59 protein-coding genes (1 of these 59 only partly in view) are annotated in these 55,069 nt (G+C 63.9%); 27 read left to right on the forward strand and 32 right to left on the reverse strand.

Annotation, left to right across the window (positions count from 1 at the left end):
* On the reverse strand, window positions 1-938 hold the 5' portion of the coding sequence (locus QZ409_RS15115) for a HAMP domain-containing histidine kinase (protein ID WP_342394848.1). The gene continues 541 nt to the left of window position 1, outside the view; 938 of the gene's 1,479 nt are visible here — the first part of the coding sequence; its start codon is at window positions 936-938; its stop codon lies off the left edge, out of view.
* A gap of 241 nt (window positions 939-1,179) precedes the next feature.
* Between QZ409_RS15115 and QZ409_RS15120 the strand changes: the two genes are divergently transcribed.
* The 3 genes from QZ409_RS15120 (at window position 1,180) to QZ409_RS15130 (ending at window position 2,802) form a co-directional block, all read left to right on the forward strand.
* Entirely contained in the window at window positions 1,180-1,791 is a 612-nt protein-coding gene (locus tag QZ409_RS15120; protein ID WP_296712958.1) for a glutathione S-transferase, read from the forward strand.
* Window positions 1,749-2,450 carry a uracil-DNA glycosylase family protein gene (locus tag QZ409_RS15125; RefSeq protein WP_296712960.1) on the forward strand — a complete coding sequence of 234 codons (702 nt, stop codon included), beginning with the start codon at window positions 1,749-1,751 and terminating at the stop codon, window positions 2,448-2,450. Before QZ409_RS15120 ends, QZ409_RS15125 begins: the two co-directional genes overlap by 43 nt.
* Window positions 2,451-2,583: 133 nt before the next feature.
* Complete coding sequence (locus QZ409_RS15130; RefSeq protein ID WP_296712962.1) at window positions 2,584-2,802, forward strand: hypothetical protein; 219 nt, start codon at window positions 2,584-2,586, stop codon at window positions 2,800-2,802.
* Window positions 2,803-2,879: 77 nt separating this feature from the next.
* Here QZ409_RS15130 and QZ409_RS15135 read toward each other — a convergent pair whose 3' ends face one another.
* From QZ409_RS15135 to QZ409_RS15145, 3 genes are all read right to left on the reverse strand, one after another.
* Window positions 2,880-3,779: a TadE/TadG family type IV pilus assembly protein gene (locus tag QZ409_RS15135; protein ID WP_296712965.1), complete on the reverse strand. Its 900-nt coding sequence runs from the start codon at window positions 3,777-3,779 to the stop codon at window positions 2,880-2,882.
* Window positions 3,776-4,402 carry a TadE/TadG family type IV pilus assembly protein gene (locus QZ409_RS15140; RefSeq protein ID WP_296712967.1) on the reverse strand — a complete coding sequence of 209 codons (627 nt, stop codon included), beginning with the start codon at window positions 4,400-4,402 and terminating at the stop codon, window positions 3,776-3,778. The genes QZ409_RS15135 and QZ409_RS15140 overlap by 4 nt, the downstream gene beginning before the upstream one ends.
* A 119-nt stretch (window positions 4,403-4,521) precedes the next feature.
* Window positions 4,522-4,983 carry a pilus assembly protein N-terminal domain-containing protein gene (locus QZ409_RS15145; RefSeq protein ID WP_296712968.1) on the reverse strand — a complete coding sequence of 154 codons (462 nt, stop codon included), beginning with the start codon at window positions 4,981-4,983 and terminating at the stop codon, window positions 4,522-4,524.
* 426 nt (window positions 4,984-5,409) lie between these two features.
* On the opposite strand from QZ409_RS15145, the gene QZ409_RS15150 reads away from it, so the two are divergent.
* The 11 genes from QZ409_RS15150 to QZ409_RS15200 all read left to right on the forward strand — a co-directional run bounded on the left by QZ409_RS15150 (window position 5,410) and on the right by QZ409_RS15200 (window position 15,270).
* Window positions 5,410-5,574, forward strand: coding sequence for a Flp family type IVb pilin (locus QZ409_RS15150; protein WP_296712969.1), 165 nt, complete (start codon window positions 5,410-5,412; stop codon window positions 5,572-5,574).
* A gap of 297 nt (window positions 5,575-5,871) precedes the next feature.
* Window positions 5,872-6,036, forward strand: coding sequence for a Flp family type IVb pilin (locus QZ409_RS15155; protein ID WP_296712971.1), 165 nt, complete (start codon window positions 5,872-5,874; stop codon window positions 6,034-6,036).
* Window positions 6,037-6,333: 297 nt separating this feature from the next.
* Window positions 6,334-6,498: a Flp family type IVb pilin gene (locus tag QZ409_RS15160; protein ID WP_296712973.1), complete on the forward strand. Its 165-nt coding sequence runs from the start codon at window positions 6,334-6,336 to the stop codon at window positions 6,496-6,498.
* A 165-nt stretch (window positions 6,499-6,663) separates the two neighbouring features.
* On the forward strand, window positions 6,664-7,170 hold the full coding sequence (locus tag QZ409_RS15165; protein WP_296712975.1) for a prepilin peptidase: 507 nt from the start codon (window positions 6,664-6,666) through the stop codon (window positions 7,168-7,170).
* A 193-nt stretch (window positions 7,171-7,363) separates the two neighbouring features.
* Window positions 7,364-8,173, forward strand: a complete 810-nt coding sequence (gene cpaB / locus QZ409_RS15170; protein WP_296712977.1) for a Flp pilus assembly protein CpaB — start codon at window positions 7,364-7,366, stop codon at window positions 8,171-8,173.
* 48 nt (window positions 8,174-8,221) lie between these two features.
* The gene (locus tag QZ409_RS15175; protein WP_296712979.1) at window positions 8,222-9,673 is read left to right on the forward strand and encodes a type II and III secretion system protein family protein; all 1,452 of its coding nucleotides are present in this window, start codon (window positions 8,222-8,224) and stop codon (window positions 9,671-9,673) included.
* Window positions 9,674-9,753: 80 nt separating this feature from the next.
* Window positions 9,754-10,503 carry a CpaD family pilus assembly protein gene (locus tag QZ409_RS15180; protein ID WP_296712982.1) on the forward strand — a complete coding sequence of 250 codons (750 nt, stop codon included), beginning with the start codon at window positions 9,754-9,756 and terminating at the stop codon, window positions 10,501-10,503.
* 3 nt (window positions 10,504-10,506) lie between these two features.
* Window positions 10,507-11,757: an AAA family ATPase gene (locus QZ409_RS15185; protein WP_296712984.1), complete on the forward strand. Its 1,251-nt coding sequence runs from the start codon at window positions 10,507-10,509 to the stop codon at window positions 11,755-11,757.
* Window positions 11,758-11,814: 57 nt separating this feature from the next.
* The gene (locus QZ409_RS15190; protein WP_296713069.1) at window positions 11,815-13,257 is read left to right on the forward strand and encodes a CpaF family protein; all 1,443 of its coding nucleotides are present in this window, start codon (window positions 11,815-11,817) and stop codon (window positions 13,255-13,257) included.
* Window positions 13,258-13,275: 18 nt separating this feature from the next.
* Window positions 13,276-14,262 carry a type II secretion system F family protein gene (locus QZ409_RS15195; RefSeq protein WP_296712985.1) on the forward strand — a complete coding sequence of 329 codons (987 nt, stop codon included), beginning with the start codon at window positions 13,276-13,278 and terminating at the stop codon, window positions 14,260-14,262.
* A 33-nt stretch (window positions 14,263-14,295) separates the two neighbouring features.
* A complete protein-coding gene (locus tag QZ409_RS15200) occupies window positions 14,296-15,270 on the forward strand; it encodes a type II secretion system F family protein (RefSeq protein WP_296712986.1) in 975 nt (324 codons plus the stop codon).
* Between the two features lie 78 nt (window positions 15,271-15,348).
* Here QZ409_RS15200 and QZ409_RS15205 read toward each other — a convergent pair whose 3' ends face one another.
* Window positions 15,349-16,179, reverse strand: a complete 831-nt coding sequence (locus QZ409_RS15205) for a tetratricopeptide repeat protein (RefSeq protein ID WP_296712988.1) — start codon at window positions 16,177-16,179, stop codon at window positions 15,349-15,351.
* Between the two features lie 149 nt (window positions 16,180-16,328).
* Between QZ409_RS15205 and QZ409_RS15210 the strand changes: the two genes are divergently transcribed.
* Window positions 16,329-17,738 carry a leucyl aminopeptidase family protein gene (locus QZ409_RS15210; protein ID WP_296712990.1) on the forward strand — a complete coding sequence of 470 codons (1,410 nt, stop codon included), beginning with the start codon at window positions 16,329-16,331 and terminating at the stop codon, window positions 17,736-17,738.
* Window positions 17,739-17,794: 56 nt separating this feature from the next.
* Window positions 17,795-18,643, forward strand: coding sequence for an NlpC/P60 family protein (locus QZ409_RS15215; protein ID WP_296712993.1), 849 nt, complete (start codon window positions 17,795-17,797; stop codon window positions 18,641-18,643).
* 131 nt (window positions 18,644-18,774) lie between these two features.
* Here the strand turns inward: QZ409_RS15215 and thiD are convergent, their stop codons facing one another.
* From thiD to ccoN, 11 genes are all read right to left on the reverse strand, one after another.
* Complete coding sequence (gene thiD / locus QZ409_RS15220; protein WP_296712994.1) at window positions 18,775-19,581, reverse strand: bifunctional hydroxymethylpyrimidine kinase/phosphomethylpyrimidine kinase; 807 nt, start codon at window positions 19,579-19,581, stop codon at window positions 18,775-18,777.
* A gap of 8 nt (window positions 19,582-19,589) precedes the next feature.
* Complete coding sequence (locus QZ409_RS15225) at window positions 19,590-20,489, reverse strand: TonB C-terminal domain-containing protein (protein ID WP_296712996.1); 900 nt, start codon at window positions 20,487-20,489, stop codon at window positions 19,590-19,592.
* 209 nt (window positions 20,490-20,698) lie between these two features.
* Complete coding sequence (locus QZ409_RS15230) at window positions 20,699-21,895, reverse strand: MFS transporter (RefSeq protein ID WP_296712998.1); 1,197 nt, start codon at window positions 21,893-21,895, stop codon at window positions 20,699-20,701.
* Window positions 21,892-22,044, reverse strand: coding sequence for a cbb3-type cytochrome oxidase assembly protein CcoS (ccoS, locus tag QZ409_RS15235; RefSeq protein WP_296713000.1), 153 nt, complete (start codon window positions 22,042-22,044; stop codon window positions 21,892-21,894). Before ccoS ends, QZ409_RS15230 begins: the two co-directional genes overlap by 4 nt.
* Window positions 22,045-22,071: 27 nt before the next feature.
* A complete protein-coding gene (locus QZ409_RS15240; protein ID WP_296713002.1) occupies window positions 22,072-24,348 on the reverse strand; it encodes a heavy metal translocating P-type ATPase in 2,277 nt (758 codons plus the stop codon).
* A 1-nt stretch (window position 24,349) separates the two neighbouring features.
* Window positions 24,350-24,853 carry a FixH family protein gene (locus QZ409_RS15245; protein ID WP_296713005.1) on the reverse strand — a complete coding sequence of 168 codons (504 nt, stop codon included), beginning with the start codon at window positions 24,851-24,853 and terminating at the stop codon, window positions 24,350-24,352.
* 33 nt (window positions 24,854-24,886) lie between these two features.
* On the reverse strand, window positions 24,887-26,365 hold the full coding sequence (gene ccoG / locus QZ409_RS15250) for a cytochrome c oxidase accessory protein CcoG (RefSeq protein WP_296713007.1): 1,479 nt from the start codon (window positions 26,363-26,365) through the stop codon (window positions 24,887-24,889).
* Window positions 26,366-26,677: 312 nt separating this feature from the next.
* Window positions 26,678-27,547, reverse strand: coding sequence for a cytochrome-c oxidase, cbb3-type subunit III (gene ccoP / locus QZ409_RS15255; RefSeq protein WP_296713011.1), 870 nt, complete (start codon window positions 27,545-27,547; stop codon window positions 26,678-26,680).
* Between the two features lie 3 nt (window positions 27,548-27,550).
* Window positions 27,551-27,700 carry a cbb3-type cytochrome c oxidase subunit 3 gene (locus QZ409_RS15260; RefSeq protein WP_283366219.1) on the reverse strand — a complete coding sequence of 50 codons (150 nt, stop codon included), beginning with the start codon at window positions 27,698-27,700 and terminating at the stop codon, window positions 27,551-27,553.
* An 8-nt stretch (window positions 27,701-27,708) separates the two neighbouring features.
* Window positions 27,709-28,443, reverse strand: coding sequence for a cytochrome-c oxidase, cbb3-type subunit II (gene ccoO, locus QZ409_RS15265; protein ID WP_296713015.1), 735 nt, complete (start codon window positions 28,441-28,443; stop codon window positions 27,709-27,711).
* 10 nt (window positions 28,444-28,453) lie between these two features.
* On the reverse strand, window positions 28,454-30,076 hold the full coding sequence (gene ccoN / locus QZ409_RS15270; RefSeq protein WP_296713071.1) for a cytochrome-c oxidase, cbb3-type subunit I: 1,623 nt from the start codon (window positions 30,074-30,076) through the stop codon (window positions 28,454-28,456).
* A 455-nt stretch (window positions 30,077-30,531) separates the two neighbouring features.
* On the opposite strand from ccoN, the gene QZ409_RS15275 reads away from it, so the two are divergent.
* The 5 genes from QZ409_RS15275 (at window position 30,532) to QZ409_RS15295 (ending at window position 35,210) form a co-directional block, all read left to right on the forward strand.
* Window positions 30,532-31,302 (forward strand): ABC transporter ATP-binding protein, encoded by a 771-nt coding sequence (locus tag QZ409_RS15275; protein ID WP_296713018.1) that lies wholly within the window; start codon window positions 30,532-30,534, stop codon window positions 31,300-31,302.
* Window positions 31,295-32,002 (forward strand): ABC transporter ATP-binding protein, encoded by a 708-nt coding sequence (locus QZ409_RS15280; protein WP_296713019.1) that lies wholly within the window; start codon window positions 31,295-31,297, stop codon window positions 32,000-32,002. The genes QZ409_RS15275 and QZ409_RS15280 overlap by 8 nt, the downstream gene beginning before the upstream one ends.
* A 77-nt stretch (window positions 32,003-32,079) precedes the next feature.
* On the forward strand, window positions 32,080-33,270 hold the full coding sequence (locus tag QZ409_RS15285; protein ID WP_296713074.1) for an ABC transporter substrate-binding protein: 1,191 nt from the start codon (window positions 32,080-32,082) through the stop codon (window positions 33,268-33,270).
* A 73-nt stretch (window positions 33,271-33,343) separates the two neighbouring features.
* On the forward strand, window positions 33,344-34,231 hold the full coding sequence (locus QZ409_RS15290) for a branched-chain amino acid ABC transporter permease (protein ID WP_296713021.1): 888 nt from the start codon (window positions 33,344-33,346) through the stop codon (window positions 34,229-34,231).
* A 1-nt stretch (window position 34,232) separates the two neighbouring features.
* Window positions 34,233-35,210 (forward strand): branched-chain amino acid ABC transporter permease, encoded by a 978-nt coding sequence (locus QZ409_RS15295; protein WP_296713022.1) that lies wholly within the window; start codon window positions 34,233-34,235, stop codon window positions 35,208-35,210.
* Window positions 35,211-35,235: 25 nt separating this feature from the next.
* On the opposite strand, the gene QZ409_RS15300 is transcribed toward QZ409_RS15295, so the two are convergent.
* The 5 genes from QZ409_RS15300 to QZ409_RS15320 all read right to left on the reverse strand — a co-directional run bounded on the left by QZ409_RS15300 (window position 35,236) and on the right by QZ409_RS15320 (window position 38,530).
* A complete protein-coding gene (locus QZ409_RS15300) occupies window positions 35,236-35,925 on the reverse strand; it encodes a DedA family protein (RefSeq protein ID WP_296713024.1) in 690 nt (229 codons plus the stop codon).
* A 116-nt stretch (window positions 35,926-36,041) separates the two neighbouring features.
* Complete coding sequence (locus tag QZ409_RS15305) at window positions 36,042-36,632, reverse strand: DedA family protein (protein ID WP_296713076.1); 591 nt, start codon at window positions 36,630-36,632, stop codon at window positions 36,042-36,044.
* Window positions 36,633-36,797: 165 nt separating this feature from the next.
* On the reverse strand, window positions 36,798-37,196 hold the full coding sequence (locus QZ409_RS15310; RefSeq protein WP_296713025.1) for a hypothetical protein: 399 nt from the start codon (window positions 37,194-37,196) through the stop codon (window positions 36,798-36,800).
* A 201-nt stretch (window positions 37,197-37,397) separates the two neighbouring features.
* Window positions 37,398-38,090 (reverse strand): class II aldolase/adducin family protein, encoded by a 693-nt coding sequence (locus QZ409_RS15315; protein ID WP_296713027.1) that lies wholly within the window; start codon window positions 38,088-38,090, stop codon window positions 37,398-37,400.
* The gene (locus QZ409_RS15320) at window positions 38,090-38,530 is read right to left on the reverse strand and encodes a VOC family protein (protein WP_296713029.1); all 441 of its coding nucleotides are present in this window, start codon (window positions 38,528-38,530) and stop codon (window positions 38,090-38,092) included. Before QZ409_RS15320 ends, QZ409_RS15315 begins: the two co-directional genes overlap by 1 nt.
* A 174-nt stretch (window positions 38,531-38,704) precedes the next feature.
* On the opposite strand from QZ409_RS15320, the gene QZ409_RS15325 reads away from it, so the two are divergent.
* Together QZ409_RS15325 and QZ409_RS15330 are read left to right on the forward strand one after the other, a co-directional pair.
* Window positions 38,705-40,084 carry a cation diffusion facilitator family transporter gene (locus QZ409_RS15325; RefSeq protein WP_296713032.1) on the forward strand — a complete coding sequence of 460 codons (1,380 nt, stop codon included), beginning with the start codon at window positions 38,705-38,707 and terminating at the stop codon, window positions 40,082-40,084.
* Window positions 40,085-40,186: 102 nt separating this feature from the next.
* Window positions 40,187-41,032 (forward strand): DUF1194 domain-containing protein, encoded by an 846-nt coding sequence (locus tag QZ409_RS15330; RefSeq protein WP_296713034.1) that lies wholly within the window; start codon window positions 40,187-40,189, stop codon window positions 41,030-41,032.
* On the opposite strand, the gene QZ409_RS15335 is transcribed toward QZ409_RS15330, so the two are convergent.
* The 7 genes from QZ409_RS15335 to QZ409_RS15365 all read right to left on the reverse strand — a co-directional run bounded on the left by QZ409_RS15335 (window position 40,980) and on the right by QZ409_RS15365 (window position 45,822).
* Window positions 40,980-41,888 carry a 4-(cytidine 5'-diphospho)-2-C-methyl-D-erythritol kinase gene (locus QZ409_RS15335; RefSeq protein ID WP_296713035.1) on the reverse strand — a complete coding sequence of 303 codons (909 nt, stop codon included), beginning with the start codon at window positions 41,886-41,888 and terminating at the stop codon, window positions 40,980-40,982. The two genes, QZ409_RS15330 and QZ409_RS15335, sit on opposite strands and share 53 nt — an antisense overlap.
* Window positions 41,885-42,778: a pirin family protein gene (locus QZ409_RS15340; RefSeq protein ID WP_296713036.1), complete on the reverse strand. Its 894-nt coding sequence runs from the start codon at window positions 42,776-42,778 to the stop codon at window positions 41,885-41,887. Before QZ409_RS15340 ends, QZ409_RS15335 begins: the two co-directional genes overlap by 4 nt.
* A 4-nt stretch (window positions 42,779-42,782) precedes the next feature.
* Window positions 42,783-43,028, reverse strand: coding sequence for an exodeoxyribonuclease VII small subunit (locus tag QZ409_RS15345; protein ID WP_296713039.1), 246 nt, complete (start codon window positions 43,026-43,028; stop codon window positions 42,783-42,785).
* A 61-nt stretch (window positions 43,029-43,089) separates the two neighbouring features.
* Window positions 43,090-44,088, reverse strand: coding sequence for an NAD regulator (locus QZ409_RS15350; RefSeq protein WP_296713041.1), 999 nt, complete (start codon window positions 44,086-44,088; stop codon window positions 43,090-43,092).
* Entirely contained in the window at window positions 44,085-44,594 is a 510-nt protein-coding gene (locus tag QZ409_RS15355) for a protein tyrosine phosphatase (RefSeq protein WP_296713043.1), read from the reverse strand. Before QZ409_RS15355 ends, QZ409_RS15350 begins: the two co-directional genes overlap by 4 nt.
* Window positions 44,594-45,196 (reverse strand): HD family hydrolase, encoded by a 603-nt coding sequence (locus QZ409_RS15360; protein ID WP_296713046.1) that lies wholly within the window; start codon window positions 45,194-45,196, stop codon window positions 44,594-44,596. Before QZ409_RS15360 ends, QZ409_RS15355 begins: the two co-directional genes overlap by 1 nt.
* On the reverse strand, window positions 45,193-45,822 hold the full coding sequence (locus QZ409_RS15365) for a DNA-3-methyladenine glycosylase I (RefSeq protein WP_296713048.1): 630 nt from the start codon (window positions 45,820-45,822) through the stop codon (window positions 45,193-45,195). Before QZ409_RS15365 ends, QZ409_RS15360 begins: the two co-directional genes overlap by 4 nt.
* 108 nt (window positions 45,823-45,930) lie before the next feature.
* Between QZ409_RS15365 and QZ409_RS15370 the strand changes: the two genes are divergently transcribed.
* On the forward strand, window positions 45,931-46,293 hold the full coding sequence (locus QZ409_RS15370; protein ID WP_296713050.1) for a carboxymuconolactone decarboxylase family protein: 363 nt from the start codon (window positions 45,931-45,933) through the stop codon (window positions 46,291-46,293).
* A 2-nt stretch (window positions 46,294-46,295) separates the two neighbouring features.
* Here the strand turns inward: QZ409_RS15370 and QZ409_RS15375 are convergent, their stop codons facing one another.
* Entirely contained in the window at window positions 46,296-47,108 is an 813-nt protein-coding gene (locus QZ409_RS15375) for a folate-binding protein (RefSeq protein ID WP_296713052.1), read from the reverse strand.
* Between the two features lie 173 nt (window positions 47,109-47,281).
* On the opposite strand from QZ409_RS15375, the gene QZ409_RS15380 reads away from it, so the two are divergent.
* Both QZ409_RS15380 and QZ409_RS15385 read left to right on the forward strand, forming a co-directional pair.
* On the forward strand, window positions 47,282-48,610 hold the full coding sequence (locus QZ409_RS15380; protein ID WP_296713054.1) for a dihydroorotase: 1,329 nt from the start codon (window positions 47,282-47,284) through the stop codon (window positions 48,608-48,610).
* Window positions 48,611-48,623: 13 nt separating this feature from the next.
* Window positions 48,624-49,085, forward strand: a complete 462-nt coding sequence (locus QZ409_RS15385; RefSeq protein ID WP_296713056.1) for a GyrI-like domain-containing protein — start codon at window positions 48,624-48,626, stop codon at window positions 49,083-49,085.
* A gap of 18 nt (window positions 49,086-49,103) precedes the next feature.
* On the opposite strand, the gene QZ409_RS15390 is transcribed toward QZ409_RS15385, so the two are convergent.
* Window positions 49,104-49,457: a hypothetical protein gene (locus QZ409_RS15390; RefSeq protein WP_296713057.1), complete on the reverse strand. Its 354-nt coding sequence runs from the start codon at window positions 49,455-49,457 to the stop codon at window positions 49,104-49,106.
* A 45-nt stretch (window positions 49,458-49,502) separates the two neighbouring features.
* On the reverse strand, window positions 49,503-51,731 hold the full coding sequence (locus tag QZ409_RS15395) for a PBP1A family penicillin-binding protein (protein ID WP_296713058.1): 2,229 nt from the start codon (window positions 51,729-51,731) through the stop codon (window positions 49,503-49,505).
* A 290-nt stretch (window positions 51,732-52,021) separates the two neighbouring features.
* Here QZ409_RS15395 and dnaN point away from each other — a divergent pair, with 290 nt between their 5' ends.
* Window positions 52,022-53,140: a DNA polymerase III subunit beta gene (dnaN, locus tag QZ409_RS15400; protein WP_296713060.1), complete on the forward strand. Its 1,119-nt coding sequence runs from the start codon at window positions 52,022-52,024 to the stop codon at window positions 53,138-53,140.
* Between the two features lie 20 nt (window positions 53,141-53,160).
* On the opposite strand, the gene QZ409_RS15405 is transcribed toward dnaN, so the two are convergent.
* Window positions 53,161-55,069, reverse strand: a 1,909-nt coding sequence (locus tag QZ409_RS15405; protein WP_296713062.1) for a Calx-beta domain-containing protein, incomplete at its 5' end; no start/stop codon positions are given.

Below are 55,069 nucleotides of genomic sequence, written 5' to 3' on the forward strand. Positions count from 1 at the left end.
TCTTCCTTCAGCTCGTAGCGCCCCGCCTCGACGCGCGAGAGATCGAGGATCTCGTTGATGAGCATCAACAGATGCTGGCCGCTATTGTGGATGTCGTTGGAATAATCGCGATAGGCGTCGATCGCGTGCGGGCCGAACAACTCGCTCTTCATCACTTCGGAAAAGCCGAGGATGGCGTTCAGCGGGGTGCGCAATTCATGCGACATGGTGGCCAGAAAGCGCGATTTGGCAAGGCTCGCCTCCTCCGCGCGGCGGCGCGCCTCGTCCGAATTGGACTTCGCCTGCTCCAGCTCCGCGATCAGCGCGTCCTTCTCGCCCTGAATCGCCAGCCTGTCGAGCTGGCTCGCATAGATGCGCCGCGACAAAATCGCGAAATAGAACAGCGTGCCGCAGGCCAGCAGGGTCAGCGGGGCGATCGGGCCGGTGAGGCTGGTCGGCCGCATATAGAGGATGATGGCGAGGGCGTTGGGCGCGAGCGCCGCATAGACCGCCGCCGGCAGGAAGGCCGTGACCACAGTGTGGATCGCGGCGGCGAGCATGAACACGACCATGACATAGGTCGTCGCCCAAGGGTCCGACACGCCACTCATCAGCAAGGCGAAGGACGACCACGCCAGCCCGTTCGCCGCCTCCACGAAGATGAAGCGCGCCTGCCAGTTGCGCGCCGTCTGCGCGCCGTCGCCCTGCCGAAGGAAGCGATCGGACAGAGCCCAGCCGAGGACGAGCACGGACAGCACGCCGCCGAGCCATATGCCGACCAGCGACAGCGGCATCCACAGCAGGGTCATCGCGGCGACGGCGAGGCTGAGCAGCGCCTGCGGCACGATGGCTTCCTTGCGCCCCTTGCAATAAAGGCGCAGCAGCTCGACATCAAAAACGATATTGCCGGCGCCGGAGGACGTCAGCCGCTCGCGCGCCTCCCGCATGTGATTGGCCATGCGGCGTCGCTCGGGAGAGCGTCCGTCTGCAAAGCGCCCTCGGGCGATCATTTCTGCGGTGACTTCGGACATTCCCGTGAAAGGTCAGAGCAATGCGCTAGCGCCAATGCGCCAAACTGCCCGAAAAAGCTTAATGAGCGGCTGACTTATTCGCTAAACTTGGCGCCAATCCGGCGCAAGATTGACAAGTTTGGCGCAGCGGCGGCATGTTTTTCGTGGAAAATTAAACCCCGGGCGGCGCATGAAACTCTATAATTCTCCGGTGGCGCCAAATCCGCGCCGCGTCCGCATCTTTCTCGCCGAAAAGGGCGTCGCCGTCCCCACCGAAAACGTGGACCTGGCTCTGTCGCAGCAGCACGATCCGGCCTTCGCGGCGCTCAATCCCTTGCGGCGCATTCCCGCGCTGGCGCTGGATTCGGGCGAGATCATCTGCGAATCCGTCGCGATCTGCCGCTATTTTGAGGAAATCCAACCGGAGCCGCCGCTGTTTGGGCGCGATGCGCTGGAAAAGGCGCTGGTCGAGATGTGGCAGCGCCGCGCCGAACTGGAGTTCTTCTTCCCCATCGCTCTGGCCTTCCGGCACAGCCATCCCGCCATGGTCGAGATGGAAAAGCCGCAGATTCCGCAGCTGGTCGAACTGAACCGGCCACGCGCGATCGCCTTTGCGCGCTTCCTGGATTCTGAGCTGGCCAATCGCCGCTACCTTGCCGGAAACGCCTTCAGCATCGCCGACATCACCGCCCTTGTCGCGGCGGATTTCGCAAAGCCCGCGCGCATAAAATTCCCCGACGACCTCGTTCATTTCGCGCGGTGGCGCGCGGACGTCTCAGCCCGCCCCAGCGCGGCCGCCTGACCTTGTCGCGGGAGGCGGAACTTGCGGCGCTGGCCGCCCAGATCCCCGACTGCCGGATTTGCAGTGAAACGCCGGACGGGCCGCCCCTGCCACATCCGCCTCGCCCCGTGCTGCGCGTCTCGGCCACGGCGCGCCTACTGATCGCGGGCCAGGCGCCCGGCGTGCGCGTCCATCGTTCTGGCCTGCCCTTCGACGACCCTTCCGGCGAAAGGCTGCGCGGCTGGATGGGACTCGACCGCGCGGAATTCTACGATTCGACGCGGGTCGCGGTCGCCGCGATGGGATTCTGTTTTCCGGGCCATGACGCCAAGGGCGGCGACCTGCCGCCACGCCGCGAATGCCGCGCCCGCTGGCATGAAAGCCTGTTCCGCCTGATGCCGCAGATCGAGATCATTCTCGCCATCGGGCGGCCAGCGCAGGACTATCATTTCGCGCGGCTCGGACGCCCCTTGCCCAAAGGCGCGTCGCTCGCCGAGATCGTGCGCGCCAGCGCGGAAGCCTCCGATTGCAAGCCGCGCCTGCTGGCCCTGCCCCATCCGTCCTGGCGCAACAATGCCTGGCTCAAGCGCAATCCCTGGTTCGATGGCGAGATCGTCCCGCTCGCGCGGGCTCTGGTCGCCGAGGCGTTGGCGCCTCTCACGGCCCCGGCGCATCCTTAAAAAGTACATATTTCATAAACTGGCTGCGAATTAACTTGCCATGCTGCAGCGCCGAAATAGAATTGAATTTGCTCAATCCTTGCTCGCGCAATCAGGCTCGATCGAGTTGGACGATGTCCGCAAGGAAAATGTCATGCGTGCTGGTCAGAAAGTTCGTCTGAAAGCGGCCTCGCCGTTGAAACAGCAGCTGAATCTGCCGCCCGAGGCGCTCGGCGCCGTCTTGTGCAGCTATGGTCTGCTACGCGCGACCGGCGTTACGAGGCATCGCCTGGACGTACGCTTCGGCCCCGGCCTCGTCATCTGGGGCGTTCCCGACGACCAATTTGAAACGGTCGAGGAAGACGCCGCCTGAACGCGGGGCCATCGCAACAGCTCGCGAATGGCGCAATCGTAACGCCGAAATCGATCCGAAAAGGTCGCGCGTGAAAATTAAGGGGCTGAAGTGCTCGTGGTTGCCGTCTCCAAATTCGGTGTACAAGCCACGTAATTTGTCGCCGGGATTGTTCCATCTGGCTTCCAGAAGATTTGCGACGTCGATCCGATGCGCGGCGACATATAGGTCGTCTGATGAATCGTGTACCCGGCGCCGCCATTGGGAGCTTTGTTCCATGCGAAGGGCGCGAAACCAAAGGACGGTACATAAGTATAGCTTACGTCGACCACAATTATAAAATTATCTATATTATTGTTCGAAGCGACTGTGGGCGGATAAAGTCCAGTGGGGATGCTCGTCGGACTATTCACGCCGTTGGCGGTCACGGCGAGGGCGCCACATTGCCGCAACGTCGGGCTTGGTCCCGAACCGACGCTCCAAAGCACTTTCGCAACACAGCACTGACTGCTCGTACTGGAGCTATTATCAAACACGACCTCGGTGATGGTCATGTTCGGCGAACCTGTAAAAGGATAAAGCACGGCGGTCGACGCCGCCAATATATTTTGTAGCTCCGTATCTGTTACACATGGAACGCTATTTGCGGCAATTGCATTCTTTGTTACGCTTGTAGCTACGCCTGAATTCCATTTACTTGCTGTATAGGAATTGATGAAAGCCGTTTTAAGGCACGTTCCAGCCTTACTGCTACTCGGCAAAGTCTGCGATGTCAGATCCGCCAGGGTGCGGGAAAGCGCCTGGGTCTTGCGGCTGACTTCAAGACCCTGCGCCAGAACAACGCATCCGAAATAAAGCGCCAGCATCATCGGCAGGATCAGGGCGAACTCGACCGCCGCGATGCCGCCCTGTCCGCGCCTTAGCCGCCGGACGACAATCCGCAGGCCTGTAAAAAGCCCTTTCCTTCCGGCAAGCCGGAATTTTCCGCGCCGCGTCATGGCTCGTTCCTGAAGACGACAGTCGAGAAGATGGCGTGGACAAAGCCCGTCCCGCCGCTGGCGGGGTTTGCGTAAACGCTGTTCGAGCTGTGGCCGAGAAGATTGGCGGCGCCATTATTGGTCGGACCGCTGGCGACCAGGATGGAGAGATAGACGGGCATGGGATAGAAGGCCTGGAACAGGACGATCCATCCCGGTTGGCCGAGATTCACATTGGTTGAGGGATTATTATACCAGCTTTTGCCGATCGACGACGCGACGCTGGCGAAAGTCGAAGTGCTGGAATCAAAGGCCTGGACGTTCAATGTGACCTTGCTGCAATCGATGATCGACGGCAGGGCCGTGCAAAAAGTGGCGGTCTTGAACGCCGACGTCGTCTGGCTGGATGTCGACATGAAATTATTGACCAACACCTGACGCGCGACATTGTTAACCGCATTGTCAAAGGTCGCCTGCGTGAAAAAGACGAATGCCGTCTCAAAAATCGCGCAAATCAGGCCGATGAACGGAATGCCGACCATTCCGAATTCGATCGCCGTCACGCCCTTCCGGCTCCGGGCGAAGCGTGAAAGCAGGCCAAGGATTCCGCGCTTTTCGCGGCGCTGCGATCCCGTTTGTTCCATCAAAATCCCCGATCGGCTTGCCCAATGCCCCGAAAGCTCAGGCCGACGAGGCATTTTCAACCGGAGAGATTGCCATTGCGTTACGCGATGCATTTGATCGCGGGGCATTCGCCAATGACTTATTTACCACCGGAAAAATTGGTATGCGCCGCCACTGCGGCGGCGCGGTCCGCGGCGACCGCCTTGGCGTCGGCCAGATCGATGGTCGGCAGGCAATGCGGCGCGCAGATATAGCTCTCGCGGTTGACGCCATTCTGCACGAGCAGGTCGGCCCTGTCGCCGCCAACGCGAATCGTCCATTCGCCCAGAAGATTGCCCTGTCCGTCGAGCGCGATGAGGTTGGTTTCGCCGAAACTCTTGCCAGTAATGACGCCCATACCGCTGTTTTTGAGCATGGTCACGTCGGCGATGCCCGGCTGGCCAATGACAAGGGTTTGGGTCTTGTCGGGAATGCGCGCGACGCGCGCCTTGTCGACCGAGACGACGACCAGGTCGACCGTGGCGGCCACGGCGCTGGATTGCGCGACGAGCCCGGCGAGAACCAGCGCGCCTCCAATCGAACGAAATGCGTTAAGACGCATGAACCTCTCCCGAATTCGAAACCCCGTCGAGCCGCCCGCAGGGAACGCCGACGGCCCGCGGCGAACCTTCCGCCCGCACATACGCGTCCATATCGAGCGGCAATTTAGGCATGACTTGGTGAACGATTGCTAAATTTCGGCGCAGGCGGCCGCAACAAATGCGGGCGAATAGGCAAAATTCCATAGGGCTGGAAAGCGCCGGAAAGAAAGAGCGACCGGCGAGAAGACAGCAAGCAGCGACGCCTGACGTAAAAGCGCTCCGGTTTAGCGAAGTCATTTGTGGTTTCTTCAGCATAACAAGATGCAAGCATGTTTGACGAGGTCGCATTAACACATCGGCAAGCTGAGCCGCCTAACTTGGCGTTAACGACGCATTTCCCGAGCGGGTCGCCCGCGTCGTTCCCCGGTCTTCCTCAGGAGCTCAAAATGAAGTCGCTTTTCTCCCGGTTTGTGCAGGACCAATCCGGCGCCACCGCCATTGAATACGGCCTGATCGCCGCCCTCATCTCGGTCGTCTGCATCACCGTTCTGACCACGGTCGGCACCAAGCTGAACGCCAAGTTCGACTCGGTCTCCACCGCTCTTAACTGATTTGAGCGACCCTCGCCTGCGCCCAGCGAAAGCGAGCGCTGTGCGGACAATTGCTTAATGGCCCCGGCTCAAGCCGGGGCCATTCTTTTTTGCGCGGCGAGCCATCCCGTCAAGCGTTGGCGGCGAACCCGCTCCCTTGTCGCGGTCTTGTTCAACCTCCTTTAACCGCGTTGCTGAGTCGCCCCTTTTGCGACAAAGAAATTAACGAAGTGGCGAGATTTCCCCTCGTAAGGTTGCTCCATCGCAGCCGGACGCGAGCACGTTTCAGCGCGAACAACAGATCAAATGGAGCACCCCATGAAGTCGCTTTTCTCCCGTTTCGTCCAGGACCAGTCCGGCGCCACCGCCATTGAATACGGCCTGATCGCCGCCCTCATCTCGGTCGTCTGCATCACCGTCCTGACCTCGGTCGGCACCAAGCTGAACACGAAGTTCACCTCGGTCTCCAACGCCCTGAACTGATCGAGCGATCCCTCGCCTTCGCCATGCGAAGGCGAGCGCAGCACAGCTATTGCACAACGGCTCCGGCTCGCTCCGGGGCCGTTTTCTTTGGCGAAATATTCCTCCAAATCGCGCGCCGGCGAATATCGCCTTCCCGTTCTTCGGACGCGTTCAATCTCCTTTAACCGCGTTGCGGCGTTAAACATTTTGCGCAGATGAAATTAACGAAGCGGCGAGCTTCCCCTCGTAAGGTTGCTCCATCGCAGCCGGACGCGAGCACGTTTCAGCGCGAACAACAGAGATCACATGGAGCCTATCATGAAGTCGCTTTTCTCCCGTTTCGTTCAGGACCAGTCCGGCGCCACCGCCATTGAATACGGTCTGATCGCCGCCCTCATCTCGGTCGTCTGCATCACCGTCCTGACCTCGGTCGGCACCAAGCTGAACACGAAGTTCGGATCGGTCTCCAACGCCCTGAACTGATCCGGTCGATTCGGCCCCGCCGAACGATCAGAAGCCTCGGCCAAGCGCCGGGGCTTTTTTATTTCAAGCGCCGGGGCTTTTTTATTTTCGGCGCGCCGGTTTGCAGTAACGAAGGGGTAATCGCAAAGCGCGATCATCCCGGCGTTTTCCAATCGCGGGACTCCCATGCTCGACGCGCTGACGATTGTCATTTTTCCGGCCCTCATGGCCTATGCGGCCTTCTCCGACCTGTTCACGATGACGATCTCGAACTGGATCTCGATCCTGCTCGTCGCCGCCTTTATCGTGCTCGCGCTTTTTCTGGGCCTTCCCGCCTCGACGATCGCCCTCCATCTGGCCAGCGGCTTGGCCGTGCTCGCCCTGACGTTTACCCTGTTCGCCTTCGGCTGGATCGGCGGCGGAGACGCCAAGCTCGCCGCCACGACCGCCGTCTGGATGGGCTTCGACCATCTGGCCGAATATGGCCTTGGATCGGCCCTGCTTGGCGGCGCCCTGACGCTCGTGATATTGCAGTTCCGCCGCCTGCCGATGCCGAGTTGGGCTCAGGCGCGCGCCTGGATCATGCGCCTGCACGACAAGAACAATGGCGTGCCTTATGGCGTCGCGCTCGCCGCCGCGGGCCTCGTTCTTTATCCGGAAACCCGGATTTTTCTTGCGTCGCTGAGCGGCTGAAGCCATCTGATTCGCAAGCTGCGCGATCAAGCCGCTGCTACGCCCCGCCTTCCCGCGGGGCGTATGCTTTTTCCGCTCCGTCACCCTGGCGTTTAAGATTCGTGAAATTCCATTAACCTTAATTTGACGTTTCACTGCTTCAATTCGGTCAACGTCCCATTTCGGGGACATTTTGCGGACCGTTGAACCAGCCATGAAAAAAGCCCGGCTCATCTTTCTAGGCGTCGTCCTGGCGTCCGGCTTCGGCGCAACCTATCTCGTGCTGTCACGGCCCGAGCCGCCGCCGCCCGCGCCCCTCGTGCAGGCCCCGCCGCCAGCGGCCACGGAGCAGGTGCTGGTCGCCGCCCGCGAGCTCAATTTCGGTTCGGTCCTCCAGCCCGCCGACCTTTCCTGGCAAGACTGGCCCAAGAACGCATCGGCGCAGGGCGTGATTCGCAAATCCGAGACGCCGAACGGGATGGACGACATCAAGGATTCGGTCGTGCGCGGCTCCTTCTTGCAGGGCGAGCCGATTCGCCGCGAGAAATTGTTCAAGGGCGGCGCTTCAGGCTTCCTGTCGGCGATCCTCAACCCCGGCTTCCGCGCCGTGGCGATCACGATCGACGACAATGGCGCCAATAGCGCCGGCAAATTCATTCTGCCCAATGATCGCGTCGATGTGCTCCGCACCTATCGCGACGAGGACGCCGCCAAGACCGGCTCCGGCGACGCCTTCATCAGCGAAACGCTGGTCACCAATGTCCGCGTGCTCGCCATCGGCCAGAACGCCCAGGACAAGGGCGGCCAGCCTTTCGCTTCCGGCGTGACCGCGACGCTGGAACTCGATCCGCGTCAGGCCGAAACGATCGTCCTCGCCCAGCGCATCGGCCAGCTCTCGCTGGTGCTGCGCTCGATGCAGGACAGCCAGCAGGCCGACGGTCCCACGTCGATCGCTCATGAAGATCGCAACCGCGCCGTCACCGTAGTGCGCGCGGGCATCGCAACCCAATCGCGCGGCAAATAAAGAACCGGCGGAGCGCCAAGCAATGGCGCCGCCCAGGAGTGAGAGACGATGCAGATGATGCGCCCCAGGCTGGTCGGAGGTTTTGTCGCGTTGCTCGCCTTTGCCGCGCCGGCGATGCAGGGCCCCGCTCAGGCCTATGACAACGACGTCGCCCTTCAAGGGACGAGTTCGACGCGCCGCGTGAGCATGGGCGTCGGCAAGTCGATCATTGTCGACCTGCCTGCCGACGCCGGAGAAATTTTTGTTGGCAACCCGGCGATCGCCAACGCCGTCGTGCGTTCGGCCCGCAAGATTTACATCATCGGCCAGGCTTCCGGGCAGACCACAATTTACGCCATGGACAAACAGGGCCGCCGCATCGCCACGCTTGAGCTTTCGATCGGCCGCGACATCGGGGAAATGCAAGCCATCATCCGCGCCGCATTGCCCAATTCCAAGATCGTCGCGCGAACCGTCAACGATTCCATCATTCTGACCGGCGAAGTCGATTCAGCCGCCGACATGCAGAGCGCGATGGACATCGCCAAAGGATTTATCGCAAGCATCAACAACGCTGGCGGCGGCGGGCCCCAGGCGTCAGCAACCGGCATGGTGGTCAACGCCATCACCGTGAAGGAGCGCGACCAGGTGATGATCAAGGTCACCATCGCGGAAGTCCAGCGCAACATTGCCAAACAGCTCGGCGTTTCCGCTTCGACGCTGGCCGGCAACTGGGGCACTTTCACCCAGAACAATCCCTTCGCGATCAATGGCGGCGCGTTGACGGACGGCGCTCTCAAGACCGTGACAAAGTTCGGCGGCGCCTGGTCGCTGAACCAGACGCTGACCGCTTTCGAGCGCAACGGCGTCGCGCGCACCCTCGCCGAGCCGACCGTGACCGCCACTTCGGGCGAGAGCGCCAAGTTCACCGTCGGCGGCGAAGTGCCGGTTTCCGGAGGCAACACCTGCACCGGCTCCGGAACGTCCACGAGCTGCCAGGCCTCGGTGACTTACAAAATGTATGGCGTCACGCTGAACTTCACCCCGGTCGTGCTGAGCTCGGGCCGCATTTCGCTGCGCCTCGCCACCGAAGTCTCGGACATTGACCCAGCGAACTCCTTCCAGATCAACGGTACGACGGTTCCAGGCTTCCGCACCCGCCGCCATGACACCACGGTCGAATTGCCCACCGGCGGCTCGATCGCCACGGCGGGCCTGATCGAAGCCAGCTCCAACCAGTCGCAAAACGGCACGCCCGGCGTCATGAACCTGCCGATCCTCGGCCAGCTGTTCCGTTCGCGCGACTATCAGCGCAAGGAGACGGAACTGATGATCATCGTCACGCCCTATCTCGTCAAAGCCGTGCCCGCCAGCGCCCTCGCCCGGCCCGACCAGAATTTCGCCGACGCCAACGACCCGCAAGCCTGGCTGCTTGGCCGCGTGAACAAGCTTTATTCCACCACCGACAATCCTGAAGCAGCACGGCATCTCAACGGCCGCGTCGGCTTCATTCACGACTGAGCCGCGCCCGGCGCACCCCCTAGCGGGACGCGCCGGGAGCGAAGTTTTCCGGCAAGCGCAACGATCGAGACGGACACATCATGTCGCACCTTCGCCCCCTTCGGACCAAAGCCCGCCGGCTGCTCGCCGCGAAATGGAGGCTCCCCGCGCTACTGGCGCTGGCCGCGCCGCTCGCCGCCTGTTCCGGCGCGGACCGTGTCGTGACCGGCTCGATCGGGCCGCAAGACTACCGGGCGCGCCATCCGATCGAACTCAAGCAGGCCCGCGAGAGTCTGGAAGTGCTTCCGGAAGTGCGCGCCGGCGACCTGGATGCGCGGACCCGCGCCCAGGTCAAGCAATTCGCGCAGGAATATCGCCTCAAGGGCTCGGGCGAAATCGCCATCCTCTTGCCTCAGGGCGGGCCTAGCGGCGGCGAGGCGCGCGCCGCGCTGCCCGGTCTGCGCAGGGCGCTCGCGGCTGGCGGCGCGCATGGCTATGTCAGCGTTTCCTCCTATCCGGTGGCCAATCCGGCGCTCGCGGCGCCCGTGCGTCTCTCCTATTCCACCATCGTCGCGCAGACGCCCTCGCGTTGCGGACAATGGCCAAACGACCTGGCCTCGGGCGGTTCGGTCAACGGCTGGCAGAACAACGAATACTGGAATTTCGGCTGCGCCACGCAGCAGATGGTGGCGGCCCAGGTCGCAGATCCGCGCGACCTCGTCGGCCCCGCCGCCGAGACGCCTCCCGATTCGAAGATGCTCGGCCGCGCCATCGACGCCGTGCGTCAAGGCAAGGATCCCGGCACGGCCTGGGTCACCCAAAACACCAATATCAGCGGTTTAGGAAACTGAGTCATGGCCAGCGAGTCTCTCGATCCCCCCGCTCACTCCCACCACGCGGCGTCAATCGCGCCTATGCCGCGGATTTCGCTTCAGGCCTTCTGCGAGACGGCCGAACTGGCCGGCCTTATTACCGAGGCGGCAAACGACCGGCGCATGGAAAAAGCTCATGTGAAGGTGAACATGGGCGGCTCCGGCGCCGCCGTGGAATCCTATCGCACCTCTCCGACGCCGAATGTCATCGTGATCGAATCCAACGCGGGTCGCTCCGACCTGATGGAGCAGCTCGAGGCGCTGGCTGAATTCTGTGATTCGGGCACCAAGGTCATCGTCGCCGGACGGCAGAACGACATCACGCTCTATCGCGAGCTGATCGCGCGCGGTGTCAGCGACTATCTGGTCGAACCGTTCGGCGTGATGGAGTTCATCTCCGCGCTCTCGTCGCTTTATCATCATGATCTCGCATCGCCGCTGGGCCGCGTCATCGCGGTGGCGGGCAGCAAGGGCGGCGTGGGCTCATCCTGCCTCGCCCATAATCTCGCCTGGTCCATCGCGCGCGACCTCGACTGCGCCACCGTCGTCGCCGATCTCGACCTCGCCTTCGGCACCACCGGCCTCGACTTCAACCAGGACCCGCCACAGGGCATCGCGGAGGCGATCTTCTCGCCGGAACGGCTCGATTCCAATCTTGTCGACCGCCTGCTATCCAAATGCAGCGACAAGCTCTCTATCCTCGCCGCGCCGGCGACGGTCGATCGCGCTTATGACATGCCGGAAAACGCTTTCGACGGCCTGCTCGAAATCCTGCGCGCGACGACGCCCTATATCGTGCTCGACCTGCCTCATGTCTGGACGGCATGGTCGCGCCGGCTACTGACCTCCGCCGATGAGGCGATCATCGTCGCCTCGCCGGAACTCGCGAGCCTGCGCAACGCCAAGAGCCTGCTCGATACTCTTCGCGCCGCCCGCCGCAACGATCCGGCGCCGCGCATCGTGTTGAACGGCGTCGGCCAGCCCAAGCGGCCCGAGATCTCGCCGGCCGATTTCGCCAAGGCGGTAGAGGCGGAGCCCGCCGCGATCGTGCAATTCGACGCCAAACTGTTTGGCACGGCCGCCAACAACGGCCAGATGATCGCGGAGCTCGAAGACGGCGCGAAAGTCGCGACCATCTATAGCGACCTCGCCCGCCTGGTCACCGGCCGCAGCGCGGTCAAACGGGAGCGCAAGGGCCTGTTGTCGCCGCTTCTGGCGGTTTTCAAAGGCTGAAAAGAGCCGAATCCGCATCCGATGTGAAGTGAGAGTTTAGGGAGCACGGAAATGGCGATGTTTGGAAAGCGCCCGGGCGATCAGAGCGCGGCGCCGCGCGCGCCGGCGCCGGCCAGCGCCAGCGGAGGGGCTGTTTTCGCTCCCGCCGGGACGCCCTCCATGCCCGCAACGCCCGCGCCTGCGCCGCCGCCGCCGGCCCCAGCGCCCGAAGTGCGCCGTTCGGATGAATATTATCAGACCAAGAGCCTGATCTTCGGCGCCCTGATCGAGGCGATCGACCTGTCGCAGCTGTCCAAGCTCGATTCCGAAAACGCCCGCGAAGAAATCCGCGATATCGTCAACGAGATCATCGCGATCAAGAATGTCGTGCTGTCGATCTCCGAGCAGGAGGACCTGCTCGACGACATCTGCAATGACGTTCTCGGCTATGGACCGTTGGAGCCCCTGCTCGCGCGCGACGACATCGCCGACATCATGGTCAATGGCGCGACGCGCACCTTCATCGAAGTCAGCGGCAAGATCCAGCTCACCAATGTGCGCTTCCGCGATAATGCGCAATTGATGAACATCTGCCAGCGCATCGTCAGCCAGGTCGGCCGCCGCGTCGACGAAGCCTCGCCGATCTGCGACGCCCGCCTGCTCGACGGCTCCCGCGTCAACGTCATCGCTCCGCCGCTCGCTATTGACGGGCCCGCTCTCACCATTCGTAAATTCAAGAAGGACAAGCTGACCCTCGACCAGCTCTGCCGCTTCGGGTCGATCTCGCCGGAAGGCAGCGAGATCCTCAAGATCATTGGCCGCGTACGTTGCAATGTGCTGATTTCGGGCGGCACGGGCTCCGGCAAAACCACCCTGCTCAACTGCCTCACCAATTACATCGACCTCGACGAGCGCGTCATCACCTGCGAGGACGCCGCGGAACTGCAACTCCAGCAGCCGCATGTCGTGCGACTGGAAACGCGCCCGCCCAATCTCGAAGGCCAGGGCGCGGTGACGATGCGCGATCTCGTCAAGAACTGCCTACGTATGCGTCCAGAACGCATCATCGTCGGCGAAGTGCGCGGACCTGAAGCTTTCGATCTGCTTCAGGCGATGAACACCGGCCACGACGGCTCCATGGGCACGCTGCACGCCAACTCCCCGCGCGAGGCGCTCAGCCGTCTCGAATCCATGATCACCATGGGCGGCTACGCCCTGCCGCCACGCACGATCCGCGAAATGATCGTGTCGTCCGTGGACGTGATCGTCCAGGCCGCGCGCCTGCGCGACGGCTCCCGCCGCATCACCCATATCACCGAGGTGATGGGCCTCGAAGGCGATGTCGTCATCACTCAGGATCTGTTCCTTTATGACATCGTCGGCGAGGACGCCAACGGCAAGCTGAAGGGCCGCCATCGCTCGACCGGCATCGGGCGTCCGCGCTTCTGGGACCGCGCGCGCTATTTCGGCGAGGAAGAACGCCTCGCCGCCGCTCTCGACGCTTCCGAAGTCAGGGAATAAAGCCGGAGATCTGAAACCATGGACCTTCGCTCTCTTCTCATCATCGCCCTTTGCGTGATCGCCATCGCCGGCGTGTTCTATATCTTCGTCTTCCCCTATCTGACGGGCGAGGCGCTGGCGGAAAAGCGTCATGCCCAGATCACTTCTCGAGCCGCCGGCCGCCGCCCGACCGGCGCCGAAAGGGTCGTGGACGCGACCGCGCGCCGCAAGCAGGTGGCGGACAGTCTCAAGGAGCTCGAGCAGCGCAACGCGGAAAAGAAAAAGATCACGCTGGAGACCCGCATCGCGCAAGCGGGCCTCGAAATCAGCCGGACGAATTTTATCGCCGGCTCCGCCGGGGCCGCCTTGGTCGTCACCCTGCTGCTGTTCGCCATTACGCGCAGCGCCCCGGTCGCGCTCGCGGGCGTCGTCATCGGCGGCTTCGGCTTGCCCAATTTCGTCCTGAAATTCATCACCAACCGGCGTATGAAAAAATTCGGCATCGAATTTCCCAACGCCATCGACGTCATCATCCGCGGCGTCAGGGCTGGCCTCCCGCTGAATGATTGCGTCCGCATCATTGCGGCCGAATCCTCCGAGCCGGTGCGCTCGGAATTTCGTCAGATCGTCGAGGCCCAGACGCTCGGCCTTTCCATCGCCGAGGCGGTTGAGCGCATGCCCCAGCGCATTCCCACGCCAGAGGCGAATTTCTTCGCAATCGTGATCGCCATCCAGCAGAAATCGGGCGGCAATCTCGCGGAAGCTTTGACCAATCTGTCGCGGGTGCTGCGCGAACGCAAGAAGATGCGCGACAAGGTGAAGGCGATTTCCTCCGAGGCCAAGGCCTCGGCAATGATCATCGGCGCGCTGCCGATCGTGGTCGGCCTGCTCGTCTATCTGACGAGCCCGCGCTACATCGAATTGCTGTGGATCACCGACACCGGCCGCGTCGTCCTGGCGGTCTGCGCCGCAGTCATGGGCCTCGGCTGTTTCATCATGCAGAAAATGATTGCGTTCGACATCTGACGTCGGGCGCGGGACCAAGCAAGGCTGCCCGCGATGCTGAATCTGCTCATCGAAAAACTTTCGGATCAGAAGACCCTGTTCGCTTTGCTCGTGGGCGTCTTTACCGTCGCGAGCCTGATCTCCATCGGCTTGCCCGTGCTCGAAGGCGACAAGCTTGAGGACCGGATGAAGCTGGTCGCCTCGGAGCGCGAGCGCATCCGCGCCCGCGAGCGCGAAAAGCTGATGAACCGCAACGCCGGCAAGCTGCGCCAGACGCCCAAGGCCTATATGAAGGACGTGGTCGACAGGTTCAGCCTGTCAAAATGGCTCGGCACGGATCAGGCCAAGGCCAAGCTGACAATGGCGGGCTATCGTGGCCCGCAGGCCGAAATCGGCTTCCTGTTCTTCCGGCTCGTGACGCCGATCACCTTCCTGCTGGTCGGCGCGCTCTACGCCTTCGTCCTGGTCGAAAACGACTGGACCTTCATGATGCGCCTGTCGATCGTGATGTGCGTGGCCTATGCCGGGTTCAAGGGCCCGGAAATCTTCGTCGCCAACAATATTTCCAAGCGACAGTTCAGCATGAGGCGCGCCTTTCCGGACGCCCTCGACCTGCTGCTGATCTGCGTCGAATCCGGCATGTCGATCGAACAGAGCTTCCGGCGCGTCAGCACGGAAATTGGCGTGCGCTCCATCCCGCTGGCCGAGGAATTCACCCTGACCACGGCCGAGCTGTCCTATCTGCCCGACCGCCGCACAGCCTATGATAATTTCTACAAGCGGACCGGCCTCGATGGCGTGAAGAACATCGTCACATCGCTGGTCCAGGCCGAGAAATACGGCACGCCCCTCGGCACGGCGCTGCGCGTCGTCTCCCAGGAATCGCGCGACCAGCGCATGATGGAAGCCGAGAAGAAGGCGGCCTCCCTGCCGCCGAAACTGACCGTGCCGATGATCCTGTTCTTCCTGCCCGTTCTGTTCGCCGTCATCCTGACGCCGGCGGCCATCCAGATCTCGCGCAACTACTGAAAAAGGCGCGGTCCCAAAAAATGAGGCGGCCCGCAAAACGGGCCGCCTTTTTATTTGGCGGAGGAAGGAGAAACGCCGTCAGCGCGCGGCGGCGTCGAGGTTCATCCGCTCCATCTTCTTGCCGGCCGATGCGGTCTGGATATCGCGCCAGGCGTTGGATTGCGAAATCATCTGGCGAATCGCGGCGACATTCTCCCGGGCCTCCTGCGGCGGCAAATCGCGCTCCGAGACCTGCTCGGCTTCCGGAAACTTGCCCCGCAAGGCCAGCACCAGGGCGAGGTTCTGCCGCACGCGCATGTCGGCGCGCGGGCTCGACGAGGCTTCGCGCAACACATTTTCAGCCTGCGGCAGATCGCGCGCAAGGGCGTAGGAGAGCCCGAGATTGGACAGAACCGAAGGCTCGCCGGGCGCGATTTTCAGCGCGGTTTCATAATAATTTTGCGCCGCCTTGTGGTCGCCGAGCTGGTCCGCGATGGAGCCGCGCGTGGAGACGACCGACCAGTTGGGGTCGTCCGGCGAATCGGCGCCTTCCAGCACGCCCTGGGCCTGCTGCAACTGGCCGGCGTCGGCCAACGCCTTGCCATAGGCCGCGAGGACTTCCCGGTCGCGCGGATTTTTGATCGCGAGATTCTGCAGCACGGCCGCCGCCTGATCATTGAGATCGCGGGCGCGCAGCGATTTTGCATAGGCCATCGCGATCTTCTTGTCTTCGGGATGGGCCTCGTAGCGCTGTTGCAATTGCTCGGAAAAGGCGCGCAGATCCTGCGGCGAGGACGAAGCCGGCTTGCTCGGCGCCCCGATCGAGGCTGTCATGTCGTCCACGCTCATCGTCTTGCAGCCCGAAAGCGCCAGCAGCGCGACAATGGCGACGCCGCCGAGCGCGCGCGGCTTGATGAAGGCTCCACCCATGTTCCGCTTTCCCTCAGCCGGACAGGCCGTTTCGTGCTTCTGTCGCAATGAATATTTCGTTAACCCTAATAGAGCGTTAATAGACTAATAGAGCGTTAATGCGCCGCGGCCTTCAGGGCCCTGCGCCGCCGGACGGAGCGCCTTTTTCGATGGTTGACTTGCCTGCACTGAATTTCGCGAAGCCCGAGGAAGATTGCGTCCCGATCTGGCTGGCCGAGGCCAAGGCTTTCACCGCCGCGCTGAAGGCGCCGGAAGCGGAGCCGGATCTGCCGCCGGAGGCGCTGCGATTCGCCGCCGCGACCGGATTCGAGGCCAAGAATGGCCGCCTGCTCTGGTTTGTGACGCCGGAAGGCCGGCCGGGCGCGATCTTCTTCATTGATGGGAGCGCCCAGGCCGATCCGTTCCAGCTTGGCGCGCTGGCGGGCCTGCTGCCTCCCGGCGCCTATCGCTTCGCCTCACCGCCGGTCCGGCCCGATCTCGCCGCGCTCGCCGTCCTTCTCGGCGGACGGCTCTACGCCCGCTACAAGAACCCGCGCGAAGCCCCGCGCCTGCTCGCGCCTGAAGGAATTGACGCCGCCGCGATCGAGACCATCGCCAGCTGCATCGCCCTGGGACGCGACCTCATCAACACGCCGGCCAATGATCTCGGCCCCGACGAGCTGGAAGCCGCCATTCGCGCCGTTGCGGAGCGTTTCGGCGCGAGCGTCGAGGTCGTCCGAGGCGAGGCGCTGGAACAAGGCTTCCCGCTCATCCACGCCGTCGGCAAGGGCTCGCCGCGCGCGCCGCGCCTCGTGGAATTGCGCTGGAAGCCGGAGCGGGCGCGCAAGCTGGCGCTGGTCGGCAAGGGCGTCTGTTTCGATTCGGGCGGACTCGACATCAAGCCGGAAAGCGCCATGGGCCTGATGAAAAAGGACATGGGCGGTGCGGCCACTGCGCTGGCGGCGGCGGCCATGATCATGGCGGCGGATGTCGACGCGTCGCTGCGGCTGCTCATCCCCATCGTCGAGAATTCCGTCTCCGGCGAGGCGTTCAGGCCCGGCGACGTCTATCCCTCGCGCAAGGGCCTGACGGTCGAGATCGGCAACACCGACGCGGAAGGCCGCCTCATCCTCGCCGACGCGCTGGCGCTCGCGGACGAGGACGCGCCGGAGCTGTTGATCGATTTCGCAACGCTCACCGGCGCCGCGCGCGTCGCGCTCGGACCGGACCTGCCGCCCTTCTTCACTGATGACGACGCGCTGGCGGCCGACATCGCCCGCCACGGGGCCGCAGTCAATGATCCAGTCTGGCGGCTGCCGCTCTGGAGCGCCTATGATGCGAAGCTCGACGGCAAGATCGCCGATTTGACCAATGCGCCGGCAGGCGGCATGGCGGGCGCCATCACGGCCGCCCTGTTCCTCCGCCGTTTCGTCGCCAAAGCCAAGGCCTGGGTCCATTTCGACGTTTATGGCTGGACCCCCGCCGCGCGGCCCGGCAGGCCGGAGGGCGGCGAGGTGCAGGCGGCGCGGCTCATCCTTAACCTCGCGCGCGAGAAATTCGGCGCCGCAAAGCTTCGGTAACCCGGAAAGGGTAAAACCTTTCCGGTCTGCGCCGACGGGCAGGCGGGAGTGAAAAATTGAATTACGACCAGAGACTGACGCCGGCGCGGCCCGATCTCGCCGCGGAACATCTGCGCGACACCGTGCAGGCGCAGGCCTATGTTCCCGGCCGCCGCATGCAGGTCAGCGCCTCCTATGCGGACCTGCGCCGCTCCCCGTCCGACGAGGCCGCGACCGACACCCAGGCGCTTCATGGCGAGACGCTGCTCGTCTATGAGGACAAGAACGGCTGGAGCTGGTGCCAGCTCGACCGCGACCGCTATGTCGGCTATGTCGAATCCCACGCCCTCACCGACCGGATCGCCAAGCCCAACCACCGCGTGCGCTCGCGCCACACGCTCGTCTATTCGGCGCCGGACCTCAAGTCGCCGCCCCTCGACGCCCTGCCCTTCAACGCCGAAGTGCATATCGTCTCCGCCACCGACAATTTCGCCGAAACCCATAGCGGCGGCTTCATTTTCGCGCGCCATCTGGCGCCCAATAACAGGCCGCTGAGCGATTTCGTCGGGCTGGCCGAAATGTTCCTCCACACGCCCTATCTCTGGGGCGGCAAGACCGATGTCGGGATCGACTGCTCAGGCCTCGTCCAGGTGACGCTCTCGGCGGTAGGCGTCGCGGCCCCGCGCGACACCGACATGATGGAGACCCAACTCGGCCGCCTCGCCAATGTCGGGGAGAACCTGCGCGGCGTGCGTCGCGGTGATCTGGTGTTCTGGCCTGGCCATGTCGGCATCATGCAGAACGAGCACCTGCTGATTCACGCCAATGCCCATAGCATGACGGTCGCCAGCGAATTGCTTTCGGCCGTGCGCGACCGCGTTCGCTCCAATAATGGCTCGGACATCACGGCGATCAGACGGGTCTGATCCTTATACTGTTTTTCCTTGACCGCGACTCATCGCGGTCAAGGAATCCCTCGCATATGCTCGGCGGCGCAGTTGCGCCTAACCAGACCTCACAGGTTCTCACCTGTGAGGCCTGGTATTACTGCCGCTTTTTACCGCCAAAGTGCGAAAAAATGCTGCGGCGGGCCATGTCCGGCCCCGATCTCGAAGGCCTTTCCGGCTTCAAGCGCGCCGCTGAGGAAGGCCTTGGCGTCGGCGATGGCCTGTTTCAGCTCCGCCCCCTGCCCCAGCCGCGCCGCGATCGCCGAGGACAAGGCGCAGCCCGTGCCGTGATTGTTGCGCGTCGCCACGCGCGGCGCGGAAAATTCGGTGAATTCCGCGCCGTCATAGAGCAGATCGTAAGCCGCGCCATCGGGCAGATGGCCGCCCTTGACAAGGACGGCGGCCGCGCCGAGCGCATGAAGCTTCAACGCGATCGCGCGCATCTCGTCCGGCGCTTCCGGCATGCGGTCGCCCGCAAGCAAGGCGCTCTCGATCAGATTGGGGGTCACCAGCCGAGCGAGCGGAAACAGCTGTTCGCGGATCGGCCCGACCAGTTCCTCGCCGCCAAGACTATGGCCGCCCGTGGCGACCATCACCGGATCGAGCACAATATTGACAGGCTTGAAACGCCGCAATTGCGCGGCGATGGCCTCGACATTGGCGACGGAGCCGATCATGCCGATCTTCACGGCGTCGACCGCAATGTCTGAAAAAACCGATTCGATCTGCGCCGCAACGAATTCGGGAGCGACCACCTGCACGCCCTGCACGCCGAGCGTGTTCTGCGCGGTCAACGCCGTCACCGCCGCCATGCCGTAACAGCCCAGCGCGGAAAAGGTCTTGATATCGCCCTGCACGCCGGCGCCGCCAGAAGGGTCCGAGCCCGCGATGGAAAGGATCTTGGCGATGGAGGTCATGGAAACTCCTATTGGCCCCCGAATTTGAAACTCAGGGTCAGGCCGCCTCCAGTCGGCGGCAACGGAAAGGGTCCGGCCGCGCGCAGCGCCGCCAAAGCGGCGGCGTCGACATCGCGGAGCCCGGTCGACTTGGTCAGTTTACCGCCGACGAAAGCGCCGCCATAATCGATCGCAAAGACGATTTCGCCCGCTGTATGAGGGCGCCCCGCGATAAGTTTCTGCACGTTCAGACGAGGGGCGACAAGGCCGTATACCGTGGAAAGATAGGTCGCTTCCGCATTTCCGCCGCCGACGGGCGCGTAGCGCAAGGCCGCGGCAAGCGCGTCGCTCGACGAAACGAAGCTCGGCGTCGCCGGCTCTGGGGGCTTTTCCGGCGCGGGCGCGTCCTTCTGCGCTTTCGTCTGTTCCGGCGCCTCGGGGCGAGGATCGCCCTCGGCCTGATCGTTCTTCGGCTGTTGCGCCGATCGCTCGGCGGCGTTGGCCTGTTCCGGATTGACCTGTTTGCGCGCGGTTGCCGCCGGATCCGCCTTCGCCGCAGCCTGTGCGGCATGCGGGGCCTCCGCGCGCACGTCCTTTTCGGACTTTTCCTCACTGGCGCGCGGCGCGTCCGTCGCCTCCTTCTCGTCCAGCACGGCCTGTTTCATCGGCTGTTCGCGGTCCTTGGCGGTCTCCGGAGGAGGAGCCGGGTCCGGCGCCTTGGGCGGCGGTTCGACGATGACTTCGACAGCACTTTCCTCCTCCGTCCGCACAAGGAGCGCCGGCCTGTCGAATCGGACGAAAAGCGAAATCACGGCCACATGGGCGAAAAGGCACGCCAGCACGATCAAACCTACGCGGCGTCGGTCCGCCCCCCGCGCGCGCGGCGGTTGCTCAAGCAGACGTTGTTCGTTCGAGGCGGCGAGTTGCATGAATCCGTCGGCGCGGGGATGAGCTAGGGGGTCAGTTTTCGTTCTATAGCAGACAGAGGCAGGTTTGGCCTTCGCGCTCGGAAAAGAGAATCAAAACGCTCTTTGCGCCAACGCCCGGAAAGACGCCGCCATGGCGGCGACGGACAGGGGGCGTAACGCGCAGCGCGGCAAGAGCGGCAAGGGTGGAATGTCTCGCGCTTGCGGAATCCTTATGGATGCGCCCAGACGGCGGCGGCTATCGCCCCGGCGATGGCCGAGAGAAAAAGGATCGCGTCATGCGCCGCCAGCATGCCGCGCGAGGGATGGGCGCGGGCGTAGAGGCGCAATGAAGCCCCTGCCGTGGCGAAGCCCCAGCCGATGGCCACGACGATCAGGGCGGCCGCGAAACGCCAATAATCATTGGCGAAAGCTTCAATGACCCAGGCGGCGGCGATCAGCGCGAGGCCGAGTGCGGTCACTGTCTGGGCGCCGATCCGGCGCGCGGCGAGGCCGGTGAAAAAGGCCGGCGCATACATGGCGACGACATGCCAGGAAATGGCGCTGAACACGACCGGAACGCCGATGCCGCAGCCCGCCATGGCGCCCGGCGCGGCGACCATCGCCGCCGTCATGCCGAACCAGGCGAGTCCCGCCAAAAGGGTCGGCGCGACAAAGGCGCGCCAGTCCGGACGCCTTTCCGCCCGAGCCGGCTGACGCGGCAGCACCGGCGCCCGCGCCGTGGTCAGGACCGCCAGAACGAGCACAAGCACTTGCGCGAGCGCGGCGGCGAGCGCCGTCGCGGCGAAGAGCGAGGCCGGCGCGGCTTGCGCCACGACATAGGCCAAAGCGGGACCGGCCAGACCCGCGAAAGCCCCGCTGCCGAACACGATGATCGCAGCGCGCGTCCGCTCGGCAGGCGTCGCGCCCAGCGCGGCCTCATGGCGGTAGAACAGCGAAAAGCCCTGCGCGACGCCGAGCCAGAAGGCGCCGAGGCAGAAGGGGGCGAACAGATTGGCGCTGAGCGCCCAGGCCATGATCAGGCCACCAGCCACGCCGAGGCTTGCGCCGAGCGCAAGAGCCGCGCGCCGTCCGAAAGCGTCGAGCAGGAAAGAGGCGGGAAAGGTCGCCGTGGCCGCGCCGAGCAGCATCGCCACATAGGGCGCCGCCATGAGATGCGGATGGGGCGCCAGTAGCCGTCCCGCCAGCGGCAGCACGCCAAGCGTCAGGCTTTGCGAGAGCACGGAGAGTGCGAAGCCCGCCGCGAGCGTCGCGACACCTGGGCTCCAGCGTCCGGCGTCAAGCGTCGCCCCGGGCGCGGGGGCGCCGGGCGGGCAGAAACAAGCCATGCGGCCCGCGCGCGCCGCAGGGGTCTCGTCAATCCTGTCTGCGGACTCCCTCTCGGGCGCCGGGCGGTCGAAGGCGGTCATTTCTTCTCGATATCGTCGTCTTGCAGAATGCGATAGGCGGCGCCTTCGAGATCCTCATATTGTCCGCGCTTGAGCGACCAGAACAGGCCATAGAGGGCGACAAGGCCCAGGGCGAGCGCGGCGGGGATCAGAATGATCAGGATGTTCATCGCGCAAATCCGTTGAGTTTCCGCGCTTCAGGCGGAGGAGGCGGCGGCGGCCGCGGGCGGCGCGCCGGGCCTCGGCGCCGAGGGGCTTGCGCCCCGCGCCTCTTGCAACAGGAGATTGACCCCTTTGCCCGGCCCGCGCAAGCGCAGCGCGTTGAGCGTGACCAGGATCGACGAGCCGGACATGGCCAGAGCGGCGAAGAGCGGGGAAGCATGCCCCGCCATGGCCACCGGCACGGCGATGAAATTATAGCCGATCGCGAGCGTGAGGTTTTGGCGCATCAGCCTGCGCGCCTGATCCGCGATGGACAGCGCGGCCGCGACGGGCGCGAGCCTTTCGCCCAAAAAGACGGCGTCGGCCTGGGTCTGGGTGAGATGGACGGCGTCGATCGGCGAGATCGACGCATGGGCCGCGGCGAGCGCGGGCGCGTCATTGAGGCCGTCGCCGACCATCAGGACCTTCGCGCCCTTGCTTGCCAGATCCTCGATGAAGGCGATTTTTTCCGCCGGCTTCAAGCCGCCGCGCCAGGTCTCGACGCCCAATTCGCGCGCTATGGGGGCCACGGCCTCGGGGCGGTCGCCCGAAAGGATCGCGATTTTCAGCCCCTTTTCGCGCAGATGCGCGACAACCTTGCCGGCGTCCGGCCGCAGGGTCTGGCGGATCAGCAAGCGCGCCCAGCGTTCGCCCTGCCGGATGAAAATAGCGCTGGCGTCGGCTTCGCCGCCTGGCGAAGTCGCGCCGCAAAAGGCGGCCGAGCCCAAGCGCGCCTCGCCATCGCCGTAAGGCGCCGCGACGCCCTGCCCCGGCGTCTCGCGCACATCGGCCAGCGGAGCGGCAGCGCGGGCAGAACGGGCGAGCGCGAGGGCCAGCGGATGGCTGCTGGAATGGGCCAGCCGCCCCGCAAGCTCAAGCAGATCTGGCGTGATCTCCTTCGCATTGGCGACGCGCGGCTCGGGCAAGGTGAGCGTGCCGGTCTTGTCGAAAATAACGTGATCGACCTCGCCGAGCTTTTCCAGTCCGGCGGCGTCATTGACGAACAGGCCAGCGCGGAAGAAAGCCCCCGAGGCCATGGCCTGTACGGTTGGCACGGCCAGAGCCAGCGCGCAGGGGCAGGTGATGATGAGCACGGAAATCGCGATCACCAGCGCATCATGAGCGCTGGCGCCGAAAGCCCACCAGGTCAGGCCGGTGGTCAGCGCCGTGAGATGGACGACGGGCGCATAAAGCCGCGACACGCGGTCCGCGAGCCGCATATAGCGCGAGCGCGCGGCGCCGGCGGCGTCGATCAGCCGCGCCGCTTCGTCGATCAGCGAGGAATGGCCCGCCGCCGTCACGCGAACGGTCAGCGCGCCCTCGCCATTGATCGAGCCCGCATAAATATTATCGCCGAGGGTCACAGGCTTGCCGAGCGTCTCGCCGGTGATCGCGCTTTCGTCCACCGCGCTCGCGCCCTGCTCGATGATTCCGTCCGCCGGAACGCGTTCGCCGGCGCGCACCAGCACCCGGTCGCCCTCGGCCAGCGCCGCGACGGGGACCAGCGTGAGATTATCCTCTGCTTCGCCCGCGCCGGGCGTGAAGCGCAGCGCGTTTTCTCCCTTGAGCGCCGCGAGATTGCCGGCGGCCGCGCGGGTCTTGCGGCGCATGGCCTGATCCATGACGCGGCCAGCGAGCAGGAAGGTGAGCAGCATGATCGCCGAATCGAAATAGGCGTGCTCGGCGTGATGCCGCGTCTCATAGACCGACAGGCCCAGCGCGAGAAAGACGCCGATGGTGATCGGCACGTCCATGTTGAGGCGGCCCTGCCGCAGCGAAGTCCAGGCGCTGAAATAGAAGGGCTGGCCCGCATAGGCCGCGGCCGGCAGGGCGATCAGGGCGGAAAGGAGATGGAAGAAATCGCGCGTCTCGGGCGGCATGGACGTCGCCTCGCCCGACCAGACCGAGATCGACAGCAGCATGATGTTCATGGCCGCGAAAAAAGCGACGCCGAGACATTTCAACAGCATCGAGAACCGCGCCGCCTCGTCGGCCTCGACCTGGCGCTGCTCATAGGGATAGGCGCGATAGCCGATCGACTCCAGAGCGCCCGTCAGGCGGCCGGCGTCGATGTTGGCGGCGTCAAAGGTCACGGCGAGACGGTGGCTGGTGAGGTTGAGCCGCGCCAGCATGACGCCGGGCAACCGCTTCATCGCCGTCTCGATATCGTCGAGACAGGCGGCGCAGGTGATGCCGTCTATGGCCAGATCGAGCCGCGAGCGCCCGTCCGCATCGGTCTTCACGAAATGCGAATAATCGGGCGAGGCGGCCATTTTACTCGACGATCAGGGGATTGCGCGAACGGAACAGCCGCTCGCCATTACGCACGAGAGTCACTTCGACGTCCCAGCGCCCCGACTGCAAGGGCGCCGAGCCGGAATAGACGCCATCGGCCACCGGCGAAGCCGAAACTTGATGGTCGAGCTTGCGGGTCGCGGGGAAGTAGAAATGCAGCCCGACGTCCAGACCCGTGATCGGCTGGCCCGCCTTGTCCTTGACCGTCACCGCGACCTGGGTCGCGCTCCCGTCCGGCGCTCGGTTGAGATCGACCGTCCAGCCGAGTTCGGCCTGAGCCTTGGACGCCGCGATTTCCTTGTTATAGGCGAGGCCGGAGTCATAAGGGTTGTCGGAATCGAGGCCGCTGAAGGTCTTCACGGCATAAGTCGCGAAGATGAAATTGACGACGAGCATCACGCCGAAAAAGCCGGCGAGCATCAACAGCACCATGCGGCCCGTCAAGACCCGGCCCGTCGGCCGATAGTCGCTTTCTTCCTTCATCATCGCCTGTCCTCTCGCCCGAGCAGATGCGGCTCAGGGCGCCTTGAAATAATCCGCCTTTTTGACGGCCTCGCCGGTCGCCACATCCGTCAGGATCATCTGAATCGGCGTGCTTTGCGGCAGTTTGACATCCGGCGGTACGGTGACGGTCACGCGCAATTCGAGCGTCTGATCCGGCGGCGCGGTGACCGGCACGCCGGCCTCGTCGCCAACCGGCTCGCCCATGACCGCCAGCTTGCCTTGCGGCAGGCCGACCAGCGACAGTTTGAAATTGCGCTCGAAGCCCTTCGGATTCAGCACGCGCACCGTATAGACATTGCGCGCCGAACCATCCGACAGGCTCACGAAGATCGGATTGCGGTCATGCATGACGTCGACGCCTAGGCTGCGGCGCGTCGCGAAGGAATAGGTCATCGCGGCGGAAACGGCGACGATGAGCGCGACATAGACCAGCGTACGCGGGCGGATGATCTGCGGCTTGAGCGCCGGAAGCCCCTCGGCGCGACGACGGACGTTATCGTCCGTATCATAGCCAATAAGGCCGGTCGGGCGGCCGACCTTCTTCATGACATTGTCGCAGGCGTCGATGCAAAGGCCGCACTGGATGCAGCCCATATTCAGGCCTCCCCGGATATCGACGCCGGTCGGACAGACCACCACACATTGCTCGCAATCGACGCAATCGCCCGCGGGCTTGCCTTCCGCGCGCAGCAGCTTGGCCTTTTTGAGCGAGCCGCGCGGTTCGCCGCGATCCACCCTATACGTGACGTTGAGGGCGTATTCGTCCGTCAGCGCCGCCTGGATACGCGGCCATGGACACATATAGATGCAGACCTGCTCGCGGGCGAAGCCGGCGAGGATATAGGTCGAGGCGGTCAGGATCAGGATCCAGATATAGGCCTGCGCGGGCGCCTGGAAGGTCGCGAGCTGCTTCACCAGCGTCGGCGCGTCGGCGAAATACAGGACCCAGGCGCCGCCGGTCCACCAGGCGATCATCAGCCAGAGCGAATGTTTGAGGATCGCTTCGGTGACGGTTTCGAGAGACCAGGGCTGTTTGGATTTCTTGATCCGGTCGCGGCGGTCGCCCTGGGTCCAGCGTTCGATCAGCAGGAAGAGATCGGTCCAGACTGTCTGCGGGCAAAGATAGCCGCACCAGATGCGGCCGGCGACCGCATTCATCAGAAAGAGGGTGAAGGAGGCGAGGATCAGCAGTCCGGTGAAATAATAAATTTCCTGAGGCCAGATCGCGATGCCGAAGAAATAGAAGCGGCCGTTGGCGAGATCGACCAGCACGGCCTGCGAAGGCAGGTCCGGCCCACGGTCCCAGCGGACGAAAGGCAGGAAATAATAAACCAGCATTCCGACGGTGAGCAGCGCCCATTTGATGTTCCGGAACGTGCCGGAAACGCTTTGCGGATAGATCTGCTTGCGGGCCTCGTAAAGCTCGCCTTCGCTCCCTTCCGCCGCTAGGGCGGCAGATTTCTTGAGACCCAAACCTGGAATCGCGCTCATCTCGCCATCTCGAAAAGCTTGACCGCGCTCCGGTCGGGGCGCGGCGCATCTTCCCCCTTATAAGCCGAAGCCCGCAGTCGGAGTCGAGTAAATTGCGCGCGAATTTGTCGCAGGTCGATTGCGGGGCCAATCGCCGCGTTTTTCGGTTTTTCGGCCAGCTTCGGCTTTCCACCTGGCTGAAACCGGCCGGAAGCGGCCATATTCAGAGCATTTTGCGGCCTTTTTTGGCCAATTCAGGTCAGCGCGAGAGAAACCGCCCGGAATAAAATGAGCGCGGAGCGGGCTATGACCGCCGCTCCGCGCCCGCTGTCGTTATTGGCCGCCGCCCAGCGAGTGGACGTACACCGTAAGGGCCTTGATCGTGGCCGGATCGAGCTTGGAGCCCCAGGCCGGCATATGGCCGCCGCGACCATTGGTCAGGGTTTCCTGGATCGTCGCCTTGTCGCCGCCATAGAGCCAGATCTTGGTGGTCAGGTTCGGGGCGCCGACGTCGGAATTGCCCTTGGCGTTGTCGCCATGGCAAGGCGCGCAATTCTCGGCGAAGACCTTCTTGCCGGCGGAGACGTCCGCGGTGGTCGGCGTCGACAACGAGACGACATAGGCCGCGACCTGACCGATCTGGTCCTTGGTCAGGATGCCGTCCTTGCCGAAGGCCGGCATATTGCCTTCATGGCCGTCCGCATCGCCCGAGCGGGCGCCATGGGTGATCGTCTGGCTGATCTGGTCGAGCTTGCCGCCCCACAGCCAGCGGTCGGCCGTGAGATTGGGATAGCCGACCGAACCCTGGCCATTCGAGCCATGGCACGGCGCGCAGTTCACGCCGAACGACGAGCGACCGTAGGCGCGGGCGAATTCCGCCAGCTTCGGATCGGCGGCGATCTGCTGCAGGGTCGACTTGTTCAGCTGGCCGACCATGGCCGCGCGCTGAGCCTGGAGATCCTGCAGATCTGCCGTGACCGCGCCGCGCGACGTCCAGCCGAGCAAACCGGCCGTATGGCCGCCGGGAAGCGGAATCGCGGGGTACAGGAACCAGTAGCCCACGGCCCAGACCATGGTGGCGTAGAGAATATAGAGCCACCATTTCGGGAGCGGCGTATTCAGCTCCTTGATGCCGTCCCATTCATGGCCCGTGGTCGCCGTACCCGTGGCCGCGTCAATGTCTTGATGCGTATTGTCAACCATCGTTCAATCCTCGTTCAGCGGCAGGCGGGCGGCCTCGTCGAAGCTTTTCTTTTTGGAGGGCCACAGCGCAAAGACGACGACGCCGACGAATGCGATGATGACCGATAGCAGGCTGAATAATTTCAGCGGTCCGAGAATGGCTTCGAAGTCCATATCGCCCCTCAGCGCCAGTTGGCTTTTGCGTCGAACAGTTTGAAGTCAACCGTCGTGCCGAGCATCTGGAGATATGCGACCAGCGCGTCCTGTTCGGTCGGGCCGGCTTCGCCGCCCAGGCTCGCGTGAGCGACGGCCTTGGGATAGCGCTTGACCAGATCGGCGACGGACGGATCGTCGGGGCTCAGCTGCGCCTTGACGTCGGCCTTGGCCTTGGCGATCAGGTCCGGCGTATAAGGAACGCCTTCGAGCGCCAGAATCTGCATATCCTCCTGGATATGGGCGAAGTCGAGCGGGGTCTCAGCCAGGAAGCCGTAGCGCGGCATGACCGAACCCGGAACCACCGAGCGCGGATCATTCAGATGGCCGCGCTGCCAGTCGTCGGAATATTTGCCGCCGACGCGGGCGAGATCGGGACCGGTGCGCTTGGAGCCCCACTGGAACGGATGATCATATTTCGATTCCGCGGCCAGCGAGTAATGGCCATAGCGCTCAACTTCGTCGCGCAGCGACCGGATCATCTGCGAGTGACAGAGATAGCAGCCCTCGCGGACATAGATGTTCCGGCCGGCGAGCTCGAGCGGCGTGTAGGGCCGCACGCCGTCGACCGTTTCGATCGTGCTCTTCAGATAGAAGAGCGGACCGATTTCGACCAGACCGCCGATGGCCACGACAATGAGAATGCCGACCAGCAGGACAAGGCTGTTCTTTTCGAAGATTGCGTGATGTTTCCACATGGACATGGACAGCTCCTCACTCGGCCGGCGCGAGCGCGGGTTTGGCTTCGGGGGCTTCGACCTCTTCAGGCGAAGCAAGGGTCTTGTAGAAGTTATAGGCCATGATCAGCGAGCCGATGAGGAACAGCCCGCCGCCTGCCGCGCGGATCACGTAGAAGGGGTGCATGGCCTCGACGGATTCGATGAAGGAATATTCAAGGAAGCCGTTGGAGGTATAGGCGCGCCACATCAGGCCCTGCAGGATGCCGGACACCCACATCGCGGTGATGTAGAGCACGATGCCGATGGTCGCGATCCAGAAGTGCCAGTTCACGAGCTTCAGCGAGTAAAGCCTGCGATTATACACCCAGGGGATCAGGCAGTAGAGGGCGCCGAAGGAGACGAAGCCGACCCAGCCCAAGGCGCCGGAATGCACGTGGCCGATGGTCCAGTCGGTGTAATGCGACAGGGAATTGACCACCTTGATCGACATCAGCGGACCTTCGAAGGTCGACATGCCGTAGAAGGCGATCGACACGACGAGCATGCGCAGGACCGGATCGGTGCGGAGCTTGTCCCAGGCGCCGGCCAGCGTCAGCAGGCCGTTGATCATGCCGCCCCAGGAAGGCATCCACAGCATGATCGAGAAGGTCATGCCCAGCGTCTGCGCCCAGTCCGGCAGCGCCGTATAGTGCAGATGGTGCGGACCGGCCCAGATATACATGAAGACCAGGGCCCAGAAGTGGATGATCGACAGGCGGTAGGAATAGACCGGACGCTCCGCGCGCTTGGGCACGAAATAATACATGATGGCGAGGAAGCCGGCGGTCAGGAAGAAGCCGACCGCGTTATGGCCATACCACCACTGGAACATCGCATCCTGCACGCCGGACCACACGATGTAGGACTTCGGCGAGAAGAGCGACACCGGCACCGAGGCGTTGTTGCCGAGGTGCAGCATGGCGATCGTGACGATGAACGCCAGGGTGAACCAGTTGGCGACATAGATGTGGGGCTCCTTGCGCTTCCACAACGTCGCCAGGAAGATCAGCAGGTAAACAACCCAGACGATGGTCAGCCAGAGGTCGGCGTACCATTCCGGTTCGGCATATTCCTTGCCCTGCGTGATGCCGAGCAGATAGCCCGTGCCCGCGATGACGATGAACAGGTTGTAGCCAAGGATGACGAACCAGGGCGCGAGCTCGCCGGCGATGCGCGTGCGGCAGGTGCGCTGCACGACGTAGAGCGATGTCGCCAACAGGACGTTGCCGCCAAAGGCGAAAATCACGGCCGAGGTGTGCAACGGGCGCAAGCGGCCGAAGTTGATCCACTGGAGGCCCAAAGACAGATCTGGATAGGCCAGCTCCAGCGCGACGATAAGGCCGACCAGGAAGCCCGCGATGCCCCAGAACACCGCCGCAAGGCTGGCGAATTTGATGGGGCCATATTGATAGTTCGGCCGACCGTTGATCTCCTGCGGGATGACCGCCGGGCGGTTGGTGTAGTTCTTGAAGATCAGGAACGCCGAGCCGAAGCCAGCAAGGGCGAACACGAACATGTGGAACGCGTAAGCGGCGGTGTAGGCCTTCGACGCGATGAACAGCGCCAGGAAGGCGCCGGCGAAGGAGAGGACGATTCCGAGCAATTCGCCGATCGTCATTTTCTTGCCGCCCGATGGCGACGCCGTGGATATTGAACTTGCTTGCGCCATGTTTTCGCCCCAATGAAATCGCGCTGGCACTTTTCAGGATGCCGGCTCGCCATTGGGCGGACCATCGCCCGCCCCGTCAAAGCTTTCATTGACTCAAGTCAAATGAAGCGCTTAGCGCCCTCAATAGCTTGAAAATGTTCTCTTTGCGATAGGACAACAGTCCAAGATTTTCCCCGCGCGACTTTTCGCCGCAGTTTCAGTCAAAGCGTCCGCGCCGCAATCTGGCCAATCCTTTGCCGCCTTTCCGGACATTTCCCTTTTTTCGAGCCCGCGGGTCCCGGTTCAGCATTCAACTAATTTCCCCGCATTAGGTCTTGATTCGTCCGCTTGCCCCCGCCTAAATTCCAGTGAACGGCCATGTCCCTGGAAGGACGCAAGAAACGGCCATTGGGGAGCATAGCCATTTGAGCGCCTACGCCCTTGAGACGGACGGGGTGACGAAGGAATTTTCAGGTTTCACGGCGGTCAACAACGTGAGCCTGCGCATTCGGCGTCACACGATTCACGCGCTGATCGGCCCGAATGGCGCCGGAAAGACCACCTGTTTCAATCTGTTGACGAAATTTCTCGAACCCACGCGCGGTTCGATTCGCTATGAAGGCCGCGACATCACGCGCTCCCGTCCGGCGGACGTCGCCCGCCTCGGTCTGGTCCGCTCCTTTCAGATTTCGGCGGTTTTTCCGCATTTCTCGGCGCTGGACAATGTGCGAATCGCCTTGCAGCGGAAGCGTGGCGACTCATTCGACTTCTGGCGGTCCGACCGATTGCTGCGGCAATATGATTCGCGCGCCCGCGAACTGCTCGACGAAGTCGGGCTGTCGGACTGGACCGACGCCAAAGCCGGGGAAATGCCCTACGGTCGCAAGCGGGCGCTGGAAATCGCCGCCACCCTCGCGCTCGATCCGCAAATGCTGCTGCTCGACGAGCCCATGGCGGGCATGGGCCACGAGGACATCGACCGAATCGCCGATCTCATCAAGCGCGTCGCAGAGGGTCGCACCGTGCTCATGGTCGAGCACAACCTGAGCGTCGTCTCGCGCATTTGCGACGTGATCACGGTTCTCACGCGCGGAAAAGTGCTGGCGGAGGGCGATTACGCCGTCGTCTCGGCCAATCCCGCCGTGCAGGAAGCCTATCTTGGCTCCGAATCGCCGGAAGGAGCCGGTCATGGCTGAGGCGCCCCTGCTGAGCGTATCCGACCTGCACGCCTTCTATGGCGAATCCCATGTGCTGCACGGCGCCGCGCTGGAGATCCGGGAGGGCGAGATCGTCACCCTGCTCGGGCGCAACGGCGCCGGCAAGACGACGACGCTCAAATCCATCATGGGCATGATGGCGAAACGTCGCGGCTCGATCCGCTATGGCGGCGTCGAGACGATCGCGATGGCGTCGGACCGAATCGCGCGGCTCGGAATCGCCTTGTGCCCCGAAGAACGCGGCATCTTCACCAGCCTCAATGTCGAGGAAAACCTGCTGCTGCCGCCCAAGATCGCGCCGGGCGGCCTGAGCCTGGACGAGATCTTCGAGCTTTTCCCCAATCTGCGCGAGCGCCTGCGCAGCCCCGGCGGCAAATTATCGGGCGGCGAGCAACAGATGCTGGCGATCGGCCGCATCCTGCGCACGGGCGCGCGACTCCTGATGCTCGACGAGCCGACCGAGGGCCTCGCCCCGGTCATCATCCAGCAGATCGCCCGGACCATCGAAAAGCTGAAGGCCAAGGGCTTCACCATTCTGCTGGTCGAGCAGAACTTCCGTTGGGCCTCGGCGCTGGCCGACCGCTTCTATGTCATGGATCACGGCCAGATCGTCGAAGCCTTCAACAGCGCCGAGCTTCCGGCCAATAGGGATAAACTTCACGCCTATCTGGGCGTCTAAAAGGTACTGGCGCAAAAAGGCGCCGAATGGGAGGGGAAATGACGAAACGTTCTTTGGCGGGCGCCGCCTGCGGCCTGATGCTCGCCAGCGCGGGCTCAATTTTCGCCGGCGCGGCCTTGGCGCAGGAAAAGGCCATCAAGGTCGGCGTGCTGACCGACATGTCCGGCCCCTATGGCGACGTCGGCGGCGCAGGCTCGGCGGTCGCCGCGCAAATGGCGATCGAGGATTCCGGCATGCTCGCCAAGGGCTGGAAGATCGACCTCATCTCCGCCGACCATCAGAACAAGGCGGATGTCGGCTCCAATCTCGCCCGCGAATGGATCGACCAGGGCAAGGCCGACGTCTTCCTCGATCTGCTGACGTCCAGCGTCGCTTTGGCGGTCAACCAGATCGTCAAGGAAAAGAACAAGGTCGCGCTGATTTCCGGCGCCGCCAGCTCGGACCTGACCGGCAAGGCCTGCTCGCCGAATTCGATCCACTGGACCTATGACACATTCTCGCAAGCCAACAGCACCGGCAAGGCCATCACCAAGGCGGGCGGCGACAGCTGGTACTTCGTCACCGCGGATTACGCCTTCGGCAAGGCGCTGGAGCGCGACACCACCACCGTGGTCACCGCCAATGGCGGCAAGGTGATCGGCAATGCGATGGCGCCGCTCAACAACGCCGATTTCTCTTCGCAACTGCTGCAGGCGCAATCCTCCAAGGCCAAGGTGGTCGGCCTCGCCAACGCCGGCGCCGACACCGCCAATTCCATCAAGCAGGCGGCGGAATTCGGCCTGACCCAGGGCGGACAGAAGCTCGCCGCGCTGCTGATGTTCATCACCGACGTCAATGCGCTCGGCCTGCCCGCCGCGCAGGGTCTGGAGTTCACCGAATCCTTCTATTGGGACCTGAACGACAAAACCCGTGACTTCGCCAACCGCTATTCCAAGCGCGTCAAGAACGGCGCCAAGCCGACCATGGTCCAGGCCGGCGTCTATTCCTCGCTGATCCATTATCTGAAGGCGGTCGAAACGCTCGGGCCGACGACCGACGGCGCGGCCATCGTCTCGACGATGAAATCCATGCCGACCGACGACGAGGCCATGGGCAAGGGCTATATCCGCCAGGACGGCCGCAAGATCCACCCGGTCTATCTGCTCCAGGTCAAGAAGCCCTCAGAATCGAAATATCCGTGGGATTACGCCTCCGTCGTCGCGACGATTCCCGGCGAGGAAGCTTTCCGCCCGCTGGCGCAGAGCGAATGCCCGCTGGTGACCAAATGAGCGTCACGGGCGTTTTTTGTCGGGAAAAGGGGGATCGCAAGATCCCCCAGCGCCGCCGTAAAGGGGAGATCGCATGATCCCCCTGCTCGGAATCACGACCCAGGCGCTGTTCGCGCAATTGCTGGTCGGACTCATCAACGGGGCCTTTTACGCCTTGCTAAGCCTCGGCCTCGCCGTGATTTTCGGCATGCTGAACATCGTCAATTTCGCCCATGGCGCGCTCTATATGATGGGCGCTTTCTTCGCCTGGTTCCTGCTGAACACGCTCCATATCGGCTATTGGCCGGCGCTCCTGCTGGCGCCGCTCGGAGTCGCCATTTTCGGCATGATCGTCGAGCGGACCATGCTGACCCGCCTTCAAGGTCTCGACCATATCTATGGCCTGCTGCTGACCTTCGGCCTCGCCCTGATCATTCAGGGCCTGTTCCAGAACTATTTCGGCTCGTCCGGCCAACCCTATCCCGTCCCCGATTTGCTCAAGGGCGGCGCCAATCTCGGCTTCATGTATCTGCCCAATTATCGCGCCTGGACCATCGCGTTCTCGCTCGCGGTCTGTCTGCTCACCTGGTTCGCCATCGAAAAGACCCGGCTCGGCGCGGTCTTGCGCGCGGCGACCGAGAACCCGCAGCTCACGCGCGCCTTCGGCGTCAACGTGCCCCGCCTCATCACGCTCACCTATGGCTTCGGCGTAGGCCTCGCCGCGCTCGCGGGCGTGCTGGCGGCGCCGATCTATCAGGTGCGGCCGCTGATGGGCGCGGATCTCATCGTCGTCGTCTTCGCCGTGGTGGTGATCGGCGGCATGGGCTCGATCATGGGCTCTATCGTCACGGGCTTCGCGCTTGGCCTGATCGAGGGCCTGACCAAGGTCTTTTATCCGCAGGCGGCCAATACGGTCGTCTTCGTCGTCATGGCTTTGGTCCTGCTGGTCAAGCCGGCCGGTCTGTTCGGCAGGAAGGCGTGAGATGACCGATATTGCCCCCCGCGCTCCGGCGCCTCACGCCTCGGCCCCCTCCGCAAAGACTTCCACCGAACTGCTCGCCATCGCGGGTCTCGCGCTTGCCCTCGCAGCCGCGCCGCTGGCGGCCTATCCCTTCTTCCTCGCCCAGGCGCTTTGCCTCGCCCTGTTCGCCTGCGCCTTCAACCTGCTGGTCGGCTTTGGCGGCCTGCTCTCCTTCGGCCACGCCATGTTCTACGGCTCGGCCAGCTATGTCGCCGCCCATGCCGCCAAGGTCTGGGGCCTGCCGCCGGAAGCCGCCATCCTGGCCGGGACGCTGGGCGCCGGCCTGCTCGGACTCGCCTCCGGCGCGCTGTCGATCCGCAGCCAGGGCATTTATTTCTCGATGATCACTTTGGCCTTGGCGCAGCTCGTCTATTTCATCGCCCTGCAATCGCCTTACACGCATGGCGAGGACGGCGTGCAGGCTGTTCCGCGCGGAAAATTGTTCGGGTTGATCGACCTGAGCAATGACGTCACGCTCTATTATGTCGTGCTGGCGATCTTCCTGTTCGGCCTGTTCTCGATCTATCGCATCGTCCATTCGCCCTTCGGCACGGTGCTCAAGGCCATCCGCGAGAACGAGACCCGCGCGATTTCGCTCGGCTATCGCGTGGACCAGTACAAGCTCGCCGCCTTTGTGCTTTCCGCTACGCTGGCGGGGCTCGCCGGCGCGACCAAGGCGATTGTCGCGCAAAGCGCAACCTTGACCGATGTGCACTGGACCACATCGGGCGAAGTCATCCTGATGACGTTGGTCGGGGGCATGGGTACGATGGTCGGGCCGGTCTTCGGCGCCTTCATCATCCTCGCCATGCAGAATTACCTGTCCACATTCGGCCAGTGGGTGATGGTGATTCAGGGAGCGATCTTCGTGATCAGCGTGCTGAGCTTCCGCCGGGGCCTGATCGGCGAAATCTCGAACCGCTTCAAGATTTCTCTGTAATTTCCGAGGGGCTCGCCGTCGTCGGCTATTCGCCGGCGGCGGCCTCTTCCCGCGCCGCTTGTTGCTCGGCGGCGGGCGCGCGTTCGCGCAGTGGCCCCGGATAGGCGGCGACGGCGCGCGCGACCAGTTTCTTTTCCTGGGTGTGAATGATCCACCAGCCAAGAACGACGCCGAGCGCCGCGAGGCCCAGCATGATCTTGCCCAGCGGCCCCGCGACGCGCTCGAAGGCGTCGCCGAAGGCGAAGCCGCCGAGCCCGAAGATCACCGCCCAGACGATGCCGCCGGTGGCGTTATAGAATAGGAACTGTCCCCAGCTGTAACGGTTCACCCCGGCGAGGAAAGCCGCGAAAATCCGCAGCAGCGCGATGAAGCGGCCGAAAAACACGATTTTCGCCCCATGATGCTCAAATAAATATTGCCCGAGCTTGATCCGGTCGTCGGTGAGACCCAGCCGCGCGCCATGGTTCAGGAGCAGCGGCAGGCCGAAGCGCCGCCCCGCCCAGAAGCCGACATTGTCGCCGAGAATGGCCCCTAACGCGGCGAAGAAGATGACCAGCTTGATATCGATCAGGCCCGTCGCGCCGGCGAACATGGCCGCCAGAACGAGCGCGGTCTCGCCCGGCAGCGGAATGCCCGCGCTTTCAAGGGCGACGATGCAGAAGACCGCGAGATAGCCGTGCTGTGCGATCAGGGGCTTTATCGTTTCGATGAACATTTCGGATTCCGTCGGCGCCGGGCTGTCGGTTCCAGCGAGGGATGGCCACGCCAGGAATGGGCGCCTTCGCCCTGGTTAAGACAATAGGGTTGAAATTTCCTTGGCGTAACTGCAACTTATGGCGCGGCCTCGTTCCGCCCATGCAACCCGAGGGGCCCGGGCAGCGCGGCCTTCGCCACTTCGATCAAGCGCCGCTCGTTCTTTCGGTAATGGCGCCACGCGGCAAAAATCAGGCCGACCGCGAGAACGAGCGCCCCGATTCCGAATGGCCCCGCGATCTTGTGGAATTCCGCGCCGAGAAAATAGCCGCCAAAGCCGAAAATCGTCGCCCAGACGACGCCGCCGGCGGCGTTGTAAATGAAAAAGCGCCATGGCGCCACTTTATTGGCTCCGGCCAGCACGGCTGCGAAAGCGCGAAGCACTGCGACGAAGCGGCCGAAAAACACGATGGCGCCACCGTAACGCAGAAATAAATATTGCCCGAGCCTGAGCCTGTCCTCGTCGAGGCCGATGCGCGCTCCGTGGCGGATCATAAGATCGAGGCCGAAGCGCCGCCCGGCCCAGAACCCGGCATTGTCGCCGCAAATGGCGCCGGCAGCGGCGGCGGCGATGATGATCCCGATCGAGCCTTGCTGTGTGCGCCCCGCGACAATTGCGGCGGTGACGAGAATGGTCTCGCCGGGCATGGGAATGCCCGCGCTTTCCATCGCCACGATAAAAAAAATGGCCCAGGGGCCATAATGAATCAGAAGTGAATGAAGATGTTCCAATCGGACCTCGCCCGAAAGGAGTTTTATCCCCGCGAATGCCGGCGAGCGCAAGCGCGAGGCTGAAATCGAGCGCAAAACACCCGCCGCCGCGCCGGATAGGACTCAGCTGCAGGCGCTCTTCAGCTCGGGCTCGCGGCGCAGGAATGAATGCGATCCCGCCTCCCAGCGCAGACGCCGCTGTTCCATCGCGCCGGCTTCCGCACGCGCAATATCCCGCGTGGCGTCCCAGGCGTCTTCCAGCGCCGTCTCGACGACATGGCGCAGACCCGTCAGGATCGGCATTTCACTGCGGACCATGTTGGTTTCCAGCATTTTACGCCGCAGGGGGCTGGCCTTGCGATCATAATCGGCGGCCAGACGCGCCACGAAAGCGCCGGCCGACACGCCCGCGCTCCCCGCCGCCGCCGCCACGCGCCGCTGAAGCTTGCCGCCGATGCAGGCAAGAGCCGCCGCAGCGACATGTTCATTGGCGCATGTTCGGAACAATTCGCTCGTTCGCATGAAGGTCTCCGACTTCCGGTGGGCGCCGCCACACTGCTTGCGCAAGTGCGACCGCGCGGCGTTTCGGGGAAAACCGTTCCAGAAAACTCAACGCCAGTGGGAACGCGAGGATCATACCAATGATGGAGGATGGCGAACGAATCACAATGCCGTGAAAATCCCGAAATGAGCCGCGCCAAATCGACGCGGTTTAAGGATTCGTTAACTTTTTTGAGCGCCAGGACCATAGGATGCGAAGCGTTCGACCAGCGACAGAACCTCGGAGTCTGGCAGGAGAACTGGGCCGCCCGCGAGGCTGGCCAGATAGTGCAGCCGCGCCAGGGTTTCGAGTTCTCCGGCGAGCCAGAGCGCCCGCTTCAAGTCCGGCCCGACCGCGATCATGCCATGGCTGCCGAGCAGCACGCCCTGGCGCGGCCCGAGCCCCGCCACGGCCAGTTCGGACAGTTCCGGCGTGCCGAAGGGCGCATAATCCGTGCATTCGATGCTGGCGCCGCCGAATGCCGCGATCATGTAATGGCTCGCCGGGATCGGCCTGCGCAGCATGGCCATCACCGTGGCATAGGGCGCATGGGCGTGGACCACGGCGGCGACATCCGGACGCGCGCGGAAAATATCGCGATGGAAACGCCATTCGCTGGAGGCCTTGAGTCCGGTCTTCTCGTCGCGGACCGGGATCTCGGCGCCGAGATCCATCGTAACGATCATGTCCGGCGTCAGTTCGTCGTAATCGACGCCGCTCGGCGTGATCAGCATGGCCTCGCCGAGACGCGCGGAAATATTGCCCGCCGCGCCCTGGTTGAAATCCTTCGCGTTCATCGCGCGGCACGCGGCTACGATCGCCTCGCGCGCCTTGCGCTCTGCTTTTTTCGACGCTGCTTTTTTCAATCCCGCCATCACCAGCTTCCGATATTCGACGCGCTCGCCCAGGGCTCCCGCGCAGGCAGTGCGCCGCCCTTTTGCAGCAATTCAATGGAGATGCCGTCCGGCGAACGGATGAAGGCCATGTGACCGTCGCGCGGCGGCCGGTTGATGGTCACGCCAGCCTGCGAAAGCTTGTCGCAAAAGGCGTAGATGTCATCGACCTCATAGGCGAGATGGCCAAAATTGCGGCCGCCCGTATAGGATTCCGGGTCCCAGTTATAGGTCAGCTCCACGACGGGCGCGGCACTCGCAGTGGCCTGCGCGGCGTCCCCTGGCGCGGCGAGGAAGATCAGGGTGAAGCGGCCCTTTTCATTCTCCATCCGTCGGGTTTCGACCATGCCGAGCTTGGTCACGAAAAAATCGAACGCCGCGTCGAGATCGCCGACCCGGATCATCGTATGCAGGTAGCGCATCGCCGCCTCCTTCTGTTGCGCCGCCTTTATAACCGAATTCGCGCCAATTCGAGCCCGATTTCAATGCGTCCGTAGCCCAGCGGCGCGCGCAGCGCGAGGCGCTTCAGGCTTTCCCGCCTTGCCCGGGCCCGCGCCGAAATGCTATTGCAGCCGCGCAAGGCAGGAGGACCGCCCTTGACCGACGCCGCCCTCAAGGAAAAAGTCGCCCTCAGCTCCATCGTCGCCAGCGCCTTGCTCACGATCGGCAAGCTCGCGGCGGGCGTGGCCTCCGGATCGCTGGCGCTTCTGTCCGAGGGCGCCCATAACGCGCTCGACACCGGCGCCACCATCCTCACCTATTTCGCCGTGCGCGAGGCCAACAAGCCCGCCGACGACCGCCATCATTACGGCCACGGCAAGTTCGAATCGCTTTCGGCCTTGGCCGAAACGGGCCTTCTCGCCGGCCTCGCCTGCTATGTCCTTGTCGCCGCGATCCGTCGGCTGTGGGAAGGCGCCGAGCCCATCGACGCGAGCTGGCCGGTCTTCGCCGTGCTCGGCGTCTCCATCGTGGTGGACCTCGCCCGCTGGCGGACCTTGCGCGCCGTGGCCATCAAGACCGGCAGCCACGCGCTCGCCGCCGACGCCATGCATTTCGCCAGCGACCTTGTCGGCTCGGCGCTGGTGCTGATCGGCCTTGCCGCCAGTTCCTATGGTTTCCATCAGGGCGACGCCCTGGCCGCGATCGGCGTCGCTTTGTTCATCGGCTACGCCGGATATCATCTCGGCCGCGACACCATCGAGACCCTGCTCGACACGGCGCCCGAGGGGCTGGCCGAAAACTTCCGCTCCGCCATCGGGCAAATTCCCGGCGTCGTCGAGGTCGAGGACGTGAAGCTGCGCGGCAATGGCCCACATATTCTGGGCGAAGTCACCGTCGCCGTCTCGCGCACCCTGCCGGTGGAGCGCCTGATCCAGATCGAGCGCGCCGTGCAGGCGAAGATCGCCGAAATTTCGCCCGAGACCCAGGCCAGCGTCATCACCTCGCCGCGCGCGCTCGACGAGGAGACGCTGACCGAACGAATCATGCTGATCGCCGGCCGACGCAAGCTGGCCGTACATCACATCATCGTCCAGCGGCTCGACGGACGCGATTGCATCGCCTTCGATCTCGAAATCGACGGCACAATGTCGCATGGCGCGGCCCATGAGATCGCCACGGCTCTGGAAGACGAAATCCGGGCGGAGGTTGGCGCCGGGATCGAAGTGGAAAGCCATATCGAGCCGTTGCAGGACCATGCGCTAACCGGACACGAAGCCGATCCCGCGACAATCAGGCAGATTACCGACTCTCTGCGCCAACTGGCGATCGAGGGCGGGGTGCTCCAAGGCGTCCATGACGTGCGCGCGCGCAGGACCGAGGAAGGGCTGGTGGTCAATTTCCACGCCAATGTCGATCCTGCCCTGAGCGTGGCGGCGGCCCATGAGGCCATGGACCGGCTGGAGCGCGCCATTCGCGAGCGCACCCCGAGCCTGCTGCGGGTGGTCGGCCATGCCGAGCCGGTCGGCGCAGGCTAGCCCACGCATAGGGATAATCATCGGCGCCGCGCTCCCGGCTTGCCGCAACGCGAATCCGGGGCCATTCTCTCGAGCAAGGCTTACCTTGCGCCCGGGGGTACAATGGCGGCGTTCCTGCGATTTCTGCTCATCGGCCTGACCTTGCTCGCGGCGGCGCGCGTCTCGGCGGGAGACTCCCGCGACGACGGCCAGGTCGATATGGCGCTGATCGTCTCGGTGGACGTGTCGGGCTCGGTCGACGAGCGGCGCTATGAATTGCAGATGGACGGGATCGCCAAGGCGCTGAACGATCCGGAAGTCATCGCCGCCATGCTGAGCGGCCCGCGCGGCCGCATCATGTTCACCATGGTCGAATGGTCGGAACAGGCCGAGCCGGCCATCCCCTGGACCCGCCTCGCCTCACGCGAGGACATTCTGGCTTTGGCCGCCCGGGTGCGCCGAACGCCGCGACCGGCGGGTGAATTCACCTGCGTCGCCCATATGATGAGCGTCGTGCATGACCTGATCGTCCCCACCCTGCCGGTCGCCGCGCGGAGGGTCGTGATGGACGTTTCAGGCGACGGCGTCGACAATTGCGACGGCGAAGACGCCACCGCCGACATGCGCGACCGGCTGACTGCCGAAGGGGTGACGATCAACGGCCTGCCGATCAATGAAAGCAATCCCGAGCAGCCGCTCGGCGCCGGCGCCTATCGCGCGCCGGGCCGCCCGTTCGAGAACCGCGCCAATGTCGCCGAGATCAAGACACTGGAGCCATGGTACCGTCAATATGTGATCGGCGGCGACGGCGCCTTTCTGGTCCCGGCGCGCGGCTATGGCGATTTCGACCGCGCCATCAAGCAGAAATTCGCCATGGAAATCAGCGGCCGGCCACCCGCGTCCACGCGAATCCGCCTCAGCGCAGCAGCGTCGCCTTCACCCACCAATCCGGATGGCCGCGCGAAATAGCCTTCGCCGCCGCGCCCGCCTGGCGGCAGGATTCGAACAGAGCAAAACAGGTGGCGCCGGAGCCCGACATGCGAGCGAGCCGGCAGCCGCGCGCGCCGCTCAGCACCGCCAGCACATGGCCGACCACCGGCGCCAGCACGCAGGCCGCGTCCTCCATGTCGTTGCGGCCCTTTTTCAGGGCGCGCAGCAGGCTTTCAAAATCCATGCCCGACGCAATCGCCGGATGCGGGCCATAGCCCAGGCTCTCGCCGGGCCGCAAGCCGAGCTTCTGGAACACCGCCCGCGTCTCGACCGGGACGCGCGGATTGATCAGCACGGCGAAAAGCGGCGGCAGCGCAATCGGCGAACCGAGCCTTTCGCCGACGCCGCCCATCATTTTTGCACGCGGATCGATGCAGACCGGGATGTCCGCGCCCGTCTGGCGCGCGGCGGCGTAAATCGCCGGATCGTCGGCGGCGAGTCCATTGGCCCGGGCGAGCAGGCGCAGGGCGGCGGCCGCGTCCGAAGAGCCGCCGCCGATCCCCGCCGCGACCGGCAGGCGTTTGACGAGATGGAAGGCGCCCGAGATCAGGCCCGGCTTTTCCGCCCTGAGCGCGCGTTCGACCCGCGCCACCAGATTGTCGCCGCCGTCGCCCGCCTCGAAAGCCGTCGGGCCTTCCAGCGTCAGATCGAAATATTCAGCGGGCGTAAAGCTGAGGTAATCGCCCGCTCCGGCGAAGGCGACCAGGCTTTGCAATTCGTGATAGCCGTCGGGGCGGCGCCCTTCGATATGCAGAGTGAGATTGATTTTCGCCGGGGCGCGGGACGCCAGTACGGCGGCCAAATTGACGGCGGCTGTGACTTTCGTTTCCGTCATAGAGCTTTCAGTTCCGGCGCCGGCGTGAATTCCGGATCGCCTTCGAGCAGTTTGAATTTCCCCGCGACCCAATCGGCGCGGGCGGCCAGAATGCGCTCGCGGTCGGAGGATACGAAATTCCACCACAAGAATCGCGGGCCATCCATCGCGTCGCCGCCGAGCGCGGCGAGCCGGCTCGTCGCCGTCGCGCGCACCGCCGCCCTTGCGCCCGGACGGATGACGATCAATTGGTCGGCGCCAAAAGTCGCGCCGTCAATCTCGACCTGACCGGAGACGATGTAGAAGGCGCGCTCGTCATGGCCGCCGCAAAATTCGTAGATGGCGCCCTGATCGAGCTGGATATCCGCGAAAAAGCAGGTCGAGAAGGTTTTGACCGGCGCCTGATGGCCGTGCAGGGTTCCAATCGCGAGGCGCAAGCGCCAGCCCTCGCCTGCGATCTCGGGCAGGGCCTCGCGCTCGTGATGCTCGAAGCTCGGCTCGGTTTCCTCGAATTTCTTGGGCAGGCCGACCCAGAATTGCAGCCCGTCCATGCGCCCGCCCGAGGCGCGGAAATCCTGCGGCGAGCGCTCCGAATGGACGATGCCCCGCCCCGCGACCATGAGATTGACCGCGCCCGGGGAAATTTGCTGGGAGCTGCCGAGCGAATCGCGGTGAAACATTTCGCCATTAAGCAGATAGGTCAGAGTGGCGAGGCCGATATGGGGATGCGGCCGCACATCAATGCCGGTTCCCGGCGCGAAATCCGCCGGCCCCATACGGTCGAGGAAGACGAAGGGGCCAACCATGCGCCGCTTGGCCGAGGGCAGCACGCGGCGCACGCCGAAGCCGCCGAGGTCCTTCGCCACCGGAACGACGACGGTTTCGACCGAAGCGGGCGCAAGCTCGGACATGACTTCACTCCACGTCGAGGGGGGCGACGCTTTTGGCGGCGCCGTCCGCCCCTTGCACGATCTTCTCGATGCGCGCCTCGGCGCTCTTCAACAGCGTTTCGCAATGTTTCTTGAGGATTTCGCCGCGCTCATAAAGCGCGATGGACTTGTCCAGATCGACATTGCCCTTTTCGAGCGCGCCAACGATTTCCTCAAGCTCGCGCATGGCGGCTTCGAAGCTCAAACTGGCGACTGTTTCGGGCTGGCTCAATGTCGTCTTCCGTCCTGTTCTTCGCGCTCCAATATGGACCGCGCGGCCGCGCTCGACAAGTTCAGCCCCTTATGCCCACCCTCAGGCCAGGGGCCGGACGCTCCTGCAGCACGTCGCGGCGGAAGCGGAACAAAGCCGCCGGACGCCCGCCGGTGGCGTGCGACATTTCCCCAGTCGGCTCGACCACGGCGGAGGCCTCGACGAGGCGGCGGAAATTCTGCTTGTGCAGGTGACGCCCGGAAATGGCCTCGACCGTGGTCTGCAAGGCCGTCAGCGTGAAATTCTCCGGCATTAGCTCGAAGATCACCGGACGATATTTCATCTTGGCGCGCAATCGGCCCATGGCGGTGGCCAGAATCCGGCGATGGTCGGCCTGCATGGATTCGCCGAGTGGCGGCCGCTCCTTGAATTCCGGCGCCGGCTCGCGGCCGTCGCGCACGCTCTCCTCGACCAGACCGGCCTCATAGAGCAGCTCGTAACGGTCGAGGACGTTTTCTTCGTCGAAACGGTCGCCATCCTCGCCAAACAGCAGGCGGACTCGCTCCAAACGCGAGAGGCCGCGCCGATGGGTCGAATCGCCGCCGCGCGCGACGAAGGCGCGCAAGCCCGGCATGATGGCGGCGTCGATCAGCGGCGGACGGCCCTGCCGCCAATCCTCCCAGGGGAAAAAGCGATACCATTCGCGAAAGCCCGCGTCCGGCGCCGTTGCGATGTCCTCTCCGCTGATGCGGGTGAGCGCGAGATAGCCGATCGAAACCACATGGGGGTCGCGGCTGTCGGCGCGGCTGTGGCGACCGCGATCGCCGAAAGTGTAAAGCTGTTCGACATAGCCGACGGGCACGCCGGTCTGTTCGGCGACCCAGGCGCGCAGGCCCATCTCGAAGGTGCGGTGATTGACCGGGTCGAATGGACCGGACGGCAACGCAGCCACCCCCGCGCCGAGATCTTCGCGCCGCGCGCCGCGCGCCACCAGAATCAAGGGCGCGTCGCCACGAACCGCGACGATGGCCGCCGTGAGGCCGATCTCCACCGGGACCGATGGATGGGGGACCCCGTTCATGCCAGATCCATGCAGAAGATTTCGCCCTCGAAACATTCGGCGCCGCGCCCGATCGATTCGCTGGCGGCAATCATCCTTCCTTCGCGCGACAGCAGCGAGTCGGCAAGTGCGATCAAATGCCTATTCGGCGTGGCGGAGGGCGATAGCCGGCGCAGTTCTCGCGCGATTTCGTCTTCCGGCCTCGGCGTCAGCGCACAGGCTGCGATGAACGCCGCCGCGGGCGAGCGGCTGACGCCGGCATAGCAATGAATGACGAGCGGGCGGGCGCGATCCCAGCCGCGGACGAAAGCCAGCAAGGCCTCGACATGTTCGAGGCCGGCCAGCACATGGCCGTCGCGGGGCGCGACAATGTCAGACAGAGCTAGCACCAGATGGCGATGCGGGACGATGCGTGACGGGCGAGGCGGCGGCGGTGGCGGACTGAGCAGGGAAATCAGACTTTCCGCGCCGCTTTGCTCGACCACCTGTTCGACTTTGCCGAGCGGACAGACATAGAGCCGGCCCATCACAGCCCCCTGTCAAAGGCTTTGAACCGGTCCAGGAACAGCGCCTGCGCCTGCGCCGAAGACATCGGCGCCAGCAGGGGTTCAAGCGGCTCGGGCGCGATGTCCGGCGCGCCGAACAGGCTTTTCGCCTCGTCGGCCTCGAAGCCGGCGTAGCGCGTGGCCTCGAAAAAAGCCGAGATGCGGTCGGCCTTCTTGGTCAGACGTTCCAACGCCGCGGGCGGATCGGGATTGAGGGAAAATCTTTGCAGGATCGCCTGCGCCAGCCGCGCCTCGAACTCGCGATAGACGCCGCCGAGCGCCGCCTTGAAGGGCGAAATCATGTCGCCGATGACATATTCCGGCGCGTCATGCAGCAAGGCGTAGAGTTTTCCGCGAGGCGAAAGAGTAGGGTCAATCAGGGCGCAGATATCCGCCACCAGAACGGAATGCTGGGCCACCGAGAAGATCACGCCGCCCTGCGTCTGGCCATTCCAGCGCGCGACGCGGGCGAGGCCATGCGCGATGTCCTCGATCTCGACGTCCAGCGGCGAGGGATTGAGAATGTCGAGACGGCGTCCCGACAACATGCGCTGCCAGGCGCGCGGCGCAGCCTTGGCCTTCATGCGCGCTCCGAATTGTTATAGGCCAGCTGGCAGCCCTGATGGCGATGGCAATCGACCAGATGGTCGTTGACCATGCCGACAGCCTGCATGAAGGCGTAAATGATCGTCGGGCCGCAGAATTTGAAGCCGCGCTGCTTCAATTCGCGCGAGAGCTTTTCCGAGACCGGCGTCAGGGCGGGAACCTCGTCAAGGGCGCGAAACCTGTTCACGATGGGGCGGCCGTCAACGAAATCCCACAGAAAATTGGAAAAGCCCTGCCCGGCCTCGATTTCGAGATAGAGCCGAGCGGAGGCCACGGTTCCGGCAATCTTGGCGCGATTGCGGATGATTCCGGCGTCCTGCATCAGGCTCTCGAGCTTGGCAGGCTCATAGGCCGCGATCTTTTCCGGGTTGAAGCCATCGAAGGCGCGGCGGAAATTCTCGCGCTTGCGCAGGATGGAGATCCAGGACAGTCCGGCCTGGAAGCCATCGAGAATGAGCTTCTCGAACAAAGCGCGGGACTCCAATTCCGGCACGCCCCATTCGTCGTCGTGATAGGCGACATATGCCTGGTCCTGCCCCGGCCAGGGGCAACGCAATCTCCCGTCGGGATGGAGAATGGCGATTCGTCTCGGAGCGTCCGTCATATTGAAAGATTTAGCGGCTTGGCGGCTGTTCGCCAAGGACAGGCTCTTAACGCTCCTTGATATATTCAGTTATTCATATATATGCTGAATAGAGAAAGGGAGCCTCCGATGATTCTCGACTGGCCCGAAACCACCCAGAAACTTTCCGCGCAATTGCGCGACCTGCGCGCGGGTGAAGGCGTCGCCGATGTGATGAAGACATTTTCGGCCATGGCTCAGAACGCCACAAAGGCCGGCGCGCTCGACGCCAAGACCAAGGAGCTGATCGCTTTGGCCATTGGCGTCGCCACGCGCTGCGACGATTGCATCGCCTTTCACGCCAAAGCCGCCGCAAAACTCGGCGCGACCCGCGAGGAGGTCATGGAAACGCTTGGCATGGCGATCTATATGGGCGCCGGGCCGTCGGTCATGTACGCCAGCCACGCCGTCCAGGCCTTTTCGCAATTCGCCGCCGAGACAGTCGATGCCTGAAATCAGGCCAGCCGCAGCCGCGTCTCGCCGCTGACCAAGGCCTGACCGGCTTGGGCCGCCTCTTCGGCGCGGTCGATGCGCAGCAAGGCGAGGCCCTGCGCACCGGCGCTCGATCCCATGGTTCCGACCCGGATTTCGCCCGCCATGACAATGGCGCCAGGCGGCGGCGCGGCGCCTTCCAGCACCACTTTCAGCACGCGATTGCGCGTGGTGCCGCGATAATGCATGCGCGCCACCACTTCCTGTCCGACGAAGCAGCCCTTCTTGAAATCGACGCCATTGAGCTGGTCCATGTCGGCCTCATGTGGAAAGGCGTCGCCATAGGCGAAATCCACGCCGCCCTCGGGCACGCCGAGCGCGATGCGATGGGCCGCGTAATCGGCGAGGCCGAAATCGCCACCGAATGTCAGCATTTGCGCGGCGACCTTGTTCGCCGGGACGACGAGGCGCGTTCCCATGTCCGCATGGCGCGAATCGCGCACGCCCTCGCCCGGCGCGCCATCATAGAGCGCGATGACGCTTGAGTTTTCGCTCTCGTCCGAGATCTCGACCTTGGCGCGCAGCTTGTACATGGTCAGGCGCTTGACCAGATCGGGGATTTTCTCGCGATTGACGTCGAGCAAGATGGCGTCGGGGGTCGCGCTCATCAGGAAATCGAACAGGATCTTGCCTTGCGGCGACAGCAGCGCCGCCCAGCGCGCCTCATCCTCGCCGAGCGTCACGGCATTGCCGGTGACAAGACCTTGCAGGAAGCTGCGCGCCTCCGGGCCGCCGACCCGCACCACGCCACGATCCGTCAAAAGAGCCGCTTTCATCGTCTTCCCCACTTCGCACCCTTGGCACTCTTGCGACGCCTGCACGCTGGCGGCTCTCGCACATGGCGCCGCCCTGTCCAAACGCATTTGTCCGATATAATGTCGGCCTCGCTCCAAACCAACGCGGCCATGCAAGCTTTGGTCCGCGCCCGAACAAAAAATCCGGAGGCCCCATGCCGCAAAAAACCTATGATGTGATCCTGCGCGGCGGCGTGTTGGCCAATCAGGACGGAATCGCACCGCGCGACGTCGGAATTATTGGCGAGACCATCGCCGCCATTGGCGACCTGTCACAGGCCAGCGCCGGGGAAATCATCGACTGCGCCGGGCTGCACATCCTGCCGGGCGTGATCGACAGCCAGGTCCATTTCCGCGAGCCCGGCCCCACGCACAAGGAAGACCTCGAAACCGGGTCGCGGGCCGCCGTGCTCGGCGGCGTCACCGCCGTATTCGAAATGCCCAACACCAATCCGCTGACCACGACGCCCGAGGCCCTCGCCGAAAAAGTTTCCCGCGCGACATCGAGAATGCATTGCGATTTCGCCTTTTACGTCGGCGGCACCCATGAAAACGCCAGACATGTCGCGGAACTGGAGCGCCTGCCGGGCGCCGCCGGCATCAAGGTCTTCATGGGATCTTCGACGGGCTCGCTGCTGGTGGCCGACGATCTCGGCGTGACGGAAATCCTGCGCCATGCCCGCCGCCGCGCCGCGTTCCACAGCGAGGACGAATATCGCCTCAACGAGCGCATGAACGAGCGTATCCCGGGCGATCCGGCCTCGCATCCGGTCTGGCGCGACGTCGAAACCGCCCTGACCTGCACCAAACGCCTGATCGCCATCGCCCGCGAGCAGCGCGCGCGCATCCATGTGCTGCATGTCTCTACGGGCGAGGAAATCGCCTTTTTGGCGGCGCACAAGGATGTCGCCAGCGTCGAGGTCACGCCTCATCATCTGACCCTGTCAGCGGACGAATACGCCACGCTGGGCACGAAAATCCAGATGAACCCGCCCGTGCGCGACAAAAGCCATCGTGAAAGGATCTGGCTCGGACTCGATCAGGGCGTGGTGGATGTGCTGGGCTCCGACCACGCCCCGCACACGCTGGACGAAAAGGCCAAAGCCTATCCGGACAGCCCCTCCGGGATGACCGGCGTGCAGACCCTCGTGCCGATCATGCTCGACCATGTCGCGGCGGGCCGTCTGAGCCTGCAACGTTTCGTCGATCTCACCAGCGCCGGGCCGGCTCGGCTGTTCCAGATCGCGCGCAAGGGCCGCGTCGCGGTGGGCTATGACGCCGATCTGACCATCGTCGATCTCAAGCGGCGGGAAACCATCAGCGACAAATGGATTGCCTCGCGCTGCGGCTGGACGCCCTATCACGGCAAGGAGGTCACGGGCTGGCCCGTCGGCACATTCGTGCGCGGCGCCCGCGTGATGTGGGAAGGCGAAGTTCTGGCGCTCTCGACCGGGAAGCCGATTCGCTTTCTAGAGGCGCTGTAATCAGGAGGCCGCCATGCTGGAAGCGATGGAAATTGTCGACATGGCGGATTTCGACGTCGCCTTGATTCCGGTAGAGGTCGAGGCGGCCCGCATCCGGGACGTCATGGGGTCGACGCTGGCCGAGCTTCGCGCCGCCGTCGCCGCCCAGGGAATTGCGGCGGACGGCCCATGGCTCACACATCATTGGCGGCAGCCTGGTGAAAAATTCCTGTTCGACCTTTGCCTGCCGACGCCGCGCCCCGTCGCCGCGACGGGCCGCATCCGCCCCGGCGTCATATCGGCGGCAAGGATCGCGCGCTGCCATTATGTTGGAGATTACTCCGGCCTGCCGGGGGCATGGACCGCATTTTCAAGCTGGGTTGCGGCGCAAGGCGTGAAAACCCGCGCGGATTTCTGGGAAATTTATCTCTGCGGCCCGGCGTCCGGCCTGCCGCCACAGGAATGGCGGACAGAGCTTGTTAAGCCGCTCGACTGATCCCTGAACGCGCCCGCCTCAATCCCTCGGCGTCGTACGACAGACCCGCAGGATGGGATGGTAGAAATCCCAGTCCGAAACCTGAACGCGTTTCCGGAAGACGCAATTGGTCTTGCCGGAATGATCGGCGAGAACCGTCATCAGGTGAACCTCGGGGTCGCGCCAGTTGCGCTCCATATAGCCATTCGGGTCATATTTGTACTGGCCCCCGACCCAATAGGAATCATAGATCGGACCCGGATCGGCGTCCCAATAGGCCTGTCCCTGGACCATCTTCATATTCTGCGCCTGCGCCGGGGCCGACTGCCCGCACAGGACGAGGCTTGCGCCCAACATCGCTTCAGCGATCAAAAGCCGGGTAAACATTTTCATGACCTTTCCGCGCTTGCCTTTTAATTAGAGGCGCGAAGGAAAAACTCAACCTCCGAAAAGTTTTTCCAGGATATTGCGGTTGTCGGGGGCTGGCGGCAGGCGGTCGCCCGTCGGCGCGCCGGGAATATCCTCGGGCGGAACAGGCGCGTCATCGCCGCGCGGCGCGGCGGAGGGCGGCGCGGCTGGCCGCCCGGCCCCGGTCATGATCGTCGGCGCGGAGGGATTGCTGGTGTCCATATGCGGCGCCTGCTGGGGCGGCGGGTTTTGCGCCGGCTGCGGGAAGGGCCAGAGCGAGGAAGCGGGACCGGCGAGGCTTTCGCTGCGCCAGCCGCCGCTGGGCAGGCCCGCGACCGCCATGCCGCGCAACGCCTCGCGCATGTAGCGCGACCAGATTTCGACCGGCAGATTGGCGCCGGAGGCCTTTTTGGTCGGCGAATTATCGTCATTGCCGAGCCAGACGCCGGTCACGAGCTGGCCGGTGTAGCCAACGAACCAGGCGTCGCGGTAATCCTGGCTGGTGCCGGTCTTGCCCGCCGCCTGCCAGCCGGGCAGGTCCGCCTTTTTGCCGGTGCCGATGATCAGCGTCTGCTCCAGCATGGAATTCATCATCGCCACATAGGTCGGATCAATGACGCGGCCATTGCTCGACCCCTTGCGGGCGTAAAGCAGCTTGCCGTCCGCCGTGCGGACCTTGGTGATGATATGGGACTGCACCCCGATGCCGCCATTGGCGAAGGGCACATAGGCCGTCGTCAGCTCGAGCGGCGTGACCTCGGAAGTGCCAAGCGCGATCGAGGCGTTGGGCTGCAGTTCGGAGGCGATCCCGAGCCGATGCGCGGTCTGGATCACCGCGCGTGGTCCAACCTCCAGGCCCAGCCGCACCGCCACCGTATTGAGCGACAAGGCCAGCGCTGTCGTCAGATTGACCGGACCCATGAATTTATGGGTCGAATTTTCCGGCTGCCAGCCGCGCACATTGATCGGGCCGTCCTCGCGCACGCTGTCCGGGTTCAGTCCGTGCTCCAGCGCCGTCAGATAGACGAAGGGCTTGAAGGACGAGCCCGGCTGACGATGCGCCAGCACCGCGCGGTCGAACTGGCTATCCTCGTAATCGCGCCCGCCGACCAGCGCGCGGATCGCGCCGGTTCCGTCGAGCGAGACCAGCGCCCCTTGCGAGACGCCGAATTTGCCGCCCTGCTTGTTGAGAACGTCGGTCAGGGCGCGCTCCGCCGAAGCCTGCATGGCGGGAGCGATGGTCGAGGTGACCACAATATCCTCGTCGATGGCGCCGATGGTGTCGTCGAGCACGTCCATCACATAATCGGCGGCGTAATTGAGCGAACCGCCGGCGCGCCCGCGCACGGCGTGAGCGGGATGCGCCAGCGCCGCCTTGGCCTCGGACTCCGTGATGAAGCCCTCGCGCGCCATGGCGGTGACGACCTGGTTGGCGCGGTCGATCGCTGCAGATTCATTGTGATTCGGCGCAAGCTTGGTCGGCGCCTTCATGAGCCCCGCAAGCATGGCGGCTTCCGGCAATGTCGCCGCCTTGGCCGAATGGCCGAAATATTTCTGCGACGCCGCATCGACGCCATAGGCGCCGGAACCGAAATAGACCCGGTTCAGGTAGAGTTCGAGAATTTGGTCCTTGGAATATTTATGCTCCAGCCAAAGCGCGAGGATCGCCTCCTGAATCTTGCGCGAAAAAGTGCGCTCCTGCGTCAGGAAGAGGTTTTTCGCCAATTGCTGGGTCAGCGTCGAGCCGCCCTGCATCGATCCGCGGCCAATGATGTTCTTGGTAAGCGCGCGCATGATTCCGACCGGATCGACGCCCCAATGGCTATAGAAGCGCCGGTCCTCGATGGCGATGAAGGCTTTCGGTAGATAAGGCGGCAGGTCCTGCACGGGAATCGCCGCGCCGCCGGTGTCGCCGCGATTGGCGAGCAGCGAGCCGTCCACCGCCAGCACGGCGATATTTGGCGGGCGCTTGGGCACCGCGAGCTGGTCGATATGCGGCAGTTGCGAGCCATAGAACACGAAAAGCCCGCCGGCCCCGATCACGCCCCAGATCGCCAGCACGAAGCCCCAGTAGAACAGGCCGCCGAGCAGCGAGCGCCGCGCCTTTTTCTTCGTCTTGCCGCGCGCGGGCTTTTCGCTGGCGGCGCCGCGATCCCCGCGCGGCGCGCGCTTTTCCGCGACGATGCGCGGCGCGGCTTCGTCGTCTCCGGCGGAAAATCTGGGCTCGATGCGCTCTTTCAGCGCCTTTTTGCGCGCCATGTCTTGCGATCCGACTTCCCGATGGGCCGCCTTGCCGGGCGGCTTCGCCAGCGAAGAATCAGCGCGCGCGACGGGCGCCGAAGGGAATCGGCGGCCGCGATCCTTCGCTTCCGGCGAAAGACAGAATAAATCCGGCGGTTTAAGGGCCAGTTAACCGTTAAGGCCACAGGTCGATTGGCTTATCCCCATCCGCGAAACCGCCAATTGGCGCGCGGCGCTTGCTTTGCCAGACGAGCCGCTGCAAAGTTGCGCCCCCGCAAGGCAAGTTTTGAAATCTGGAACGCCGCCCCATGAAAGTCACGCTTGAGAGAACGGCTCTCCTGAAGTCGCTCGGTCATGTCCATCGCGTCGTCGAGCGGCGGACAACCATTCCGATTCTCTCCAACGTCCTGCTCAGCGCGAGCGGCGGCGGTTTGCAATTGAAGGCGACCGACCTCGACCTCGAAGTCACCGAGACCACGCCGGCCGACGTCAGCCAGCCGGGCGCCACCACCCTGCCCGCGCATACGCTCTATGAAATCGTCCGCAAGCTGCCGGACGGCGCGCAGGTGTCGCTGGAAAGCGGAGACGACAGCGGCCAGCTGCAATTGCGCTCGGGCCGGTCGCGCTTCAGCTTGCAGGCCCTGCCGGAAAGCGATTTCCCCGATCTCGCGGCGGGCGAGCTCAGCCACAGCTTCAAGCTGGGCGCGGGCGAACTGAAACGGCTGCTCGACAAGACGCAATTCGCCATTTCCAATGAGGAGACGCGCTATTACCTCAATGGCGTATTCCTGCATGTGACGGAAGTAGACGGCAAGTCCCTGCTTCGCGCGGTCGCGACCGACGGCCACAGGCTGGCGCGGCTCGAAACCCCGGCCCCCGCGGGCGCGGCTGGCATGCCCGGCGTGATCGTGCCGCGCAAGGCGGTCGCCGAAGTGCAGAAGCTGATCGAAGACCCGGAAGCGGAGATCTCGATCGAGCTGTCCTCGGCCAAGATCCGCTTCACGCTGGGTTCGGTCGTGCTGACCTCCAAGCTGATCGACGGCTCCTTCCCCGATTACGCCCGCGTCATTCCGCCCAGCAATGACAAGTTCCTCACCGTCGAGCGCAAGGATTTCTCGGACGCCGTAGACCGCGTCTCGACCATTTCCTCGGAGCGCGGGCGCGCCGTGAAGCTCTCCGTCGCCGACGGCAAGCTGGTGCTCTCGGTCACCAATCCCGATTCCGGCTCAGCCGTGGAAGAGCTGGAGGTCGATTACGACGCGCCGGCGCTCGAGATCGGATTCAACGCCCGCTATCTGATCGACATCGCCAACCAGCTCGATAGCGATACGGCCTTGTTCAAGATGAACGATTCCGGCTCGCCCACCATCATTCAGGACCGCGACGGCGCCAGCGCGCTCTATGTGCTCATGCCCATGCGCGTTTAGCCGGGCGCCAAGGCGCATTCCTATACGAATAAGAAGTCTTCGCCATTATTGGCGACGAGCTGGTCCTTCGTCACATTGGCCAGCGTGATCGTATTGTTTGCGTCAAGCGTGATCACGGCGCCCTGAACGCTGTCGGTAATCGCCGCGCGCAAAGCGTTCCAGTCGGCGAAGACGGCGGTCGAGAATTCGATGACGTCATGGCCGAACCCCTCGACGACAAAGTCGGCGATGGTGTCCCGGCCGAAGCCCGGCTTGAACACAAAGGTGTCGGAGCCCTGTCCGCCGATGAGCATGTCATTACCGCCCTTGCCTTCAAGACGATCGGCGCCGGCAAGACCATTCATGTAGTCGGAGGCGGAACTTCCGTTCATTATGTCATCTCCGTCGGCCATAAGCGCATCCGCGCCTTGCCGGTCGATCGTGTAGCTGTCGATGAGCGTGCCGCCGTTGGCGACCGACCAGAACTCGAAAGTGATCGTCGCATCGCTGGCCTGCACCAGCATCGTCCCGTAATCGGCGCTGTAAAACACCTGGCTTCCCGAGACGGTTGTGCCAAGGCCGTATTTCCCGAATCCCCCAAGGCCCGTGACGAAATACGGCATTGTCTGGCCGTCTCCGTTGTCGTCGCGCAAGATGCGCTCGTAGTCGTGATCATGGCCGTTGAGAACCGCCGTGGCGCCCCAAGCCTCGAACGGCCACTGCATATTCGTCGTCGATCCGTGCTCCACTCCGGATGAGTATGGTGGATAGTGCGACACCACGAGGTTGAATGGAGAATCCGAGGCCGCGAGCCCTGATTGCAGCCAGCTGGCTTGAACCGAGGGGTTCTTGTAGCCGTCGGGCTCATAAGCAGAGTTCAGCGAGAAGAAATGGATCGACCCCATCTGGTAGTCATAATAACGCTCATTATCCGGCAGAGTGAAATAATTGTAATAGTTGATCGCATTGGCGCCGCCGGAGGGATCCTCATATTCATGGTTTCCTACCGCCGGGAAGAAGCGGTTGATTGCGCTTCCTGCGCCATAAGCGCCGACGTAATTGCCGATATAATTGCTGTAATAGCGTCCGATCTGTTCATCTATTGGAACGGAGGTATACAAATTGTCGCCGGTCGTGACGATGAAGTCGACATTCATGCCCGCAATGAGATTGGCGACAGCCTGCTCGCCTGAGCCGCCGCCGTAATCGCCGAATGCCGCGAACCGCACTTCCGCCACGTCGCCCACGGAAACCGTGATCCCCTTGGTGACGCTCAGTCCGCCCTGGTCGGTGGCGGTGATATCGAGACCGATCGTCGCCGCGCGCTCGAAATCAAGGCGTTGGCCGGCCTTCAGTTTGAGCTGGTTGCCCACCACTTCGAACCTGGAGTCGCTCACGGTGTAGCTGTGCGTGTCTCCAACGTCGTCCGTCGTGGACAGAGTCCCGACGACAGCGCCCGAAACATTCTCCTTGACCGGTTGGGGGGCGTTCAGTGCGATCGCGGTCGGTGCGTGATTGAAGCCGGGGCCATCCTCATTCGTGATCGTGCCCAGCCCCTGGCCGTCGACGATGACGCCGCCATTGGTGGCGTTGGCAAGATTGACGAAGAAGGTTTCGTTGGGCTCGATAGTCGCGTCGCCATTGATGACGACCGAGACTGTCTGCGTCGTCTGGCCATAGGAAAAGTTCAGTACGCCGGTAGACGCCACATAGTCGCTGCCGGCGGCAGCCGTTCCATCGGCGGTGGCGTAGGCGACGCTGAACGCCGCCGTCCCCGTGCGGCTCACCGTGAAGGTCAGCGTCTTCGTTCCGGAATCGCCCTCGATGATCGATGCGTCCCCAATCGAAATATCGCCAACCACGGCCGCCGCGAGCGTATATTCGACGTGAAGCAGCGGCGCCGCCGCCGCGTTGCCGTCATAGGCCCAGGCCGTGCGCGTGCCGGAGCCG

Source organism: Rhodoblastus sp. (assembly GCF_019449565.1).
GTDB lineage: Bacteria > Pseudomonadota > Alphaproteobacteria > Rhizobiales > Beijerinckiaceae > Rhodoblastus.

Coding starts and splice junctions, on each gene's coding strand:
- QZ409_RS15120 (WP_296712958.1), top strand. CDS start 1,180: ATGAAACTCTATAATTCTCCGGTGGCGCCAAATCCGCGCCGCGTCCGC.
- QZ409_RS15130 (WP_296712962.1), top strand. CDS start 2,584: ATGCGTGCTGGTCAGAAAGTTCGTCTGAAAGCGGCCTCGCCGTTGAAA.
- QZ409_RS15135 (WP_296712965.1), bottom strand. CDS start 3,779: ATGACGCGGCGCGGAAAATTCCGGCTTGCCGGAAGGAAAGGGCTTTTT.
- QZ409_RS15140 (WP_296712967.1), bottom strand. CDS start 4,402: ATGGAACAAACGGGATCGCAGCGCCGCGAAAAGCGCGGAATCCTTGGC.
- QZ409_RS15145 (WP_296712968.1), bottom strand. CDS start 4,983: ATGCGTCTTAACGCATTTCGTTCGATTGGAGGCGCGCTGGTTCTCGCC.
- QZ409_RS15150 (WP_296712969.1), top strand. CDS start 5,410: ATGAAGTCGCTTTTCTCCCGGTTTGTGCAGGACCAATCCGGCGCCACC.
- QZ409_RS15155 (WP_296712971.1), top strand. CDS start 5,872: ATGAAGTCGCTTTTCTCCCGTTTCGTCCAGGACCAGTCCGGCGCCACC.
- QZ409_RS15160 (WP_296712973.1), top strand. CDS start 6,334: ATGAAGTCGCTTTTCTCCCGTTTCGTTCAGGACCAGTCCGGCGCCACC.
- QZ409_RS15165 (WP_296712975.1), top strand. CDS start 6,664: ATGCTCGACGCGCTGACGATTGTCATTTTTCCGGCCCTCATGGCCTAT.
- cpaB (WP_296712977.1), top strand. CDS start 7,364: ATGAAAAAAGCCCGGCTCATCTTTCTAGGCGTCGTCCTGGCGTCCGGC.
- QZ409_RS15175 (WP_296712979.1), top strand. CDS start 8,222: ATGCAGATGATGCGCCCCAGGCTGGTCGGAGGTTTTGTCGCGTTGCTC.
- QZ409_RS15180 (WP_296712982.1), top strand. CDS start 9,754: ATGTCGCACCTTCGCCCCCTTCGGACCAAAGCCCGCCGGCTGCTCGCC.
- QZ409_RS15185 (WP_296712984.1), top strand. CDS start 10,507: ATGGCCAGCGAGTCTCTCGATCCCCCCGCTCACTCCCACCACGCGGCG.
- QZ409_RS15190 (WP_296713069.1), top strand. CDS start 11,815: ATGTTTGGAAAGCGCCCGGGCGATCAGAGCGCGGCGCCGCGCGCGCCG.
- QZ409_RS15195 (WP_296712985.1), top strand. CDS start 13,276: ATGGACCTTCGCTCTCTTCTCATCATCGCCCTTTGCGTGATCGCCATC.
- QZ409_RS15200 (WP_296712986.1), top strand. CDS start 14,296: ATGCTGAATCTGCTCATCGAAAAACTTTCGGATCAGAAGACCCTGTTC.
- QZ409_RS15205 (WP_296712988.1), bottom strand. CDS start 16,179: ATGGGTGGAGCCTTCATCAAGCCGCGCGCGCTCGGCGGCGTCGCCATT.
- QZ409_RS15210 (WP_296712990.1), top strand. CDS start 16,329: ATGGTTGACTTGCCTGCACTGAATTTCGCGAAGCCCGAGGAAGATTGC.
- thiD (WP_296712994.1), bottom strand. CDS start 19,581: ATGACCTCCATCGCCAAGATCCTTTCCATCGCGGGCTCGGACCCTTCT.
- QZ409_RS15225 (WP_296712996.1), bottom strand. CDS start 20,489: ATGCAACTCGCCGCCTCGAACGAACAACGTCTGCTTGAGCAACCGCCG.
- QZ409_RS15230 (WP_296712998.1), bottom strand. CDS start 21,895: ATGACCGCCTTCGACCGCCCGGCGCCCGAGAGGGAGTCCGCAGACAGG.
- ccoS (WP_296713000.1), bottom strand. CDS start 22,044: ATGAACATCCTGATCATTCTGATCCCCGCCGCGCTCGCCCTGGGCCTT.
- QZ409_RS15240 (WP_296713002.1), bottom strand. CDS start 24,348: ATGGCCGCCTCGCCCGATTATTCGCATTTCGTGAAGACCGATGCGGAC.
- QZ409_RS15245 (WP_296713005.1), bottom strand. CDS start 24,853: ATGAAGGAAGAAAGCGACTATCGGCCGACGGGCCGGGTCTTGACGGGC.
- ccoG (WP_296713007.1), bottom strand. CDS start 26,365: ATGAGCGCGATTCCAGGTTTGGGTCTCAAGAAATCTGCCGCCCTAGCG.
- ccoP (WP_296713011.1), bottom strand. CDS start 27,547: ATGGTTGACAATACGCATCAAGACATTGACGCGGCCACGGGTACGGCG.
- QZ409_RS15260 (WP_283366219.1), bottom strand. CDS start 27,700: ATGGACTTCGAAGCCATTCTCGGACCGCTGAAATTATTCAGCCTGCTA.
- ccoO (WP_296713015.1), bottom strand. CDS start 28,443: ATGTCCATGTGGAAACATCACGCAATCTTCGAAAAGAACAGCCTTGTC.
- ccoN (WP_296713071.1), bottom strand. CDS start 30,076: ATGACGATCGGCGAATTGCTCGGAATCGTCCTCTCCTTCGCCGGCGCC.
- QZ409_RS15280 (WP_296713019.1), top strand. CDS start 31,295: ATGGCTGAGGCGCCCCTGCTGAGCGTATCCGACCTGCACGCCTTCTAT.
- QZ409_RS15285 (WP_296713074.1), top strand. CDS start 32,080: ATGCTCGCCAGCGCGGGCTCAATTTTCGCCGGCGCGGCCTTGGCGCAG.
- QZ409_RS15290 (WP_296713021.1), top strand. CDS start 33,344: ATGATCCCCCTGCTCGGAATCACGACCCAGGCGCTGTTCGCGCAATTG.
- QZ409_RS15295 (WP_296713022.1), top strand. CDS start 34,233: ATGACCGATATTGCCCCCCGCGCTCCGGCGCCTCACGCCTCGGCCCCC.
- QZ409_RS15300 (WP_296713024.1), bottom strand. CDS start 35,925: ATGTTCATCGAAACGATAAAGCCCCTGATCGCACAGCACGGCTATCTC.
- QZ409_RS15305 (WP_296713076.1), bottom strand. CDS start 36,632: ATGGAAAGCGCGGGCATTCCCATGCCCGGCGAGACCATTCTCGTCACC.
- QZ409_RS15310 (WP_296713025.1), bottom strand. CDS start 37,196: ATGCGAACGAGCGAATTGTTCCGAACATGCGCCAATGAACATGTCGCT.
- QZ409_RS15315 (WP_296713027.1), bottom strand. CDS start 38,090: ATGGCGGGATTGAAAAAAGCAGCGTCGAAAAAAGCAGAGCGCAAGGCG.
- QZ409_RS15320 (WP_296713029.1), bottom strand. CDS start 38,530: ATGCGCTACCTGCATACGATGATCCGGGTCGGCGATCTCGACGCGGCG.
- QZ409_RS15330 (WP_296713034.1), top strand. CDS start 40,187: ATGGCGGCGTTCCTGCGATTTCTGCTCATCGGCCTGACCTTGCTCGCG.
- QZ409_RS15335 (WP_296713035.1), bottom strand. CDS start 41,888: ATGACGGAAACGAAAGTCACAGCCGCCGTCAATTTGGCCGCCGTACTG.
- QZ409_RS15340 (WP_296713036.1), bottom strand. CDS start 42,778: ATGTCCGAGCTTGCGCCCGCTTCGGTCGAAACCGTCGTCGTTCCGGTG.
- QZ409_RS15350 (WP_296713041.1), bottom strand. CDS start 44,088: ATGAACGGGGTCCCCCATCCATCGGTCCCGGTGGAGATCGGCCTCACG.
- QZ409_RS15355 (WP_296713043.1), bottom strand. CDS start 44,594: ATGGGCCGGCTCTATGTCTGTCCGCTCGGCAAAGTCGAACAGGTGGTC.
- QZ409_RS15360 (WP_296713046.1), bottom strand. CDS start 45,196: ATGAAGGCCAAGGCTGCGCCGCGCGCCTGGCAGCGCATGTTGTCGGGA.
- QZ409_RS15365 (WP_296713048.1), bottom strand. CDS start 45,822: ATGACGGACGCTCCGAGACGAATCGCCATTCTCCATCCCGACGGGAGA.
- QZ409_RS15370 (WP_296713050.1), top strand. CDS start 45,931: ATGATTCTCGACTGGCCCGAAACCACCCAGAAACTTTCCGCGCAATTG.
- QZ409_RS15375 (WP_296713052.1), bottom strand. CDS start 47,108: ATGAAAGCGGCTCTTTTGACGGATCGTGGCGTGGTGCGGGTCGGCGGC.
- QZ409_RS15380 (WP_296713054.1), top strand. CDS start 47,282: ATGCCGCAAAAAACCTATGATGTGATCCTGCGCGGCGGCGTGTTGGCC.
- QZ409_RS15385 (WP_296713056.1), top strand. CDS start 48,624: ATGCTGGAAGCGATGGAAATTGTCGACATGGCGGATTTCGACGTCGCC.
- QZ409_RS15390 (WP_296713057.1), bottom strand. CDS start 49,457: ATGAAAATGTTTACCCGGCTTTTGATCGCTGAAGCGATGTTGGGCGCA.
- QZ409_RS15395 (WP_296713058.1), bottom strand. CDS start 51,731: ATGGCGCGCAAAAAGGCGCTGAAAGAGCGCATCGAGCCCAGATTTTCC.
- dnaN (WP_296713060.1), top strand. CDS start 52,022: ATGAAAGTCACGCTTGAGAGAACGGCTCTCCTGAAGTCGCTCGGTCAT.